Annotated in this window: 50 protein-coding genes (2 of these 50 running past the window's edge); 26 read left to right on the top strand and 24 right to left on the bottom strand. The window is 71.3% G+C overall.

Annotated features, from left to right (window positions below; translation table 11 throughout):
* Positions 1 to 116: the 3' portion of a hypothetical protein gene (locus QSK34_RS10700; RefSeq protein WP_285582721.1), read on the top strand. The gene continues 934 nt to the left of window position 1, outside the view; 116 of the gene's 1,050 nt are visible here — the last part of the coding sequence; its start codon lies off the left edge, out of view; its stop codon occupies positions 114 to 116.
* Positions 117 to 176: 60 nt separating this feature from the next.
* On the opposite strand, the gene QSK34_RS10695 is transcribed toward QSK34_RS10700, so the two are convergent.
* The 4 genes from QSK34_RS10695 to QSK34_RS10680 all read right to left on the bottom strand — a co-directional run bounded on the left by QSK34_RS10695 (position 177) and on the right by QSK34_RS10680 (position 3,663).
* Positions 177 to 1,034 carry an ABC transporter permease gene (locus QSK34_RS10695; protein WP_285582719.1) on the bottom strand — a complete coding sequence of 286 codons (858 nt, stop codon included), beginning with the start codon at positions 1,032 to 1,034 and terminating at the stop codon, positions 177 to 179.
* Positions 1,031 to 1,999 carry an ATP-binding cassette domain-containing protein gene (locus QSK34_RS10690; protein ID WP_285582717.1) on the bottom strand — a complete coding sequence of 323 codons (969 nt, stop codon included), beginning with the start codon at positions 1,997 to 1,999 and terminating at the stop codon, positions 1,031 to 1,033. The genes QSK34_RS10695 and QSK34_RS10690 overlap by 4 nt, the downstream gene beginning before the upstream one ends.
* Positions 1,996 to 2,484: a PadR family transcriptional regulator gene (locus QSK34_RS10685; protein WP_285582715.1), complete on the bottom strand. Its 489-nt coding sequence runs from the start codon at positions 2,482 to 2,484 to the stop codon at positions 1,996 to 1,998. Before QSK34_RS10685 ends, QSK34_RS10690 begins: the two co-directional genes overlap by 4 nt.
* Positions 2,485 to 2,550: 66 nt before the next feature.
* Positions 2,551 to 3,663 carry a magnesium and cobalt transport protein CorA gene (locus tag QSK34_RS10680; protein ID WP_285582713.1) on the bottom strand — a complete coding sequence of 371 codons (1,113 nt, stop codon included), beginning with the start codon at positions 3,661 to 3,663 and terminating at the stop codon, positions 2,551 to 2,553.
* 137 nt (positions 3,664 to 3,800) lie between these two features.
* Between QSK34_RS10680 and QSK34_RS10675 the strand changes: the two genes are divergently transcribed.
* Positions 3,801 to 4,496: a M50 family metallopeptidase gene (locus QSK34_RS10675; protein WP_202609844.1), complete on the top strand. Its 696-nt coding sequence runs from the start codon at positions 3,801 to 3,803 to the stop codon at positions 4,494 to 4,496.
* Here QSK34_RS10675 and QSK34_RS10670 read toward each other — a convergent pair.
* Positions 4,478 to 5,398, bottom strand: a complete 921-nt coding sequence (locus QSK34_RS10670; RefSeq protein ID WP_285582710.1) for a winged helix DNA-binding domain-containing protein — start codon at positions 5,396 to 5,398, stop codon at positions 4,478 to 4,480. The genes QSK34_RS10675 and QSK34_RS10670 overlap by 19 nt on opposite strands.
* 52 nt (positions 5,399 to 5,450) lie before the next feature.
* Between QSK34_RS10670 and QSK34_RS10665 the strand changes: the two genes are divergently transcribed.
* From QSK34_RS10665 to QSK34_RS10655, 3 genes are all read left to right on the top strand, one after another.
* Positions 5,451 to 6,638, top strand: coding sequence for a hypothetical protein (locus QSK34_RS10665; protein ID WP_285582709.1), 1,188 nt, complete (start codon positions 5,451 to 5,453; stop codon positions 6,636 to 6,638).
* 113 nt (positions 6,639 to 6,751) lie between these two features.
* Positions 6,752 to 7,903, top strand: a complete 1,152-nt coding sequence (locus QSK34_RS10660) for a hypothetical protein (protein WP_285582708.1) — start codon at positions 6,752 to 6,754, stop codon at positions 7,901 to 7,903.
* A gap of 161 nt (positions 7,904 to 8,064) precedes the next feature.
* Positions 8,065 to 11,019 (top strand): coiled-coil domain-containing protein, encoded by a 2,955-nt coding sequence (locus QSK34_RS10655; protein ID WP_285582707.1) that lies wholly within the window; start codon positions 8,065 to 8,067, stop codon positions 11,017 to 11,019.
* Between the two features lie 36 nt (positions 11,020 to 11,055).
* On the opposite strand, the gene QSK34_RS10650 is transcribed toward QSK34_RS10655, so the two are convergent.
* Positions 11,056 to 11,628 carry a TetR/AcrR family transcriptional regulator gene (locus QSK34_RS10650; protein WP_285582704.1) on the bottom strand — a complete coding sequence of 191 codons (573 nt, stop codon included), beginning with the start codon at positions 11,626 to 11,628 and terminating at the stop codon, positions 11,056 to 11,058.
* Between the two features lie 75 nt (positions 11,629 to 11,703).
* Here QSK34_RS10650 and QSK34_RS10645 point away from each other — a divergent pair, with 75 nt between their 5' ends.
* From QSK34_RS10645 to QSK34_RS10620, 6 genes are all read left to right on the top strand, one after another.
* A complete protein-coding gene (locus QSK34_RS10645) occupies positions 11,704 to 13,263 on the top strand; it encodes a carboxyl transferase domain-containing protein (protein ID WP_285582703.1) in 1,560 nt (519 codons plus the stop codon).
* Between the two features lie 5 nt (positions 13,264 to 13,268).
* Entirely contained in the window at positions 13,269 to 15,071 is a 1,803-nt protein-coding gene (locus tag QSK34_RS10640) for an acetyl/propionyl/methylcrotonyl-CoA carboxylase subunit alpha (protein ID WP_285582702.1), read from the top strand.
* The gene (locus QSK34_RS10635) at positions 15,068 to 15,973 is read left to right on the top strand and encodes a hydroxymethylglutaryl-CoA lyase (protein ID WP_285582701.1); all 906 of its coding nucleotides are present in this window, start codon (positions 15,068 to 15,070) and stop codon (positions 15,971 to 15,973) included. Before QSK34_RS10640 ends, QSK34_RS10635 begins: the two co-directional genes overlap by 4 nt.
* A 2-nt stretch (positions 15,974 to 15,975) precedes the next feature.
* A complete protein-coding gene (locus QSK34_RS10630; protein WP_285582699.1) occupies positions 15,976 to 17,127 on the top strand; it encodes an acyl-CoA dehydrogenase family protein in 1,152 nt (383 codons plus the stop codon).
* Positions 17,128 to 17,218: 91 nt separating this feature from the next.
* Positions 17,219 to 17,683, top strand: a complete 465-nt coding sequence (locus QSK34_RS10625; protein ID WP_202609772.1) for a Rieske (2Fe-2S) protein — start codon at positions 17,219 to 17,221, stop codon at positions 17,681 to 17,683.
* A 163-nt stretch (positions 17,684 to 17,846) separates the two neighbouring features.
* On the top strand, positions 17,847 to 18,293 hold the full coding sequence (locus QSK34_RS10620) for a GNAT family N-acetyltransferase (protein ID WP_030454187.1): 447 nt from the start codon (positions 17,847 to 17,849) through the stop codon (positions 18,291 to 18,293).
* Here the strand turns inward: QSK34_RS10620 and QSK34_RS10615 are convergent.
* From QSK34_RS10615 to QSK34_RS10605, 3 genes are all read right to left on the bottom strand, one after another.
* Entirely contained in the window at positions 18,290 to 20,074 is a 1,785-nt protein-coding gene (locus tag QSK34_RS10615) for a hypothetical protein (protein ID WP_285582694.1), read from the bottom strand. The two genes, QSK34_RS10620 and QSK34_RS10615, sit on opposite strands and share 4 nt — an antisense overlap.
* 65 nt (positions 20,075 to 20,139) lie before the next feature.
* A complete protein-coding gene (locus QSK34_RS10610) occupies positions 20,140 to 21,075 on the bottom strand; it encodes a carbohydrate kinase family protein (protein ID WP_285582692.1) in 936 nt (311 codons plus the stop codon).
* Positions 21,076 to 21,148: 73 nt separating this feature from the next.
* Positions 21,149 to 22,057 (bottom strand): pseudouridine-5'-phosphate glycosidase, encoded by a 909-nt coding sequence (locus QSK34_RS10605; RefSeq protein WP_161479209.1) that lies wholly within the window; start codon positions 22,055 to 22,057, stop codon positions 21,149 to 21,151.
* 146 nt (positions 22,058 to 22,203) lie between these two features.
* Between QSK34_RS10605 and QSK34_RS10600 the strand changes: the two genes are divergently transcribed.
* From QSK34_RS10600 to QSK34_RS10580, 5 genes are read left to right on the top strand one after another with little or no spacing between them, the layout of a single operon-like run.
* The gene (locus tag QSK34_RS10600) at positions 22,204 to 23,691 is read left to right on the top strand and encodes a phytoene desaturase family protein (protein ID WP_285582689.1); all 1,488 of its coding nucleotides are present in this window, start codon (positions 22,204 to 22,206) and stop codon (positions 23,689 to 23,691) included.
* Between the two features lie 34 nt (positions 23,692 to 23,725).
* A complete protein-coding gene (locus tag QSK34_RS10595) occupies positions 23,726 to 24,421 on the top strand; it encodes a response regulator transcription factor (RefSeq protein ID WP_285582687.1) in 696 nt (231 codons plus the stop codon).
* A complete protein-coding gene (locus QSK34_RS10590) occupies positions 24,418 to 25,764 on the top strand; it encodes a sensor histidine kinase (RefSeq protein ID WP_285582685.1) in 1,347 nt (448 codons plus the stop codon). Before QSK34_RS10595 ends, QSK34_RS10590 begins: the two co-directional genes overlap by 4 nt.
* Positions 25,761 to 26,492 carry a dolichyl-phosphate beta-glucosyltransferase gene (locus tag QSK34_RS10585; RefSeq protein ID WP_285582684.1) on the top strand — a complete coding sequence of 244 codons (732 nt, stop codon included), beginning with the start codon at positions 25,761 to 25,763 and terminating at the stop codon, positions 26,490 to 26,492. The genes QSK34_RS10590 and QSK34_RS10585 overlap by 4 nt, the downstream gene beginning before the upstream one ends.
* Entirely contained in the window at positions 26,462 to 26,878 is a 417-nt protein-coding gene (locus QSK34_RS10580; RefSeq protein ID WP_161479213.1) for a ferritin-like domain-containing protein, read from the top strand. Before QSK34_RS10585 ends, QSK34_RS10580 begins: the two co-directional genes overlap by 31 nt.
* Here QSK34_RS10580 and QSK34_RS10575 read toward each other — a convergent pair.
* Positions 26,847 to 28,964 carry an acetate--CoA ligase family protein gene (locus tag QSK34_RS10575; RefSeq protein ID WP_285582681.1) on the bottom strand — a complete coding sequence of 706 codons (2,118 nt, stop codon included), beginning with the start codon at positions 28,962 to 28,964 and terminating at the stop codon, positions 26,847 to 26,849. The genes QSK34_RS10580 and QSK34_RS10575 overlap by 32 nt on opposite strands.
* 80 nt (positions 28,965 to 29,044) lie before the next feature.
* Between QSK34_RS10575 and QSK34_RS10570 the strand changes: the two genes are divergently transcribed.
* The 3 genes from QSK34_RS10570 to QSK34_RS10560 all read left to right on the top strand — a co-directional run bounded on the left by QSK34_RS10570 (position 29,045) and on the right by QSK34_RS10560 (position 31,851).
* Positions 29,045 to 29,680: a TetR/AcrR family transcriptional regulator gene (locus QSK34_RS10570; protein WP_161479215.1), complete on the top strand. Its 636-nt coding sequence runs from the start codon at positions 29,045 to 29,047 to the stop codon at positions 29,678 to 29,680.
* Between the two features lie 124 nt (positions 29,681 to 29,804).
* The gene (locus QSK34_RS10565; protein ID WP_285582677.1) at positions 29,805 to 30,968 is read left to right on the top strand and encodes an acyl-CoA dehydrogenase family protein; all 1,164 of its coding nucleotides are present in this window, start codon (positions 29,805 to 29,807) and stop codon (positions 30,966 to 30,968) included.
* 37 nt (positions 30,969 to 31,005) lie between these two features.
* Positions 31,006 to 31,851: an NAD(P)-dependent oxidoreductase gene (locus QSK34_RS10560; RefSeq protein WP_285582671.1), complete on the top strand. Its 846-nt coding sequence runs from the start codon at positions 31,006 to 31,008 to the stop codon at positions 31,849 to 31,851.
* 15 nt (positions 31,852 to 31,866) lie between these two features.
* On the opposite strand, the gene QSK34_RS10555 is transcribed toward QSK34_RS10560, so the two are convergent.
* Complete coding sequence (locus QSK34_RS10555) at positions 31,867 to 32,715, bottom strand: ABC transporter permease (protein ID WP_285582669.1); 849 nt, start codon at positions 32,713 to 32,715, stop codon at positions 31,867 to 31,869.
* Positions 32,716 to 32,787: 72 nt separating this feature from the next.
* On the opposite strand from QSK34_RS10555, the gene QSK34_RS10550 reads away from it, so the two are divergent.
* Positions 32,788 to 33,276 carry a hypothetical protein gene (locus QSK34_RS10550; RefSeq protein ID WP_285582666.1) on the top strand — a complete coding sequence of 163 codons (489 nt, stop codon included), beginning with the start codon at positions 32,788 to 32,790 and terminating at the stop codon, positions 33,274 to 33,276.
* A gap of 34 nt (positions 33,277 to 33,310) precedes the next feature.
* Here QSK34_RS10550 and QSK34_RS10545 read toward each other — a convergent pair whose 3' ends face one another.
* Both QSK34_RS10545 and QSK34_RS10540 read right to left on the bottom strand, forming a co-directional pair.
* The gene (locus QSK34_RS10545; RefSeq protein WP_285582664.1) at positions 33,311 to 34,423 is read right to left on the bottom strand and encodes an ABC transporter permease; all 1,113 of its coding nucleotides are present in this window, start codon (positions 34,421 to 34,423) and stop codon (positions 33,311 to 33,313) included.
* Positions 34,420 to 35,508 (bottom strand): polyamine ABC transporter substrate-binding protein, encoded by a 1,089-nt coding sequence (locus QSK34_RS10540; protein ID WP_285582663.1) that lies wholly within the window; start codon positions 35,506 to 35,508, stop codon positions 34,420 to 34,422. The genes QSK34_RS10545 and QSK34_RS10540 overlap by 4 nt, the downstream gene beginning before the upstream one ends.
* 236 nt (positions 35,509 to 35,744) lie before the next feature.
* On the opposite strand from QSK34_RS10540, the gene QSK34_RS10535 reads away from it, so the two are divergent.
* The 3 genes from QSK34_RS10535 to QSK34_RS10525 are packed head-to-tail and all read left to right on the top strand — an operon-like array spanning position 35,745 to position 39,852.
* A complete protein-coding gene (locus tag QSK34_RS10535) occupies positions 35,745 to 37,343 on the top strand; it encodes a phytoene desaturase family protein (RefSeq protein ID WP_285582662.1) in 1,599 nt (532 codons plus the stop codon).
* Positions 37,340 to 38,464 carry an aromatic ring-hydroxylating oxygenase subunit alpha gene (locus QSK34_RS10530; protein ID WP_285582661.1) on the top strand — a complete coding sequence of 375 codons (1,125 nt, stop codon included), beginning with the start codon at positions 37,340 to 37,342 and terminating at the stop codon, positions 38,462 to 38,464. Before QSK34_RS10535 ends, QSK34_RS10530 begins: the two co-directional genes overlap by 4 nt.
* A gap of 2 nt (positions 38,465 to 38,466) precedes the next feature.
* Positions 38,467 to 39,852 carry an aspartate aminotransferase family protein gene (locus QSK34_RS10525; protein WP_285582659.1) on the top strand — a complete coding sequence of 462 codons (1,386 nt, stop codon included), beginning with the start codon at positions 38,467 to 38,469 and terminating at the stop codon, positions 39,850 to 39,852.
* Here the strand turns inward: QSK34_RS10525 and QSK34_RS10520 are convergent.
* The 7 genes from QSK34_RS10520 to QSK34_RS10490 form a co-directional block, all read right to left on the bottom strand.
* Complete coding sequence (locus tag QSK34_RS10520; protein ID WP_231515518.1) at positions 39,825 to 40,016, bottom strand: hypothetical protein; 192 nt, start codon at positions 40,014 to 40,016, stop codon at positions 39,825 to 39,827. The two genes, QSK34_RS10525 and QSK34_RS10520, sit on opposite strands and share 28 nt — an antisense overlap.
* A gap of 134 nt (positions 40,017 to 40,150) precedes the next feature.
* A complete protein-coding gene (locus tag QSK34_RS10515; protein WP_285582653.1) occupies positions 40,151 to 41,005 on the bottom strand; it encodes a helix-turn-helix domain-containing protein in 855 nt (284 codons plus the stop codon).
* 78 nt (positions 41,006 to 41,083) lie between these two features.
* Positions 41,084 to 41,290, bottom strand: a complete 207-nt coding sequence (locus tag QSK34_RS10510; RefSeq protein ID WP_030454164.1) for a hypothetical protein — start codon at positions 41,288 to 41,290, stop codon at positions 41,084 to 41,086.
* 79 nt (positions 41,291 to 41,369) lie between these two features.
* Positions 41,370 to 43,049, bottom strand: a complete 1,680-nt coding sequence (locus tag QSK34_RS10505; RefSeq protein WP_285582650.1) for an acyclic terpene utilization AtuA family protein — start codon at positions 43,047 to 43,049, stop codon at positions 41,370 to 41,372.
* Positions 43,049 to 43,810: an enoyl-CoA hydratase family protein gene (locus QSK34_RS10500; protein WP_285582648.1), complete on the bottom strand. Its 762-nt coding sequence runs from the start codon at positions 43,808 to 43,810 to the stop codon at positions 43,049 to 43,051. The genes QSK34_RS10505 and QSK34_RS10500 overlap by 1 nt, the downstream gene beginning before the upstream one ends.
* On the bottom strand, positions 43,807 to 45,726 hold the full coding sequence (locus QSK34_RS10495; RefSeq protein ID WP_285582646.1) for an ATP-binding protein: 1,920 nt from the start codon (positions 45,724 to 45,726) through the stop codon (positions 43,807 to 43,809). Before QSK34_RS10495 ends, QSK34_RS10500 begins: the two co-directional genes overlap by 4 nt.
* A 5-nt stretch (positions 45,727 to 45,731) precedes the next feature.
* Positions 45,732 to 47,264: an acyl-CoA carboxylase subunit beta gene (locus QSK34_RS10490; protein ID WP_285583976.1), complete on the bottom strand. Its 1,533-nt coding sequence runs from the start codon at positions 47,262 to 47,264 to the stop codon at positions 45,732 to 45,734.
* Positions 47,265 to 47,537: 273 nt separating this feature from the next.
* On the opposite strand from QSK34_RS10490, the gene QSK34_RS10485 reads away from it, so the two are divergent.
* Entirely contained in the window at positions 47,538 to 47,954 is a 417-nt protein-coding gene (locus QSK34_RS10485) for a hypothetical protein (protein WP_285582644.1), read from the top strand.
* On the opposite strand, the gene QSK34_RS10480 is transcribed toward QSK34_RS10485, so the two are convergent.
* Entirely contained in the window at positions 47,951 to 49,441 is a 1,491-nt protein-coding gene (locus tag QSK34_RS10480) for a serine/threonine-protein kinase (RefSeq protein ID WP_285582642.1), read from the bottom strand. The two genes, QSK34_RS10485 and QSK34_RS10480, sit on opposite strands and share 4 nt — an antisense overlap.
* Positions 49,442 to 49,462: 21 nt before the next feature.
* Positions 49,463 to 50,815, bottom strand: coding sequence for an FAD-binding oxidoreductase (locus tag QSK34_RS10475; RefSeq protein WP_285582640.1), 1,353 nt, complete (start codon positions 50,813 to 50,815; stop codon positions 49,463 to 49,465).
* A gap of 255 nt (positions 50,816 to 51,070) precedes the next feature.
* On the opposite strand from QSK34_RS10475, the gene QSK34_RS10470 reads away from it, so the two are divergent.
* Complete coding sequence (locus tag QSK34_RS10470) at positions 51,071 to 53,830, top strand: immune inhibitor A domain-containing protein (RefSeq protein WP_285582638.1); 2,760 nt, start codon at positions 51,071 to 51,073, stop codon at positions 53,828 to 53,830.
* A 56-nt stretch (positions 53,831 to 53,886) separates the two neighbouring features.
* Positions 53,887 to 54,825, top strand: a complete 939-nt coding sequence (locus QSK34_RS10465) for a diacylglycerol/lipid kinase family protein (RefSeq protein WP_051760407.1) — start codon at positions 53,887 to 53,889, stop codon at positions 54,823 to 54,825.
* 19 nt (positions 54,826 to 54,844) lie between these two features.
* Here the strand turns inward: QSK34_RS10465 and QSK34_RS10460 are convergent, their stop codons facing one another.
* Both QSK34_RS10460 and QSK34_RS10455 read right to left on the bottom strand, forming a co-directional pair.
* A complete protein-coding gene (locus QSK34_RS10460) occupies positions 54,845 to 55,654 on the bottom strand; it encodes an SWIM zinc finger family protein (protein WP_285582634.1) in 810 nt (269 codons plus the stop codon).
* A gap of 52 nt (positions 55,655 to 55,706) precedes the next feature.
* A protein-coding gene (locus QSK34_RS10455; RefSeq protein WP_285582632.1) for a DEAD/DEAH box helicase crosses the window boundary here: on the bottom strand, positions 55,707 to 57,671 show its 3' portion. Its footprint extends 900 nt past the window's final position; 1,965 of the gene's 2,865 nt are visible here — the last part of the coding sequence; the start codon falls outside the window, past its right edge — the gene reads right to left on this strand; it ends in the stop codon at positions 55,707 to 55,709.

The following is a 57,671-nucleotide window of genomic DNA, read 5'->3' as shown; positions in this document are numbered from 1 at the left end:
GCGAGTTCTCGACCACGGCCACGGCCAAGAAGTCGGGTGACTGGAGGGTCGTCTTCGCGGGCGACAAGGACACCAAGCCCAGCACCAGCAAGTCCGACTGGGTGCTCGTCAAGTAGTACCCGTAGTTGAGAATGCCCGGGACACCCCACGCGTCCCGGGCATTTTCCATTGGGTTCCTATTCGGTACGCCGGAACCGCGCGATCGCCAGCTGGAGCAGCACGAACCCCATCGCCGCCACGATGACCAGCTCGAACCAGACCGGCAGCCGCCAGCCGAACCAGCTGATGCCCGGGTTCAGCAGGGCCATGACCTGCGGCGCCACGGTCAGGTGGCCGAAGACGGCCTCGCGCATCGGGTCGACGGCGTAGGTCAGCGGGTTGACCACCGTCAGGACGTGCAGCCAGGCCGGCAGGTTGGCCAGCGGGTACATCGCGCCCGACAGGAAGATCATCGGCATGATCGCCATCTGCATGATGCCGAAGAACGTCTGCATGTTCTTCATCCCGGCCGCCAGCAGCGTGCCGAACGCGGTGATCGTGAACGCCGCCAGCAGCATCTCGGCCAGCAGCGTGACGATCAGGACGGGGTCGTAGGGCACCCCGACCAGCCCGGCCATGGCCAGGATGATGACACCCTGCGCGGTGGCCACGATCGCCCCGCCCAGGCACTTGCCGAGCACGATCGCCCCACGGCTGACCGGCGCGACCAGCATCTCGCGCAGGAAGCCGAACTCGCGGTCCCACACGATCGACGCGGCCGAGAACATGGCCGTCGTGATCACCGTCATGGCGAGCACGCCGGGGTAGATGAAGGTGCGGTAGTCCAGGCCGGGGATGGCGTTCCTGACGATGGAGCCCAGGCCCGTACCGAGGATGAAGAGGAAGAGGATCGGCTGGGCCAGCGAGGACACCAGTCGCGTGTGGTCGTTGACGAACCGCAGCATCTCCCGGTGCAGCACGACCTTCACCGCGCGCACGTCGTGGGCCAGGCCGCCGGTGGGCAGCCGTACCGCGGCGATCTCGGTCGTCGTCATCGGCGCAGCCTCGCTCTCATCATCTGGTTCATCCCGCCGGACTCCTCGGCGTCGCGGATGGTCGAGCCGGTGTAGTTCATGAACACGTCGTCGAGCGTCGGACGGTGCACGCTGACCCCGGTGATCGGCAGCCCGAGTTCGGCGAACAGTCTCGGCACGAACTCCTCTCCTGAGGCCACCGCGAAGGTCACCGCGCCGTCGTGGACGCCGGCGTCGACGTCGAAGCGCTCTTTCAGGGCCGCGATGGCGGCCTGGTCGTCGGAGGTGTGGATCTGCACCCGGTCCTTGCCGACGCCCGCCTTCAGCGCCTCGGGCGAGTCGATGACGACGATCTCACCGTGGTCGATGATCGCGATGCGGTCGCAGTACTCGGCCTCGTCCATGTAGTGGGTGGTCATGAAGATCGTGATGTCCTCGGTCCGGCGCAGCTCGTTGATGTAGCCCCAGATCGCCGAGCGGGTCTGCGGGTCGAGCCCGACCGTGGGCTCGTCGAGGAACAACACGCGGGGGGAGTGGAGCAGCCCGCGGGCGATCTCCAGGCGGCGCTTCATGCCGCCGGAGAAGGTCTGGACCTTGCCGTCGCGGCGGTCCCACAGGGCCACCATCTCCATGACCTGCCGGAGCCGATCGTCGACGACCGACTTCGGCACGCCGTAGAGCTCGGCGTGGAAGCGGAGGTTCTGCTCGGCGGTGAGGTAGGAGTCGAGCGTGGGGTCCTGGAAGACCAGGCCGATGTTGCGGCGGACCTCGTCGCGCTCCTTCACCACGTCGTGCCCGGCCACCCGGGCTGAGCCGCCGGTGGGGTTGACCAGGGTGCAGAGCATGCTGATCGTGGTCGACTTGCCGGCGCCGTTGGGCCCGAGGAAGCCGAAGACCTCGCCGTGCGCGACCGCGAAGTCGACGCCCTTGACCGCGTCGACCTTGCCGTAGGACTTGCGCAGCCCGGTGACCTCGACGGCGTTCATCGATCCCCTTCCTCGTCGTCGTCGCCGGCCAGGATGCGGAACATCTCGCGGCGGGTGGTCTTCAGCAGCTTCTTGGTCTGGGCCACCTGCTCGTCGGTGGCGACGTGGGTGAGGTGGATGAACGCCTCGGCGAGCTGCCCCCAGAGCAGCCGCATCTCGTGGCGGTCCTCGGTCATCCCCTGGGCCACCTCGGCCCAGGGTTCGGGTCCGGTACGGCTGCCGGCGACCTCGCGGCCGTTCTCGGTCAGCCGGTAGACGCGGGCGCCCGCCGACTCCTCGGCCGCGACCAGGCCCTCGTCCTCCAGCTGCTGGAGCGACGGGTAGACCGAGCCGGGGGAGGGCCGCCAGAGGCCGCCGCTGCGGCGGGCGATCTCCTCGATCATCTGGTGGCCGTTGCGGGGCTCCTCGGCGAGCAGCGCGAGCAGCGCCGCCCGGACGTTGCCGCGCCTGATCTGCAGGAGCGACGGTATGGGGGGAGCGGGCATGACTGAACCTCCGACTATCTAGATATGTTCAAAGATATATCTAGATAGTCGGAGGTGTCGACGGATTTACAACCAGTCCCGGCGTTTGAACACCACGTAGAGCGTCAGGCAGACACACCCCATGAGCAGCACCGCGAACGGGTAGCCGAGGGCCCAGTGCAGCTCGGGCATGTGGTCGAAGTTCATCCCGTAGATCGTGCCGACCAGGGTGGGCGCGAACAGGATCGCCGCCCACGCCGAGATCTTCTTGACCTCGTCGCCCTGGGCGATGCTGGCGCTGGTGAGCTTGGTCATCTCCTCGTTCTGGGCCTGGCTGACCAGGGTGGAGTTGACGATCAGGATGTCCTGGAGCATCTGCCGGAACCCGGCCACCCGCTCGGTGACGGTGATCGCGTGGTCGGCCACGTCGCGCAGGTAGCTCTGCAGCTCCTCGTCGACGCCGAACTTGGGGGCGTGCTCGATGAAGCCGTCGAGCATCTGGGTGAGCGGCAGGGTGGCCCGCTGGAACTCGATGACCTCGCGCGACAACTCGTAGATGCGCCGGGGGGCCGCCGGGTCGCCGCCGAAGACCTGCACCTCGATCTCGTCGATGTCGTTCTGCAGGCCGGCGACCACGGGGGCGTAGGCGTCGACGACGGCGTCGAGGATGGCGTACAGCACCGCCTGCGGGCCCTGGCGGAGCAGGTCGGGGTCGTTCTCCATGCGCTTGCGGACCAGCGACAGGTCGGGGGCCTCGCTGTGGCGGACGGTGATCACGAAGTCGGGGCCGAGGAAGATGTGCAGCTCCCCGAACGCGACCTCCTCCTCGGCGTCGAGGTAGTTGGCGGCCCGCAGCACCATGAACAGGGTGTCGCCGTAGCGGTCGGCCTTGGGCCGCTGGTGGGCCACGATGGCGTCCTCGATGGCGAGGTCGTGCAGGCCGAACTCCTCGGCGACCTTGAGCAGTTCGGTGTCCTCGGGGCGATAGAGGCCTATCCACGCCATCGACCCCGGGTTGGCGCGCAGTGAGGCGAACGCGCCCGCGAGGGACAGGGGTGAGTCGATCCGGTGCCCGTTCAGGTAGATCGCGTTGTCGATGACGCTCTGTCTGACCAGGACGTCGTCGGGCTTACGGGGGTCCATGGACGCCTCGGGGGAGGCGTCTCGCCTCATCCAGGTCCGCATGCGCAGCTTTGCCACAGGGTGACGTTATCCCTCCATACCCGGATCAATCCTCTGGGGCGCGGAAGCCCCTAGGCTTTGCCCCAGGCGAGACGCCGACGGCCGAAGGCCGGCTGTGGCTCGCGTTGTGAACCTGCCTGGAAAAAGGTGGCCCCCTGAAAGCCCTCTGGAACCAGCTCATCGACACCCACCCGGCGCCGCCGCTGTGGGTGATCGCGGTCGCGGGAGTCGTGGCCTTCCTGATCGTGGCCTACCCGCAGACCTGGCATCTGTCGCGCGGTCTGATCACGATCGCCCACGAGGGCGGGCACGCCCTGATGGCGGTGCTGACCCGGCGCAAGCTGCGCGGCATCCGGCTCCACTCCGACACCTCGGGGGTGACGCTGACGCGTGGCCGTCCGACGGGTCCCGGCATGGTGCTGACGGCGGCGGCCGGCTACATCGCCCCCTCGCTCGTCGGGCTGGGGGCCGCGTGGCTGACCGACTCCGGCCACGTGACGCTGCTGCTCTGGCTGGTGCTGCTGCTGCTCGCGTGCATGCTCCTGCTGATCAGGAACGTGTTCGGGGTGGTCTCCCTGCTGGCGGTCGGCGGCGCGGTGTTCTGCGTGTCGTGGCTGGCCAAGCCCGACGTGCAGGCCGTGGTGGCCTACGGCGCGGCCTGGTTCCTCATGCTGGGCGGGGTGCGGCCCATCCTGGAGCTGCAGCGCAAGCGGCGGCGCGGCCGGGCCCCCGACTCCGACGCCGACCAGCTCGCCCGGCTGACGCGGGTCCCCGGTGCATTGTGGGTGTTTCTGTTTTTCGTGGTGTCAGTGGTGGCATTGGGATATGGCGGCTATTTGCTGGTGATGTGAAGGAAATTCGCGATGTCGGCGATTTCCTCGTCGACGGGAATTTCCTGATCTTTTCCGTCGAGCGACCACGTTCCGACGATCATCCCGTCCTTGACAACGGCCGGACGGATCATTCCCCCACCGGGGACGATGGTGGCCGTTGGAACGGTCATCGGGGCACGTTCCTTCCAGCCGAGCAGAAACTCATCGAAGGCGGGCAAGAGACGCACTCCGTGCCAGGGTTCTTTCTCCGGTACGTCATGATGCGCCCGCCGCGCCTCTCTCAGGCTCACCCCCGACCAGTACGCGAGGTCCTCGGGCGTGGCGGGGGCGTGGGCCCGGGCGTACCGCACCCCGAGCTCCTTCAGGGCCTTCTCGCGGTCGGGCTCGAAGGCGATCGGCGCGCCGAGCCAGTCGGCGGCGTGGACGTAGGTCGCCTTGCCACCACGATCGGGACCCAGCACCAGCCGCCCGCGCTCGGCGGCGAGCGCGGCCAGGTGGACGATCGCCTGCCCTTCGGCCCCGAGCCGCTCCCCGAGTTCGGCCTTGGTGAGCGGGCCCTGGCCGAAGGTGGCCTTCTCGACCCGTCCGGCCAGGTCGTCGCCGGTGACCCCGAGCTGGGCGAGCCGCCGGGCGATGGTGGCCGTCGAGGGCCGGGTGAGCGACAACAACCAGGGCAGGTCGTCGGTCCTGATCAGGTGCAGCGTGCCGCGCGGCCCCCAGGCCCGGGTGATCTCCCTGGCCCGGATCGCCTCCTCGACGTCGCGCCTGGTGAACCCGGTGCCCCGGGCGCGCAGGGCCAGCGCCGCCGCCTTCGGATCCTGCGCCTGTACGGCCAGGAGCCCGCGCACCAGCTCCGGCACGCTCGTGCGGGGCCGGTCGAGGAACTGCGCGGCGGCCCGCCTCGGCCATGGATCGTTCACGGAACGATCCTAGGAACACGGAATGTCGGAGCGGTGCCCTACGGTGGGGCGCGTGCTACCCGAGACGCTCGACTCGGCGCTGTCCGACGAGGCGGTGCTGGTCACCTACCGCCGGATGTTCGCCGCCCTGGCCCGCGACAGCGGCGCGGTCGTCGACGACCCCGCCCTGGTCGACATCGCCGAGACGCTGTTCGCGGCGTTCGCCGAGGCGGGCGAAGAGTGGCTGACCCACGAGCAGATGCGCCACGCGTGCCGTGCCCATCCGGTCGAGCAGTTCGAGAACCGGCTGCGCGTGCTGCGCGGCCTCGGCGCGATCCGCGAGGTGTTCCCCAAGCCCAACCAGCTCCGCTACCGGGCGTCGTTCACCTCGGTCGTCGGCCTGATGTTCATCCGCCGCATGATGGACGACGGCGGCCAGAGCGAGATGCACCGCCTGCTGGCCCTCGAAGACCTGACCGTCGCCGGGCCGCGCACGACGATGGAGCAGGCCCGCCGCTCGGCCGACATGCTGGCCCGCGCCTTCCGCCTGTGGGCCCTCGAACTCGTCACCCTCACGACCGGCACCATCGAGGAACTGCGCGAGCAGGCCCCCAAGTTGTGGGGCACCGAGGAGATCGCCCGCCGCGCCCAGAGCCTCCACACCACGATCCTGACCCGCTGGCCCGAGCTCGACCGCGTCTGCACCGACCTGCGCTCGGCCATCTACGCCTACAGCGACGCCTCCCGCCGCGCGGCCGGCCGCCTGGCCGACTCGGCCGGCACGACCCGCAACCTGACCCTGCTCCCGGCCGAGACGTGGCGCACCTTCGCCCAGACGGCCTCCCGCGAACGCCTCGCCGCCGTCCTCGACGGCTTCGTCTTCGACGCCGCAGCTCCGTGGCACGACCCGGGCGCGATCGTCCGCGCGGTCGACGAGGCGCCCCGGCCGGTCCCGGTCCGCCCCGCGCCGCCCCGCTCCGCGCTGCCCGACGAGGGTGCGTCCTCCGCCTTGGCGGCCTCGGCTCCCGGCCGGTTCACGGAGGTGGCCGAGTCGCTGCTCGGCGACCGCGACGCGGTGGCGCTGGAAGAGGTGCTGACGGGCGACTGGTCGACGATCCGCCGCGTGCTGGCCGACCTCGCCTCGGCCGACCTGCATCCCGAGGCGCCCTACCGGCTGGCCTGGTCCGACACCCTGTCGGCCGATCCGTCGGGGCATCCGAGCTGGTTGTCCCACGGCAGGCTGGAGCGGACGGATGGCTGACGGGTGGGCGAGTCCGATTAGGCGGTCTGCGTGCCGGGACGCGGCGGTGGTCGGTCGAACCAGACGCGTAGGCCAACGGGTCGGCGGCGGGAGCGGTGTGACGGGCCGGTTCCATGGGTGAGGCGCATGCCGAGGCGCGTTCCTCGGGCCTGGTGAAGCTGGCCGGATCCGTGCCGCCCGGGTTCGTCCGGGTGGGCGAGGTCGGGGTGCCCGTGTGGCCCGACGGGGCGTCGCCCTCGTTGCTGGAGGAGTACCAGGTCGCCGGCGCGCCCGTGGAGCGGGCGGGGGAGACCCGGCGGGTGCTGGCCTGCTGCCTGCGCATGTGCTGGGCCGACCTCGACGCCGAGCCGTGGCCGGGGGTGTGGGCGGCGGTCGACGACGTGCTGGCCTGCTACCGCACCATGGTCGGGCGGACCGACGACTCGGTCCGGAGCTGGGCCGTGGGCGCGCTGCGACGGCTCCACGACACCGGCTGGATCGTGTTGTCCGGGTTCGGCACCCTCCGGCTCGGGCCGCGCTGCGTGCTCTGGACCGCCGACGGCCACGTCCAGTTGCGCGAGCTGATGCGGCGCATCGCCGCGCCCCCGCCGTCGGGCGAGGTGACGCCCGTCGTGGAGGCGCGCGACGAAGGGCCCGAGGAGTTCGGCGACCTGCTCGGGGCGTTCGACGAGCGGCGGCGGGCCGAGCTGGTGGCCGCGTTCGTCGCGGTCGAGACGGCGGCCGAGCCGGTCCACGAGGCACGCTTCGCCGCGCTGCGCGACCCGGCCCTGCGGCGGGCGCTGATGGAGATGCTGGCCCGCCGGGGGCGGGTGCTTCAGCAGCGGCGCGACGCCTGGATCTCCGGCTACACCGACGCCTACCGGGTCACCTCCCTGCCGGAGGCCGAGCGGGCGGTGCTGGCGCTGGTGCTGGTCCACTCGGTGGCGATCCCGCGCGCCGAGGGGCTGCTGGGCGAGGACACCTGGTTGTCGCAGTATCCCGTCGCGACCGAGGAACTGCGGCGGCGCACGCTGCTGCCCATCGGCGAACTGGAGGCCGCGTTGCGGTCGCTCCGGCAGGCCGGGCTGATCGCCCAGCAGAAGACCAGCGAAGAGGGCGCGGGCGGCTACGTGCCGGGGCCGCAGTTCCACCGGCTGACGCGGGCGGCGCGGGCGCGGCTCCAGGAGGAGCTCATCCTCGCGGCCGGGCCGCAAACGCCCCTCGCCGTGGCCATCTGGGCCAAACGCCGCCGCCACGAGCCGGCGGGTCCGGACGGGGAGGCATGATGCGCGGTCTCCCGGCCGGTGGAGCGCCACGCGCGGGCGGCCCTGGCAGCGAGCTTGACGCGCGATGTTCCGGTGCGGACGGCGCGTTCGGGTGGAGCCTCCGGCGAGGCGGCGCGGTCGTAGGGAGGTCTTCGGGTTGTTCGGTCTGGGAAGGGCATGGGATGACTGAGGTCGTCGATCTGAGCGGAGCCAAGCCGGGAGAGCCGGGGGCCTCCGGGTTGTTCCAGGTCGTCGTACCGATCGACGACGTGCGGCCGGTGCGGGCGCCGCAGGACAACGTCGTCGGTGACCGGGTGCTGGTCGCGGTGCAGGCGGTCAACATCTCGCGGTTGTCGACCCACACGGTCCCGATCGTGCCGGGCACGCTCGTCGTCGTCGCGGGGGCCGGGCCGAAAGACTCCAACGGGGCCGGGAAGTCGTCGTTCATCGCGGCCGTCACGGCGCTGCTCGGAGACGAGCAGTGGCGGTTCGCCTCGGGCGCGAAGGCCGTCTCCGAGCTGCTGTTCAACGCCGAACTGGCGGCCCACGGCGACCAGCAGTGGGCCAGCGCCGACCACGGTTACATCGTGGGCGTCTTCGACGTGCCGTCGGCCGGGCTGCCGGTGACCGTGTGGGTGCGGGTCAACCAGGAGGCGCCTCATCTGGAGGTGCGGTGGGCCGAGGGCGTCCACCTGGCCACCGCCGCCTCCGAGGCCGAACGGGTCACCCACGCCGACGTCATCTGGGCGGGGCTGCCCAGGAGCGCCGGGCGGCGCGACGTCGTCGCCCGCGACCTGACCCGGGTCCTCTACGGCGACCGGGTCAGGTGCGTGTCGTTCCTCTCCACGTCGGTCCGCAGCAAGGTCGCCACCAATCTGCTCTCGCAGCCCCTGAACGAGATCTCGCCCGACCGCATCTTCGAGGCCATCGCCGCCCTGACCGGCCTCGACGCCGAGCTCGACCAGGAACGCGAGGCCCGCCGCGACGAACACGCCAAACGGGTGCGCGCCGAAGACGCCCAGCAGCGCCTGGCCGACTTCGAAGACGAGTCCCGCCACCTGCTGGCCGCCTTCGACCGCCGCGACCGGGCCCGCGAACGGCTGGCCGACGCCCTGAAACACTGGCGCGGCCGGCTCGCCCGCCGGGTCGCCGACGCCGCCGAGGCCGAGGGCGCCCTGGCCGCGCAGCGCGCCGAGTTCGACGCCGCCGCCGAGACGGCCGAGTCGGCGATCGCCGAGGTCAAGGCCGAGATCGCCGCCCTGCGTGACGACTCGCTCGACCGGGCGCTGGCCACCGCGCGCCGGGAACTGGCCGCCGTCCAGGCGAGCGCCGCCCGCGTCGAGGCCGAACGCGCGGTCGCCCAGAACACCGCCGACCAGCTCCGCGCCCAGATCCCCGCCCTGGAGGAGCAGCGCCGTCGCGCCGACGGCCGCGACGCCACCCGGGCCCGCGCCGAACTGGCCGAGGCCCGCACGGTCCACGCCGAGGCCCTCAAGGCCTTGGGCGTCGCCGACCGCGAACACGAGACCGCGGAGGCCGCCCTCCGCGACGCCGAGAACGGCCCGGCCGCCGCCCAGCTCACCGCGCTGGGCCTGGCCGGCATTCCCGCCGCAGGCCTCCTCGACGCCCTCGACGTGGCGGAACAGGCCGGCGTCGCCAAGGACGCCCGCGACGCCGTGGTGGTCGACGCCGCCGACATGGACGCCGCCACGAAGGCTCTCGCCGCCTTCCCCGGTTCCGTCGTGGTCTCCTCGTCCGGGGTGGCCGTGGTGGGGATGGCCGAGGCGCAGGTCACCGGCCGTGACGCCCGGGTGAAGGCCGCCGCCAAAAGGGTCGAGCGGGCCGTCGCCGCGCAGGAGGCCGCCGCCGCGGCTGTGCGGAAGGCCGAAGACGGCGTCGCCGCGGCCGAGCGCCGGGTCGAGGGCGCCGAGGCCGCCGACCGGCTGGCCGAACTCGCCACCCGCCTCGACGCCCAGCGCGACCGCCTCACCGAGCTGACGGCCGCCGCCGGCGAGCTCACCCCGGCGCTCGACGCCGCCGAGGAGCAGGTCGGCGCGCTCGACTTCCGGGCCCGCACCCGCGACGTCGAGGCCGACCGCCTGGAGGGCCGCCGCCACGCCCTGACCGCCCGTCGCGACGAGGCCCGCGCGGGCGCCGCCCGCATCGAGGCCCAGCGGACCGCCCTCGGCCTCGACCGGCTGGTCAGAGACTGGGGCGGCACCGTCGAGGGCGCCCGCGAGTGGCTGGCCGACGACGAGCTGACCGCCGACGAGTGGTGGCGGGCCGCCGAGCGCCACCTCGACGCCGCCCTGCGCGGCACCTTCGACGACGGCGACGAGATGCCCGAGGAGCTCGCCTACCTCATCGCCGCCCGCAAGGACGGCCGCGCCGCCGAGGAACTGGCCACCTTCCAGGCGGTGTGCAACGCGCTGGGCTCCTACCTGCGCGCCCAGGAGGAGTACGAACGCCACCAGCGCCGCCAGATCGAGACCCAGATCACCACCCGCCGCCGCGACCTCGCCGCCGCCACGCGGGGCGCCGAGGAGGCCGCCCAGTCGACCGCCGTGCACCGCGCGACCCTCACCGAGGCCATCCGCGCCCGCCTGACCCGCGTGGCCGAGGAGTTCGACCGCCTCGACACCGGCTACGGCGGCTACGGCGCGTCCCTCGACTTCCCCGTCCCGGCCGCCCCGGCCGACCCGGAGCAGCGCTGGTCGTGGCGGGTGATCCCGAAGTGGAAGCGCGGCGAGGGCCAGGGCTACGTGCCCTACAACCGCCGGGCCAACACGGCGCTGATGGACGAGAAGGCGGTCAAGCTGGTCTGCGCGGCGGCCATCGCGTCGAGCGGCGGCAAGCACCTGACGCTGGTCCTCGACGAGCTCGGCCGCAACCTGGGCAAGGAGCACCGCCGCGAGGCGGTCGCCCTGTTCCGGCGCATCGGCGAGACCTACGGCATCACCGTGATCGGCGCCCTCCAGGACGACATGGAGCCCTACGCCATCGACGCCTGCGGGCAGTACGTCAAGCTGCGGCGCTCGTCCGACGCGATGGCCTACAACGAGCCGCCCATCATCATCGCCCACGACAAGCACGCCGACCGGGTGAGGATGCTGGCCGACCACGTGATACGCGCGTAAGAAATCTACTTTGTAAAGGCGTCGGCCCGGCGCACGTTAACGGCCGTTAACAGCGGCCCGCAACGACGCCCGGGCCATGGCCTCCAGCGTCGACGCCATCTCCTCGCGCCCCAGTTCCCCGACGCTCCGGGGCGTCGAGTTCAGCAGCCCGAACACGGCGTGCACCGCCGCCCGCACCCGGGCCACCGCGCAGCCCGGATGGAGGTCGCGCACCACGCCCACCCACTCTTCGACGTAGAGGCGCTGGAGCCGGCGGATGGCCCGCTGGTCGGCCTCGGGCACGTTGTGCAGTTCCCGCTCGTGCACGCGGATCAGCTCCGGATGGCCGAGTGCGAACTCGATGTGCCCCCTGAGCAGCACATCCAGTGCCTCGGCGGGATCGAGGGCCGCCGCGGAGGCGCCGGCGGACGACAGCCGGCCCGAGATGTCGAGCAGGATCTCGGTCAGCAGCGCCTCCTTGCCCCGGAAGTGGCGATAGAGCGCCGGCCCGGAGACGCCGACCGCCGCGCCGATCTCCTCGATGGACACCCCGTGGAAGCCGCGTTCGGCGAAGAGGGCCGCCGCCGCGTCGAGGATCTCGGCGCGCCTGTTCCGGGTAGGTGTGGTCACAAGCCCCCATGGTAGACGTTGATGTTAATGGCGACTAACGTGAGGCGCGGAGTACACGGAGGAGGTGGCCGACAGGTGTGGCCGGTTCTGTCCAGTTCGGGTGATCCGGGCGGGGCGCCGTACAAGAAGAACGCCGAGGTCAACGAGCGGCTGGTGGCCGAGTTGCGGGAGCGGCTCGACACGGCCGCCAGGGGCGGGCCCGAGCGGTCGCGGATCCGGCATGTCGAGCGCGGCAAGCTCCTGCCCAGAGACCGGGTCGACACGCTGCTCGACCCCGGCGCGCGGTTCCTTGAGCTGTCGCCCCTGGCGGCGACGGGGCTCTACGACGACGCCGCCCCGGCGGCGGGGATCATCACCGGGGTCGGACGGGTCAGCGGGCGCGAGGTCGTGATCGTCGCCAACGACGCGACGGTCAAGGGCGGCACCTACTACCCGATGACCGTCAAGAAGCACCTGCGCGCCCAGGAGGTCGCGCTCGACAACCGTCTTCCGTGCGTCTACCTGGTCGACTCCGGCGGGGCGTTCCTGCCGAAGCAGGACGAGGTCTTCCCCGACCGTGAACACTTCGGGCGCATCTTCTACAACCAGGCGACGATGTCGGCGAAGGGCATCCCGCAGGTCGCGGCGGTCCTCGGGTCCTGTACGGCCGGCGGCGCCTACGTCCCGGCGATGAGCGACGAGGCGGTGATCGTCCGGAACCAGGGCACGATCTTCCTCGGCGGGCCGCCCCTGGTGAAGGCGGCGACCGGTGAGGAGGTCACCGCCGAGGAGCTGGGCGGGGGAGAGGTGCACTCGCGGATCAGCGGGGTCACCGACCACCTGGCCGACGACGACGCCCACGCCCTGCGCATCGTCCGCGACATCGTGGCCACCTTCGCCCCCGGCAGGAAGGCGTGGGAGCGCGCCGAGACCGAGGCGCCGAAATACGACCCCCGGGAGCTCTACGGCATCGTGCCCCCCGACACGCGCACCCCCTACGACGTGCGCGAGGTCATCGCCCGGATCGTCGACGGCAGCCGGTTCCTGGAGTTCAAGCAGGAGTACGGCCCGACGCTCGTCACCGGGTTCGCCCGGGTCCACGGGCATCCGGTCGGGATCGTCGCCAACAACGGCATCCTGTTCGCCGAGTCGGCGCTCAAGGGGGCCCACTTCATCGAGCTCTGCGACCGGCGGGAGATCCCATTGGTGTTCCTGCAGAACATCAGCGGGTTCATGGTCGGCAAGGCCTACGAGCAGGGCGGCATCGCCAAGCACGGCGCCAAGATGGTCACCGCCGTGGCCTGCGCGCGGGTGCCGAAGCTGACGGTCGTCGTCGGCGGCTCGTTCGGCGCGGGCAACTACGCGATGGCCGGGCGGGCCTACTCGCCGCGTTTCCTGTGGATGTGGCCGAACGCCCGCATCTCGGTCATGGGCGGCGAACAGGCCGCGACCGTGTTGTCGATGGTCGGCGACGCCGATCCGGAGGCGATCCGGGCCCAGTACGAATCGCAGGGCAACCCCTACTACTCGACCGCGCGCCTGTGGGACGACGGCGTCATCGACCCCGCCGACACCCGGACCGTCCTCGGCCTGGCCCTCGGGGCCTGCGCGAACGCGCCGCTGGAGCCGGTCGGCTACGGCGTCTTCCGGATGTGAGGCCCATGTTCGACACCGTTCTGGTCGCCAACCGGGGCGAGATCGCCCTCCGTGTCATCAAGACGCTGCGCCGCCTGGGCATCCGGTCGGTGGCCGTCCACACCGAGGGCGACACGACCCACGCCGGCGAAGCCGACATCGCGGTGAGGATCGGGAGCTACCTCGACGCCGACGAGGTGATCCGGGCGGCTCGCAAGGTGAACGCCCAGGCCGTCCACCCCGGCTACGGATTCCTCTCCGAGAACACGCGCTTCTCCCAGGCCTGCGCCGACAACGGCATTGTGTTCGTCGGCCCGCCCGCCGGGGCGATCGAGGCCATGGGCGACAAGATCCGCGCCAAGGAGACCGTCGCGGCCGCGGGCGTCCCGGTCGTGCCGGGCGCGTCCACCGGCCTGGAGGACTTCGCGGAGTTCCCCGCTCTGATCAAGCCGTCGGCGGGTGGCGGCGGCAAGGGCATGGTGCTGGTGCGTGCCAAGGAGGAACTGCCCGACGCCCTGGCCTCGGCCAGGCGGACCGCGCTGGCCGCCTTCGGCGACGGCACCCTGCTCATCGAGCGTTACGTCGAGAGCCCGCGCCACATCGAGATCCAGGTTCTGGCCGACGCCCACGGCAACGTGATCCACCTGGGGGAGCGCGAGTGCAGCCTGCAGCGCCGCCACCAGAAGATCATCGAAGAGGCGCCCTCGCCGCTGCTCGACGAGGCCACCCGCGCCAAGATGGGCGCCGCCGCCGTGGAGGCCGCGCGCAGCGTCGGCTACGTCAACGCGGGCACGATCGAGTTCATCGTCCACGGCACGACCGGCGAGTTCTTCTTCATGGAGATGAACACCCGCCTCCAGGTCGAACACCCCGTGACCGAACTCGTCACCGGTCTCGACCTGGTCGAACTCCAGCTCAGGGTGGCGGCGGGCGAGCAGTTGCCGCTGACCCAGGACGACGTGCGGCTGGAGGGCCACGCGGTGGAGGCCCGCGTCTACGCCGAGGACCCCGCGCGAGGTTTCCTCCCGAGCACCGGCCGCATCCTCAAGCTCGCCGAGCCCGGGGTCCGCTTCGACTCGGGCATCGCCGAGGGCGGCGTGGTCGGCACGGGCTACGACCCGATGCTCGCCAAGGTGGTCGCCTGGGCCCCCACGAGGGAGGAGGCCCTGACGAAACTCCGGCGGGCCCTCCACGACACGGTCGTCCTCGGCGTGACCACCAATCTGGGTTTCCTCCAGCGGCTCATCGACAACCCCCTGGTCCGGCGGGGGGTGCTCGACACCGGGCTGGTCGAGCGCGAGGTCGACCCGGCCGAACCGGAGATCCCCGGGTACGTGCTCGCCGAGGCGGCCCGCCTCTTCGCCCCGGCCGCCGCCTCCGACGACCCCTGGGACATCCCCGACGGCTGGCGGCTGGGCCGGCACCGCCCGCCGGCCCACCTGCTGGAGATCGGCGGGGAGATCGTCGAGGCGCCCCCAGACGACGGGGTGACCCGGCGGTTCACAACCGCCCGCGACGGCGCGACCCTCTGGCTCCACGCCGAGGGGCGGACGTACAAGGTCGCCCGGCATGAACCCATCGAGGAGCGGTCGAAGGCAGCCCAGGCCGGTGACGGCGCGGTGCGCAGCCCGATGCCGGGGACGGTCCTGGTGGTGAAGGCCGCGCAGGGCGAGCGGGTGGCCGAGGGGCAGCCGCTGCTGATCGTGGAGGCCATGAAGATGGAGCACACCGTCACGGCGCCCGTCGGCGGGACCGTCACCCTTCAGGTGCGGGCCGGTCAGCAGGTCTCCCTCGACGAGGTCCTCGCGGTCGTGGAGGCCACGGAATGACGTACAAGATCGAGAATCTGCCCGACGAGGTCACGATCTACGAGGTCGGGCCGCGTGACGGGCTGCAGAACGAGAAGACGGTCGTGCCGGTCGAGGTCAAGGCCGAGTTCGTCACCCGGCTGGCGGCGGCGGGCCTGAAGGTCATCGAGACGACCAGTTTCGTGCATCCCGAATGGGTGCCGCAGCTCGCCGACGCCGAAGACCTGCTCAAGACCGTCCACCGGGACAACCAGGTGCGTTATCCGGTGCTGGTGCCGAACGAGCGCGGCCTCGACCGCGCGCTCGAACTGGGCTGCACCGAGATCGCGATCTTCGGCAGCGCCACCGAGACCTTCGCGCAGCGCAACCTGAACCGGTCGCTGAAGACCCAGTTCGACATGTTCGCCCCCGTGGTGCGGCGGGCGCGGGAGAACGGGCTCAGGGTCCGCGCCTACGTGTCGATGTGCTTCGGCGACCCGTGGGAGGGGCCGGTCCCGATCGCCCAGGTCGTCGACGTCGGCAGCCGGCTGCTCGACCTCGGCTGTGCCGAGTTGTCGCTCGGCGACACGATCGGCGTCGCCACCGCCGGGCACGTCGGCGCGCTGCTCGACGCCTTCCCCCGGGAGCGGCCGCTCGCGGTCCACTTCCACGACACCTACGGCCAGGCCCTGGCCAACGTCGTCGAGGCGCTCCGCCACGGCATCACCGTGATCGACGCCAGCGCGGGCGGCATCGGCGGCTGCCCCTACGCCAAGTCGGCCACCGGCAACCTCGCCACCGAAGACCTGGTCTGGCTCCTCGACGGCCTCGGCATCCGCCACGGCGTCGACCTCCACGCCCTCGCCGCCACCAGCCACTGGCTGGCGGGCCGGCTCGGCCGCCCCAGCCCCAGCGCGGTGGTCCGCGCGCTCACGAAGGAGTGAGAATGCTCACCGAAGACCACGAAGACCTGCGCAAGACCGTCGAGGCGTTCGCCCGCGACGAGGTCGCCCCGGTCATCGGCGACCTCTACGAGAAGGGCGAGTTCCCCTACGAGATCGTCCGCAAGATGGGCGCGATGGGCCTGTTCGGCCTGCCCATCCCCGAGGAGCACGGCGGCATGGGCGGCGACTACTTCGCGCTGTGCCTGGCGCTCGAAGAGCTGGCCCGGGTCGACTCCAGCGTCGCCATCACCCTGGAGGCCGCCGTCTCGCTGGGCGCGATGCCGCTGTACCGCTTCGGCACCCCCGAGCAGAAGGCCGAGTGGCTGCCCAAGCTGGCGGCCGGGGAGCTGCTGGGCGCATTCGGGCTGACCGAGCCCGGCGGCGGCTCCGACGTGCCCGGCGGCATGCGGACCACCGCCGTCCTCGACGGCGACGAGTGGGTGATCAACGGGTCGAAGGCGTTCATCACCAACTCCGGCACCGCCATCACCGGCTTCGTCGGGGTCGCCGCCATCACCGGGCGGCGGGCCGACGGCAGGCCCGAGATCTCCACGATCATCGTCCCGGCGGGCACGCCCGGCCTGGGCGTCTCCGAGAAGTACTCGAAGGTCGGCTGGTCGTCGAGCGACACCCGCGAGTTGTCGTTCACCGACTGCCGGGTCCCGGCGGCCAACCTCCTCGGGGAGCGCGGCCGGGGCTACGCCCAGTTCCTCCAGACGCTCGACGAGGGCCGGATCGCCATCGCGGCCCTCTCGGTCGGCCTGGCCCAGGGCTGCGTCGACGAGTCGGTCCGGTACGTCGCCCAGCGCCACGCCTTCGGCCACCCCATCGGCCACTACCAGGCGATGCAGTTCAAGGTCGCCGACATGGAGGTGCGCGCCCACACCGCCCGCCTGGCCTACTACCACGCGGCCGACCGGATGCTGCGCGGCCTGCCGTTCAAGAAGGAGGCCGCCATCGCCAAGCTGGTCGCCTCGAACGCGGCGATGGACAACGCCCGCGACGCCACCCAGGTCTTCGGCGGCTACGGCTTCATGAACGAGTACCCCGTCGGACGCTTCTACCGCGACGCCAAGATTCTGGAGATCGGCGAGGGCACGAGCGAGATCCAGCGCCTCCTCATCGCCCGTGAACTGGGCCTCGGAGGGCTCTGACCACGATTAATTAATCCTTAGAAAGCCGATCAAGCGTGCGGGTCCACTCCCGGCTGCTGGTTGTCTGTGTACGACAACCCCCGTAACCCAGATGAAGGGCATCACAGTGGACCTGAACGTCACTCGTCGTCGCGTCATGGGCACGGCCGCGCTGGCCGGGGTCGGCGTCGCGGTCGCGGCGTGTTCGGGAGAGCAGGCCCCCACCAGCGCCGAACCGGCTCCGGCCGACAGCGCTGCCGCGCCCCCGGCCGCGACCGACGCCCCCGCGGCCGGCGGCAACGCGCTCGCCGCGACGGCCGACGTGCCGGTCGGCGGCGGCGTGATCACCGAGCAGGCCGTGATCACGCAGCCGGAGGCCGGCACCTACAAGGCCTTCAGCCCCGTCTGCACCCACCAGGGCTGCAAGGTCAAGAGCGTCGACGCGGGCAAGATCGTGTGCCCGTGCCACAACTCGCAGTTCTCCATCGCCGACGGATCGGTCCAGGGCGGCCCCGCCGCCACCCCGCTCCCCGAGGTGCCGATCAAGGTCGAGGGCGACCAGATCCTCCTCGGATAAGTGCGAAAGTTTGGCACCATTACCATCAGTGGTACGTGGCCGGACGTACCACTTCCCACCTGCTTAAACTTCCGTTAAGCCGGATGTTTCGGACGGACTCCGTAGCCGTGTGACCGCATCCCGGTGATGGACGCGCAGGTCGGAGGGATCCTAGAGTCCTCTCATGACGTCCGGTGATCTCCAGCTTCGCAGAGCAGAGAAGACCGACGCGGAGCAGATCTTCGCGTTGGCTCGCGAATTCGCCGTGTCGTTCCGACCAGAGCGGGCCGCCTTCGACGCCGCCTTCCCCCAGCTCCTGGAGAACGAGGAGGCGCTCCTCCTCGTGGCCACCGTCGACGGCGTCGTCCGGGGCTACCTGCTGGGCTTCACCCACCTGACCCTGTTCGCCAACGGCCGGGTCGCGTGGGTGGAAGAGGCGATCATCGAGAGCGGCTTCCGCCGTCACGGCCTCGGCCGCCACCTGCTCGCCGAGTTCGAGCTCTGGGCGCGCAGCCGCGACGCGGGATACGTCGCGCTGGCCACGCGCCGGGCGGCCGAGTTCTACAAGGCGACCGGCTACGAGGTGTCGGCCACCTACTACCGCAAGCTGCTGCGCCCCAAGAACCCCTAGGACGTGAGCTGGGCGTCGAGCCGGTAGCCGTCGACGGTCACGTAGACCGAGTCGCCCGGACGCGCGTTCAACCGCATCAGCACCGGCTGCAGCGAGTCGAAGACCGGCTGCCGGTCGCGCCACACCAGCACCACGGCGTTGTCGCCGGGACCGGTCACCGACAGCAGGGTGCCGGGGCGCATGCCGAGCTGGGCCGCGTAGTTCTCCGGCACCGCCACCGGCTCACCGCGCAGGTGCCCGCTGGTGACGTCGATGCGCTGCCAGCGGCGCGGGTCGGACGCCGGGCTCGGCGTGCTGCGCGGGCTGGGCACCAGGTGCGGGCGCGGCGCGCCGCCGGTGAGGGCGTTGAGCGCGGCCAGCGCGGTCGCCGGGTCGGGGCCGCTGTGGGCCATCTTCGGTATCGGCACGCCCGCCGGCCGGGCCGGGTGGCCGTTGGCGCCGGGGGTGCGGCGCGGCAGCGGGGCGTCGCCCACGGGGGCGCCGTTGGCGGGGGACGTCGCGTTCGAGGGAGTCTTCGGCAGGGCTTCCATCCAGGCCTTGGCGGAGTGGGAACGGATGCCGAGCTGGCCGAGCAGTTCGATCACGTCGGCGTCGGCCGGGTGGGCCGACAGCAGCTGGCGGGTGCGGTCGCGCAGGCCGCCCAGGTCGCCCACGACGAGCCAGCCGTCCTGCAGCCGGCGGTCGGGCATGAGCGTCACCAGGACCCGCCACAGAGGCGTACGCAGCGCCGGGACCTCGATCGGGTGGGACGGGTCGGCGCCGATCAGCTGCTCCTGGGTGGCGGCGGTGCCGAGCCACTCGGTGAGGCCGAACAGGTGACCCGTCAGGGCGGCGGAGTCGGGGGAGCGCAGCCACATCAGCACCCGCTCCTCGGCGGTGCGCTGGGCCTGCGACAGTAGCTCGCGGTCGACGTTGAGCTCGTGGGCGAGGGTGCGGAGGCTGATCGGCTCGGCGGCGAACAGGCGCTGCGCGGCGACCGCGCGCTCCAGCGGGTTCCACTCGCGGAACAGGTGCTCGACCAGGCCGACCATCGGGTGTTCGGCGATGTTGACCGGTGCGGGCTTCTCGGGCTCCTTGGCCGGGGCCGGCACCACGGGGGTGCCGTTGACGGCCGGTTTCGCGCCGTTGGCCTGACCGTTGACCGGACCGTTGGCCTGGCCGTTGACGGGGCCGTTGACGGGGCCGTTGACCGGGCCGCGCGCCGGGGCGGCGGGGATCGCGGCCATCATGCCGGTCTCCTCGACGGTCGGCACGGGCGCCGCCAGCGGTGCCGACTTGGCCGGCTGCTGGACCTGCGCCGGGGCCTGGGCCTGGGGCGCGGCGGCGGCCGGGGCGGCGGTCTCGGCGGGGATCTCGATGCGGATGTGCGTGAAGATCTCCTTGAACACCGCCGTCAGCACCACCTCGGGCGTCGCCGCCGCCGACGGGGTGTCGAGGTCGCCGGCGGTGAGGCGGCGCAGGCGCTGCCAGCCGCCCAGCCCGATGATCACCGAGCGGACGGGGTCGGGCCAGCCGGGCAGCTGACGGTCGACCGTGTGCACCTGCACGGCCGGCATGAAGTCGGTCAGCGGCAGATGGTCGAGATGGGTCACGGCGAGCCGGGCGAGCCGCTCGCAGACCCAGTCAACTCCGGTCGTGCCGAGGGCACGGCCCAGTGCGACGGAGCCCCACCAGCCGCCGGGGAGACGTGGATCTCCCAGTACATCGGCCACCTGCTGGGGGCGGCTCCAGCGAAGAGCGGGAACCAGATCGCTCAGGCAGATCGTTGACTCGGCGTCCATCGGTTTGACCGCACCCTCCCGAGAGTGACGCTTGTTGCTAATGGTGCAGCTTACGCCGCAAGCTATCAATTGGTGTCAATAGGGTAAAGCTCTGTTGCGTTCTTGACGGCCGGAGGACGGCCGCCGATCAGCCCAACGGCCCGCCGGCCTGCGCGGCAGCCCGCTTCGAGACATTCGGAACGGGTGGAACCCGCGAGTCGGGCCGTGAGGAACCCGGCCGCGAACGCGTCTCCCGCGCCGGTGGAGTCGACGACGCGGTCGTCCGGTCCCGCCGTGGCGGCACCGGCCCGAGCAACGATACGCCCGTCTTGGGCGAGAAGCGCGCCCGCCGGGCCGAGCTTCACGACCGCGGTTCCGTAGATGTCGCCGAGGAGTTCGGCCGCCCGCTCGGGATCGGCGGCTCCGGTCAGCGCGAGCGCCTCGTCGCGGTTGGGGATGATCACATCCGCCTCCCGGGTCTCGGCGAGGAAACGTTCGGGGCCGAACTCGTGCAGGAACCGCGTCGAGGCGGGGTCGACGCTGACCGTGACGTCCTTCGCGGCCCGCATGGCGATCCGGGCCAGCTCCAGCCCCTCCGGCGTCCACATCAGGTAGCCGGACAGGTGGAGGCAGCCCACGCCGTCGAGCAGCGCGTCGGTCCAGTCGCCGGGGCCCAGCCGACGCGCCGCGCCCCGGTTGGTCAGGAACGACCGCTCGCCCGCGTCGTCGACCATGGCGATCACGACGGCGGTCGGGCGGTCGGGGTCGACGGTCACATGGGTTTTGACGCCGCTCAGCGCGTTCAGGTGCCACGCCGCCGTGTCGGCGCCGACGCGGGCCAGCAACCGGGCGTCGCCGCCCAGGTGGGCGGCCCACGCGGCGGTGTTGGCGCCCGAGCCGCCCGGCCGCAGCGTGATGTCGGCCTCGGTGTCGGTGCCTGTGGCCACCGGCTCCGAATGGAGCGCGACGACGTCGGTCACGACATCGCCGATCACCAGCAGCCCCCTCATGTCCCGCGTCACGGGGCCTCGGATCCGGCGTCGGTCACGACATCGCCGATCACCGGCCGCGCCCGCATCCCCGATCCCATGTCCCTCAGTTCTCCGGCGTCCAGGATGACGCGATTTCCGCCGCGAGGCGGGTGTTTCCGCGTACTGCCGCGAGGTTGGCCGCAAGTGAGGCGCCTTGGGTGGCCTCGACCAGGTATTCCAGCAAGTACGGGGTGATGGCCTGACCTGTCACTCCGCTCGTCTCGGCGGCCTGGAGGGCCTCGGCGAGGACGCGGTCGTGCAGGGCGGGGTCGAGCTGCTCGTCCTGCGGCACGGGGTTGGCGACGATCAGGGCGGTCTCGGGGCCGCCGAGGGCGTCCTGGGCGCGCATGATGCCGGCGGCCTCCGCGGCCGACTCGATGCGCCAGTCGACCGGCTCGCCGGAGGTGTGGAGGTAGAAGCCGGGGAAGGTGTCCGTGCGGAAGCCGACCACGGTGACCTGGCGGGTCTCCAGGCGCTGGAGCGTGGCGGGCACGTCCAGGATCGACTTCACGCCGGCGCAGACGACGGTGATGCGCGTGCGGCTCAGGGTGTCGATGTCGGCCGACTCGTCCTGCACCGAGGTGTAGCCGCGGTGCACGCCGCCCAGGCCGCCGGTGGCGAACACGCGGATGCCGGCCCGCGCGGCCAGGAACGAGGTCGCCGAGACCGTCGTCGCGCCGCTGAGCTTGAGCGTCGCGCACGGCGCCAGGTCACGGAAGCCGAGCTTGCGCAGCCCCGGCTCGGTGGCGACCCGCACCAGCTCCTCGTCGGTCAGCCCGGCCCGGGGCACGCCGTCGAGCACCGCGATCGTGGCCGGCACCGCGCCGCCCGCCCGGACCAGTCCTTCCAGCTCACGGGCCACTTCGAGGTTCCTGGGCTGCGGCAGGCCGTGGGAGATGATGGTCGACTCCAGTGCCACCACCGGGCGGCCCTCCGCGAGCGCGGTCGCCACTTCCTCGGAACGCTTGATCATTGAAATATCCCCATACGTCGCAGGTGGTCCCAGAGCACTCATAAATGTAAGGTGCGGGCATGGTGTCCCCGCCGCAGCCCCATTGGCAGACCGGTCTCTAGTCCCGCTCCCGCTTTCGTCACGCCACGAGAACGAGGGGACTCACCATGTTCGACGTCGTCATCGCCGGCGCCGGCCACAACGGCCTGGTCGCCGCCGCCTATCTCGCCCGCGCGGGCAGGAGCGTGCTCCTGCTGGAGCGGTTCGGCCACGTGGGCGGCCTGGCCGTCTCGGCCCAGGCCTTCCCGGGCGTGGAGGCCCGGGTCTCGCGCTACTCCTACCTCGTCAGCCTGCTGCCCTCCAAGGTCGTGACCGACCTGGGGCTGCCGCTCGACCTGCGGCGGCGGCGCTACTCGTCGTACACGCCGGTCGGGAACGGCGGGCTGCTGGTCGACGGCGGCGACGAGGACCGCACGGCCGCGTCGTTCGCGAGCATCACCGGCAGCGGCCACGAGATCGTCGCCTGGCGCCGCTTCTACGCCATGACGGCCGCCGCCGCGACCGCGATCGCGCCCACCCTGATCGAGCCGCTGATGCCGCGCGAGCGCCTTCGCGACCTGGTGGGCGAGCCGTGGACCGATCTGTTCGAACGCCCCATCGGCCAGGTGGTGAACGAGTGGTTCGCCGACGACGTCGTGCGCGGGGTGGTGCTGACCGACGCCCTGATCGGCACCTTCGCCGACCCCGACGCCGACCTGCTGGCCAACCGGTGTTTCCTCTACCACGTCATCGGCGACGGCACGGGTGACTGGAACGTCCCGGTGGGCGGCATGGGCGCCGTCACGGGAGGCCTCGCCGCCATCGCCCGCGGGGCGGGCGCGCAGATCCGGCTGAACGCCGAGGTGGTCGCGATCGACCCGGCGACCGGCGAGGTGACGTACCGGGACGAGACCGGCGAGCACACCGTGACCGGCGGGAAGGTCCTCGCGAACGTGCCTCCGTTCACGCTCGCGCGCCTGCTGGGCGAGGAGGAACCGGAGCGGCCCGAAGGCGCCCAGCTCAAGATCAACATGGTGCTGCGGCGGCTGCCCCGGCTGAAGGACCACTCGGTCGACCCGCGCGAGGCCTTCAGCGGCACCTTCCACATCAACGAGAGCCGCGACCAGCTCGCCGCCGCCTTCCGGCAGGCGTCGGCGGGGCGCATCCCCGACCTGCCGCCCGCCGAGGTCTACTGCCACTCGCTGACCGACCCGTCGATCCTCGGCGCGGGCCTGCGCGAGTCGGGCGCGCAGACGATGACGCTGTTCGGCCTGCACATGCCCGCGCGGCTGTTCGACCGCCCGGGGGCCAAGGAGGAGGCGGTCCGCCGGACCCTCGCCTCGATCGACTCGGTCCTGGCCGAACCCATCGAGGACGTGCTGCTGCCCGGCTGCCTGGAGGCCAAGACCCCCCTCGACCTGGAGAAGGACGCCGCCCTCCCCGGGGGCCACATCTTCCACCAGGACCTGTCCTGGCCCTACGCCGAGGGGGAGGGCCGCTGGGGCGTGGAGACCGCCCACGAACGGCTGCTGCTGTGCGGCGCGGGCGCGCGGCGCGGCGGCGGGGTGAGCGGGATCCCGGGCCACAACGCGGCGATGGCCGTCCTCGGACGTTAAGGGTCCTCTCAGAGGCGGTCGTTACCGTGTGAACGTGACGGACGAGACACCCCGGCTGCTGGTCGTCGACGACGAACCCGCCCTGCGTGAGGCGCTGCGGCGCAGCCTGGAGTTCGAGGGATACCGGGTCGCGACGGCCTCCGACGGGCTGGGCGCGCTCGCCGAGCTCCAGCGCGAGACCTACGACGCCGTGCTGCTCGACGTCATGATGCCGCGCCTCGACGGGCTCACCACCTGCCGCCGCCTCCGGGCGGCCGGCGACCAGGTGCCGATCCTGATGCTGACCGCCCGCGACGCCGTCGGCGACCGCGTCGCGGGCCTGGACGCCGGAGCCGACGACTACCTGGTCAAGCCGTTCGAGCTCGACGAGCTGCTGGCCCGGGTCCGGGCGCTGCTGCGGCGCGGCGCATTGGCCGCCCAGGACGGCGACGAACTGGTCTTCGAGGGGCTGCGGATGAACCCGGCCACCCGGGAGGTCCGGCGCGGCCGGCGGCCCCTGGACCTGACCCGGACCGAGTTCCTGCTGCTGGAGCTGTTCCTGGCCCATCCCCGGCAGGTGCTCGGCCGGGAGCAGATCCTCAGCGCGGTGTGGGGCTTCGACTTCGAGCCCTCGTCCAACTCCCTGGACGTCTACGTCATGTACCTGCGCCGCAAGACCGAGGCCGGCGGCGAACCGCGGCTGATCCACACCGTGCGGGGCGTCGGCTACGTGCTGAAGGCCGCGCCGTGAGCCTGCGGCGGCGGGTCACGTTCGTGATCGCGGTGGCGGTGGCCGTCGCCATCGCCGTGTGCGCCGGGGTGAGCTGGCTGATCGTCCGCGACCGGCTCCGCGACCAGGTCGTGGAGTCGCTGGAGCAGTTCCCCGTGCTCGACGTGCAGGTCGCGCAGGCGCTGGCCCGCTGCGGCCAGGACCACCGCGACCAGCCGTGGGACCCGTCGGGGCGCGGCTGGCAGCTCGTCAGGGCCGACGGGTCGATCTGCCAGGAGGGCTCCTCGGCGCTCGACCCGCTGCCCGCCGAACTCGCCCTCACCACCGCCGAGGGGTCGCCGGTGGTGCGCGACGGCGTGCTGCGCGGCAAGTACCGCACGCCCGTCATCGCCTACACCGAGTGGTTCAAGCCCGGCACGGCGCTGACCGTGTTCCGCTCGACGCGCGAGATGGACGCCTCGCTGCGCACGCTCGGCCTGGTGCTCGCCGGGGTCTGCGCCGTCGGGGTGCTCGGCGCCTGCGTCACCGGCCTCTACCTGGCCCGTACGGCCCTGCGCCCCGTCGCGTCGCTGACGGGCGCGGTCGAACACGTGGCCAGGACCGAGGACCTGGAGGTCCGCATCCCCGTCGACGGCAAGGACGAGATCGCCCGCCTGGGCGCCGCCTTCAACACGATGACCGCCGCGCTCGCCGCCTCGCGGGACCGCCAGCGGCAGCTCGTCTCCGACGCCGGCCACGAGCTGCGCACCCCGCTCACCTCGCTGCGCACCAACATCGACCTGCTGCTCCGCAGCGAGAACACCGGCCGCCCGCTGGCGCCCGAGGCCAAGAGGCTGCTGCTGGTCAGCGTGAAGGAACAGTTCGAGGAGATGTCGTCCCTCATCGCCGACCTGCTGGAACTGTCACGGAACGCCGAGACGGGCGGCTCGTCGGCCGACGTGGAGCTCCAGGACATCGTCTCGGCGGCGGTCGACCGGGCCCGGCGGCGCGGCCCCGGGCTGGTCTTCGACGTGGAGTTGTCCCCGTGGCGGGTGCGCGGGGACGTGCGTGGGTTGCAGCGCGCGGCCGTTAACATCCTGGACAATGCGGTCAAGTTCAGCCCGGAGGGGGGCACCGTGACGGTCCGCCTGCGGGACGGCGAGCTGACCGTCCGCGACGAGGGGCCGGGCATCGCCGACGAGGAGCTCCCGCACGTCTTCGAACGTTTCTGGCGCTCTCCCGCCGCCCGCAGCCTGCCCGGCTCGGGCCTGGGGCTGGCCATCGTCGCCCAGGCGGTCAGGGCCGCCGACGGAGAGGTGGGCCTTGCGAGCGGCCCGTCGGGCGGGACGACGGTGACCGTGCGGCTGCCCGGGTCCGCCACGTGATCGAGATCGTGCTGCCCGTCTACAACGAGGAACGGGTGCTGGCGTCGAGCGTGGCCAGGCTCCTCGACTTCCTCAACCGGGAATGCCCGTTCCCGGCCCAGGTGACCGTGGCCGACAACGGCTCGACGGACGCCACCTGGCGGGTGGCCCGGTCTCTGGACGACGTCCGGACGATCCGCCTGGAGTCCAAGGGCCGGGGGCGCGCCCTGCGGGAGGCCTGGTCGTGGAGCCAGGCCGACGTGGTGGCGTACATGGACGTCGACCTGTCCACCGACCTGGCCTCCTTCGTGCCGCTCGTCGCCCCGCTGCTGGCCGGGGAGCGCGACGTCGCGGTCGGCTCGCGGCTGGCCCCCGGCTCCTCGGTGGTCCGCAGTCCCCGGCGCGACTTCATCTCCCGCGTCTACAACGGGCTGCTGCGCTCGCTCGGCGCGGAGTTCACCGACGCCCAGTGCGGGTTCAAGGCGATGCGCACGCCGGTCGCCCGGGAGTTACTCCCGCATGTGACCGACGACGCCTGGTTCTTCGACACCGAACTGCTGCTCAAGGCGCAGTGGCGCGGCCTCCGCCTCCACGAGGTGCCGGTGCGGTGGGTCGACGATCCCGACAGCAGCGTGGACGTCGTGCGCACCTCGATCGCCCAGCTGCGCGGCCTGGCCCGGGTGGTGTCGGAACGCGATCGCGGGGTAGCCGCAGCCGCATGGACAAACAGGCATTCATCGCGCTCCTGAACGAGGACCTCGAGAGCGAATACCGCTCGATCGTCCAGTACACCCAGCACGCGGCGACCATCAAGGGCGCCGAATACCAGCCCATCGTCGAAGAGATGCGCGCCCACCTGTCGCAGGAACTCGAACACGCCTCCGCCCTGGCGGAGCAGATCGACTTCCTCGGCGGCGTCCCCTCGGTCAAGGTCCCGCACATCCCCGACGCCCACGACGGCGCGGCCGCCCTCCGGCTGGACCTGGAGCTGGAGGAGACCCAGCTCGTCCGCTACCGGGAACGGGTCGAGCAGGCCATCGCCCTGGGCCTCCCCGACGTGGCCGAGGCCCTGCGCCCCCTGCTGCAGCAGACCCAGGACCACGTCATGGACCTGCAGGGCGCCCTCGGCAGATGACGGCGTCGACCGCCGTCGCGGTCCGGCCCCGCAGGATGACGGGGTTGACCTCGACCAGCGCGAAGCCCTCCCGACGGGTCATGTCGGCGATCGCGACGGCGGTCCGGGCGAGTGTCCTGACGTCCGGAACGAGCCTGGCGGCTCTCAGGTGGTGGACGGCTTCCGCGACGCGTTCCGCCGTGACGGGCAGGGGGACGACGGCGGCGTCGTCGAAGACCTCCACCCAGGCCCCGCCGAGGGCGACGACGACGACCGGGGTGACGGCGTCGTACCTGACGGAGATCATCACCTCGACCCCCTGGGGCACCATCTCCTCGATCAGGACCGGCGGGGGCACCTGCCGCAGCGCCCTGTCGAGGTCTTCCCGGGTCGAGACGCCCAGGATGACGCCGCCTTCCGCGGCCTTGTGGCGGACGTCGGCGGAGTCCACCTTGACCACGACGGTGCCCAGCTCCTCCAGCAGCGCCGCGGCCTCTTCCGGGTCGGCGGCCACGGCGCCCCGGGGCACGGCGACGCCGTGAGCCCTGAGGCAGGCCTTGCCCTCGACCTCTCTGAGCCAGGGACCTTGTGGGGCTCTCCCAGGTGCGCCTCCGGGTCCGCTCGACCGCTGCGAGGCGCCCCGGCCTGGATGCGGCAGGCCTTGATCTGACAGGAGGACGAGGTGCGCCGCCTGCCAGTCGGCGATCTCGCGGAGGCGACCCAGGTCGGGGCGGGCCGTCATGGCGTGTGCGCAGACCAGGCCCTCGGTGAGGCCCGCGACCGGGACCACGCCCAGGTCGGTGAGGTGTTCGGCCGTGGCCTCCGGCATGAGTTCGGGCAGCGTGGCGGCCACGACGATCGGGACGTCCAGATCCGCCGCCGCATCGGTGATCCCGTCGAGGGCGGCGTCCCAGGCCTCCGTCTGCGCGGCGTCCATCTCCTCCGGACGGTCGTAGCAGGCCAGGACGACACCGACCGACGGGTCGTCTCCGGCCGTGGTGATGATGTCGGCCGTTCTGCGTGTCTCGCCGAAGATGAGGGCGGTGTAGTCGAGGGGGTTGGCGGCGGTGGCCGTACCGGGGAGCAGGCCGTTGAGCCTGTCCACCGTGACGGTGCCCAGCGCCGGAAGCGGGACCTTGAGCCGGGCGGCCTCGTCGGCGGCGATGGCCGCGTCTCCACCGGAACACGTCACCACCAGCACCCCCGCTCCACGCGGGCGTGGCCTTCGCCGGACGCTTCCGTCCCAGCTCAGGGCTTTGGCCAGCTCCAGGAGTTCGTGCGGATTGCGGGCCCAGGCCCCGCCCGCCTCCTCGACCAGGGCCCTGAGCACGCGGTGGTCGCCCGCGACCGCGCCGGTGTGGGCGGACGCGGCGGCGGCGCCCCGTTCGCTGGAGCCCGCCTTCAGCACGGCCACGCGGATGTCGTGCCCGGCGGCCAGGGCCAGCGCGGCGGGCAGGCCGGGGTCCTCGGTCTCCAGGTAGAGCGCGACCGACCGCACGCCGTCGAGTTCCGCCAGTGCGGCGAGGTAGTCGGAGGCGTTCAGGACCGCCTGGTTGCCGCAGGAGACGACGGTGTGCAGTCGCAGGGCACGCCTGCTGAGCAGGGCGTTGACCGCCACGTTGCCGCTCTGCGAGACCAGCGCCACCGGGCCGGGGCGTTTGGGCGCGTAGGCGTCGCCCCACATGGGGGCCCGGCCGACGACCGAGACGACGCCGTTGCCGTTGGGGCCGCAGACGGGCAGGTCGTGCGCGAGGGCGATCCGGCGGAGGTCGTCCTGGAGCGCCCGGCCCTCGGGGATCTCGGCGAAACCGGCCGCCAGTACGACCGCGCCGCCACATCCTCGTTCCCCCGCCTGCCGCAGCAGGTCCGGCACGGTGGCCGCCGGGGTCGCGATCACGAGCGCGTCGGGGGCGATCGGCAGGTCGCCGATGGCCGGCACGCAGGACACGCCGTGCACCTCGCGGGCGGTGGGGTGGACCCCGTACACGGGCCCCGGGAAACCGGCGGTGACCAGGTTGGCGACCGCCTGGTTGCCGTAGGAGCCGGGGCGGGTCGAAGCGCCGACGACGGCGACCGAACGGGGAGCGAGCAGGCGCGCGGGTCTCACCCCTCCCACACTGGTTGGTCAACCAGTCAGCAGTCAAGGAGTGTCGTCAACGCGAGGCGGCGCTGGGGTAGGCTTGCCGGGTGCGCAGCGCGGAGGGCGCCCGGAGCAGCCGGGCCGATCAGGCAGATCAGCGCCGGGCCGAACTGCTGGACGCCGCCCGGCGTGTGGTGCTGGAGCGAGGTCTCGCCAGCACCCGGGTCTCCGACATCGCGAAAGCGACCAACGTCAGTGGCGGGTTGATCCACTACCATTTCGCCACCAAAGACGACCTGATCACCGCCATGCTGCGGGCCACCTCCGAGAGCGAGGTCCGGCGGCTGCGCGAGATCATCGCCGGTCCGGGCACCGCCATCCAGCGGCTCGACCGCGTGTTGCGCTTCTACATCCCGTCGTCGCGCTCCGACCAGAGCTGGATCCTGTGGCTCGACGCGTGGGCGCTGGGGGTGCGCGAGCCCCACGTACGCGAGATCCTGCTCGAACTCGAAGGCGGCTGGATCGAGATCCTGTCCGAGGTGATCTCCCAGGGCATGGAGGCCGGCGAGTTCACCTGCGACGACCCCCAGGGGGCCGCCGAGCGGCTCGACGGCATGCTCGACGGGCTCGTGGTGCGCTACACGCTCCATTCGGGCGCGATGTCGCGCAAGCGCCTGCTGGAGCACGCCCGGATCGCGGCGGCCCGCGAGGTGGGCGTCGACCGGGCGTCGTTTCCCGCCTGACCCGCCCGGGCTCGGCCCATCGTTTTCTTCGCCGCTTCAAGGCTGCCGTGTGGTGCCTGGCTTGACACCGTGATCGCTCTCCGATTTGACTGGGTCGCCAGTCAGGATCGTTGGGGAGAGCGACATGTCGCTGATACGGCTGTCGGACGAACAGATCGAGTTGCGTGACCGGGCGAAGACCTTCGTCGACGACGTGCTGATTCCACGGGAGGAGTCGGCCGAACGGGCCGGCGGACGACTGCCCTCCTCCGACGTCGGCGAGATCATGAAAGCCGCCCTGGCGGCCCGGCTCAACGGCGGCCGCCACTCCGCCGAGCACGGCGGCCAGGGATGGTCGGCCACCGACTACGTCGTGGTGCACGAGCAGTTCGGCCGCAACACCAACGGTCTGTGGTGGTGGGTCCCCGACGCCTACAACGTCCTGTCCGCCGGCACGCCCGACCAGATCTCCCGCTACCTGCGCCCCGCCCTGCGCGGCGACGGATGGGTCTCCTACGCGGTCACCGAGGAACACGCCGGGTCCGACCCGTCGGGCATCTCGACCGTCGCCGAACGGGTGGGCGACCGCTGGCGGCTCGACGGCGAGAAGTGGTTCGTGACCAGCGGCGACGTGGCGGCCGTCCACATCGTGGTGGCCCTGGCCGAGGGGCATGGGCCGACGTTGTTCCTCGTGGACGCCGAGGCCGACGGAGTCGAATACCTGGACGATCCGCCCTTCGCCCACTCCTTCCCGCACGGGCACCCGACCCTCCACCTGAACGGGGTCCTCGTGGGCGACGACGCCGTGCTCGGCGGTCTCGGCCAGGCCGACGCGCTCCAGCAGAACTGGTTCGTCGAGGAACGGCTGGGCATCGCCGCCCACTGCGTCGGGGCGATGACCCGGCTGCTGGACGAGGCCGTGGCCTGGGCCTGCGAGCGGGAACAGGGCGGCGCGCGGCTGATCGACCACCAGGGCGTGGCCTTCCCGCTGGCCGACTCGGCGGCCGACGCCGCGGCGGCGCGGCTTCTCGTGTACGAGGTGGCGGAGCTGGCCGATTCGGGGGCCGACCGGAAGGTCGTGCACGCGAAGGCGTCGCTGGCGAAGCTGTTCGCCTCGGAGGCGGCGTGGCGGTGCGCCGACCGGGCGGTGCAGACGTTCGGCGGGCGCGGATACATGCGGACGAACGTGGCCGAACGGTTCCTGCGGGAACTGCGGGTCGATCGGATCTGGGAGGGGACGAGCGAGATCCAGCGGCTGATCATCGCCCGCTCGATGGAGCGGCGCGGGGTCCGGCAGGTGATCGCCTAGCCGGGGTTCTGTCGGCGGGGGTCCGTAGGGTGCCGGTATGACTCCTGTCACGATTCTCGGACTGGGTCCCATGGGCCGGGCACTCGCCGGCGCCTACGTCGCCGCGGGCCACCCCACGACGGTCTGGAACCGCACGCCCGGCAAGGCCCCGGAGGGCGCCGTCGAGGCGGCGACGGTGGCCGAGGCGGCCGGGGAGCTCACAGTCGTCTCCGTGATCGACTACGACGCGGTGACCGCGATCCTCGACGCCGAGGCGCTGCGCGGCAAGACGCTCGTCAACCTCACGGCCGACACCCCGCGCCGGGCCAGGGAGATGGCCGCCTGGGCCGCCGACCGCGGTATTGACTACCTCGAAGGAGCGGTGGCCTGCCCGACGACGGCCATCGGGACGCCCGCCGGTCTCATCTTCTACAGCGGGCCTCGGGAGGTGTTCTCACGCTGGGAGGCGGAGTTGTCGGTGCTCGCCGCGCCGATGTACCTGGGCGACGACCACGGCCGCGCTGCCGCCTTCGACGTGGCCGTGCTCGACGCGTTCTGGAACGCCCTGGCGGGGGTCGTCCACGCCTATGCGCTCGGTGCTTCGGAGGGCATCTCGGCCGCTGAGCTGATGCCGATGTTGCGCGGGCTCGGCGAGATCCTGCCGTCGCTCATCGAGGAGTGCGGCGCCAACGTGGAGTCGGGGGAACACCCGGGCACGGCGTCGTCGATCCGGTCGGCTCGTGCGGCGATCTCCCATGTCATCGCGGCCTCGGAGGGGGCGGGGCTGGCGACGGGGGCGTTGCGGGCGGCGCGTGACTACACCGAGCGGGCGGTGGCCGACGGGCGGGGCGACGAGGGCTTCTCGCTGCTGACCGAATACGTGACGGCACGGAGAGACACGTGACCGGTGTCTGGCCGGTCAGCTCCGCCGGTTCATACCGGGCGGCTGGCTGAAGCCCGACGACCTGTGACGGATCGGCGTTCGGCGTTGCACCAGCCAGCCGAGCAGTAGCGCCAGCAGCGAGGCGAGCACCAGCAACGTCGCCAGGGCGTTCAGCGCGGGGGTCGGGGCGTTCCGTACCGCGCTGTAGAGCTTGATGGGGACGGTCACCGACGAGGCGTCGGGGGACAGGAACGCCGAGATGACGAAGTCGTCCATCGAGGAGGCGAAGACGATCATCGCCCCCGCGAACACGGCGGGGGTGAGCAGGGGGAGCAGGATCAGGCGGACGGCTGACAGGCGTCCGCAGCCCAGGTCGCGTGCGGCCTCCTCGTAGTCGGTGCCGATGGACGCGAGCCGCGAGCGGACGATCACCACCACGTACGAGACCGAGAACGTCACGTGCCCGAGGACCTGCGCGGGCTGGCCCAGGGGCACGAACAGGAACAGGTTCGTGAAGACCAGATAGAGCGCCGAGCCCATCACGATCTCCGGGGTGGCCAGCGGCAGCAGCGTCAGGCCGCCGACGAGCCGCCCGGCCCGTCCCCGCCACCGGGCGAGGCCGAGGGCCGTCGCCACGCCCAGCGGGGTGGCGATCAGTGTGGTCAGCCCGGCCACGACCAGGCTGTTCACCAGCGCCAGCCGCAGCGAGGGGTCCTCCGCGACCGAGCCGGACGAGCCGAAGTACCACTGCAGGGAGAACCCCTGCCAGGTGCTCCGGGACCGGCCGTCGTTGAAGGAGAACTGGATCGCCACCAGAATCGGCACCAGCGACCAGACGATGTACGCCCACGTCACCGACGCGAGCACCCAGGGGCGTCGTCTCACGCCACAGCCTCCTCGGCTCGCGGGGCGGGGAGGGCGAACGACCGGCCGATTCGACGACGGGAGGTGCCACGGGTGGACGGTCTGGACGAGGTGATCGATCGCCTGGCCGCGCTCACCGGTGTGGACATGGGCGCCGAGAGGGACGACGAGCACAAGCGGTGGGAGTTGTACCGCCGGGCGCTGGACGACCTGGACGAGTCACGAGCGGAGCTGCTCCGTGAAGTCGTCCGGTTGGAGGGCGACGACGAGATCGCACTGTCGGTCGCCCTGCGGGTTCTGCCGGTCGTGCCCTCGGAGCGGCGGCCTGGCTGGGTGAACCAGCTCGCGGACGAGCGGAACCGGCGATACGCCGACAACAGGCGCGCGGACCTGGACCTGCTCGACCGGTTCCGGGAGCTCCCCGACGGGGCCGACGTGGAGTGCGACGTCACCTCGTGGTCCCAATGGCTGCAGTTGCGCATGGCCCTGCACGTCGAACACGCCGGGGTTCTGGAACAGCTGGCGGGTTCCGGCAGCACGAAGCGGATCCGGCGCACGGCCGGCGAACGGCTCAGCAGGTAGGACGTCCATCTGCCCGGTAGCGGGTGGGATGTCATTACAACCCCTCCTCGGCGCGCCGGCTGGAGATCAGGTAGTACACCATCACCACCATGAGCAGTGCCGACAGCAGCAGCACGAGCGAGGCCCCCAGTTCCTTGCGGGTCCCGCCGAGCAGGTAGAACTCGATCTGGTTGGCGATCATCGTCGTGGTCGGCGATCCCGATACCAGCGTGTTCGTGTAGTAGTCGCCGAACATCGGCAGCGCCGTGATGGCCGACGCCGTCAGCAGGCCCGGCCGTGACAGCGGCAGCGTCACGTGCCAGAACGCGCTCCGGCTCGAACAGCCCAGGTCCCGGGCCGCCTCCAGGAGCAGCGGGTCGATGCGGTCGAGGGTCGAGAACAGGGGCACGATGAAGAACGGGATGTACCCGTAGACGAGCGCCAGCACGACCGTCACCGGGTTGCCCGACAACCAGCGCACCGGCTCGTCGACGATCCGGGTGAATGTCAGCAGGTCGTTGACGTAGCCGTCGTCCTGGAGCAGGTTGAGCCAGGCCAGCATCCGGGTCAGGTAGTTCACCCACCACGGCGCGAGGATCAGGCCGAGCAGCAGGGCCCGGCGCCGGCCGGCGTGCCGGGCGACGTAGTAGGCCACCGGATAGCCGATGGCCACGCACACTCCCAGGGCGAGGGCGACGTAGAGGAGCGTACGGAGGAAGACCGGGCGCAGGTCGCCGGTGACCGAGCGGGTGAGGATCTCGGTGAACGCGGTGAAGTCCCAGTAGCGGGGGTCCCATTCCGGTACGGGCGCGTTGAAGACCGGGTCGGTGGAGCCGAAGGCCACGGCGGCGATGGCGTAGAAGGGTACCGCGAACAGCAGCACCAGCCAGAGCGTGCCGGGCGCGGCGAGCAGGGCCCACAGGCCGCCGCCACGCGTTCGGCCGCGCCGCCGGTGGGGCTTCGGACCGTCGGTCAGGACGGCGAGGGTGTTTCGCCGTGAGGCAGGGGCCGATTCGGGGGAGGGTGACCGCGACTCTTCGTGAGACGACCCGTGGCGGCCGGCCGACGCGGTGACCGGCATGTCGTCGAGCCCGTGGTCCGAAGCCGGGAGGCCGTGCTCGCCGGGTGGTTCCGGAGGTTCCGGGGAACCGCCGCCGTCCCCGCTCACTGGCCTGCCTTGAACTGCGACCACGTGTCCAGCCAGACCGCCTCCGCGGCCGGGGAGATCTGGAAGATCTGCTGGCTGCGGGCGTAGACCTCCGGCGTCACGATCGCCGATTTCAGGCCCTCGGTCACGAACTCGTCGGTCACCATCTTCTCGGGTGTGATCGCCGACAGCGCCGGCTGATAGCCCGTGAAGGAGAAGTTCTCCTGCGCCACGGCAGGATCCAGCAGGTGGTCGAGCAGCAGGTGCGCCAGCACGGGCTTGGTCGCCGAGGCCGGCACGGCGATCGAGTCGGTGCCGACCACGCCGAGGTCGTCGGACGGGTACCAGTAGCCGAGCACGTCCGCGTCCACCCCCTTGGGCAGGTACGACTGCGCGTTGATCATGTCGCCCGACCAGCAGTGGTGCACCGTCGCCTGGCCCTCGGCGACCAGCTGGTAGGCCGCGATCCCGGTCTTGATGTTCATCAGCGGCACCAGTTCCGACAGCCACGTCCCGGCCTGCCTGATCTTCACCGGGTCCTCGGTGTTGATCTCGCGGGACCCGTTCTTGAGCATGGCCAGGGCCAGGCCCTCGCGATGGTCGTCGATCAGGTAGGCCTTGCCCTTGTAGGCCGGATCCCACAGCAGGCCGTACCCGAACCCGGCCGTCACCTCGTCGGCCCGGTATCCGACGCCCGATGTGTACGCGCAGTAGGGGACCGAATAGCGCGATCCCTCGTCGTAGAAGGGGGACTGGAGCTGCGGCCACGCGTTGGCCAGGTTGCCCAGATAGGTCTTGTTCAGGGGCCGGAGCAGCTTTCCGACGGCCGCCTTCCCGATCACGTCGGGGGTGGGGAACCACACGTCGAACGACGCTCCGGGCGTGCGGAGTTTGGAGATCGCGTCTTCCATCGTGTTGAAGGTCGTCACCTCGACCTCGACCCCATGGGTCTTGCCGAAGGCCTTCAGCACGTCGGGTGACACGTACTCGGGATAGTTCAGGATCTTCAACACCCCGCCGGACTCCGGGGAGAGCCCGTCCGCGATCTGCGGGATGTCGTCGTGCAGCGGCAGGGCGCCGGGTGAATCCGTTCGGGTCAGCGGCACTGCGGAGGACCCCGTCGAGCGGCCGGGCCGCTCGCCTCCACATGCCGCCGTCGCAGCTAAGGCGCTGACCAGCAGAAACCTGCGTCGATCCATGCTGTTTCCTTTTCCGGTACCGAATCTCCTCTTGCCAGACTGACTGGTTGCCCAGTTAGTCTGACGGTGTGGCCCCCAGGGGCCGCAAGGCGTGCGGGCATAAGTTTTCCGGGTCGTAACGCCATGCAGAAGGGGTACAGCCGGTGAAACACGCATACGACGCGATCATCGTCGGGGGCGGGCACAACGGGCTCGTCGCCGCGGCCTACCTCGCCCGTGCCGGACTCTCCACCCTCGTCGCCGAAGCCCGTCCGGTCACCGGCGGCGCGGCCACGACCGAGACCCCCTGGGGCCCCGACTTCAAGGTCACGGCTCTCTCGTACGTCATGAGCCTGATGCCTCCCACGATCCTGCGTGACCTGCGGCTCAGGGAGCACGGCTATGACGTGATCCCCATGGGGCCCAGCTTCGTCCCCTTCCCCGACGGCCGTTCCCTGCAGACCGAGACGGGCGATCCGGCCCGCGACCACGCCCAGCTCGCCGCGTTCTCCGCGAAGGACGCCGACGCGATGCCCCGCTACGAGGCCTGGCTCCGGGGCATCGGCGACGTGTTGTCGCCGCTCCTCATGCGCACCCCGCCCAACGTCGGCTCGGTCAGGACGAGGGACCTGATCGACCAGCTGCGGCTGGCCTGGGGGCTGCGGGGGCTGCGGACCCGGGGCGTCGCAGACGCGGTCCGCCTGTTCACCATGTCGGTCGAAGACCTGCTGAACGAGTGGTTCGAGTCGCCCGAGGTCAAGGGCGTGATGTCGATCAACGGCGTCATCGGCACCTGGGCCGGTCCGGCCGAGCCGGGCACCGCCTACGTGATGATGCACCACACGATCGGCGACGTCGGCGACGGCCGGATGGGGTCGTGGGGCTACCCGATCGGCGGCATGGGCGCGGTCGGCGACGCGATCCGCCGGTCGGCCGAGGCCTTCGGCGCGACGGTCATCACCGAGGCCCCTGTCCGAAAAATCCTCATAAAAGGTGGCAGGGTCGCCGGTGTGGCCCTCGACGACGGCCGCGAGTTCACCGCCCCGACCGTCGTCGCCGCCACCCACCCCAAGACCACGTTCCTCAAGCACGTGGGCCGCGACCACCTGCCCGACGACTTCGTGCGCGACATCGAACGCTGGCGTTCCCGCTCGGGCGTCGTGAAGATCAACGTCGCCCTGTCGGAGCTGCCGGCCTTCCCGTCCGACCCCGAAGCCGACCTGACCGGCTCGGTCGAGCTCTGCCACTCCATCGAGTACGTCGAACAGGCCTTCCAGGACGCGAGGTCGGGCGTCGCCGCGCGCAGGCCGTTCGCCGACTCGGTCATCCCCTCGACGGTCGACCGCACGCTCTGCCCCGAGGGCACCCACATCATGTCGATGTTCACCCAGTGGGTCCCGCACACCTGGAACGAGGAGCCCCGCACCGAGGAACTCGACGCCTACGCCGACCGCGTCATCGACGGCTACGACCAGCTTGCCCCCGGTTTCAAGGCGTCGGTCATCCACCGCCAGGTCATCGGCCCCCACCAGATGGAGCACGAGTACGGCCTGCTCGGCGGCAACATCTTCCACGGCGAACTCTCCCCGGACCAGCTCTTCCACCTGCGCCCGGCCCCCGGCTACGCCGACTTCACCACCCCGGTGAGGGGCCTCTACCAGTGCGGCTCGGCGACCCACGGCGGCGGCGGAGTGACGGGCATCGCCGGCTACCTGGCCACCCGCCGCATCCTCAAGGACCGCAAGAGAGGTTGGAGAAGGTGAACTCGGCTCCGCTGGACCTCGACGAGGTCCGTGAGTGTCTCAAAGCCCCAGGTCAGATGCTTCCGCAGGCCGCCTACACCGCCGACGACGTCCTCGCCTGGGAGCGCAGGGTCATCTTCGCGGGGGGCTGGGTCTGCGCCGGGCGCTCGGCCGACATCCCGAAGCGGGGCAGGAAGGCCGTCGCCGTCGGCGACGACTCGGTGCTTCTTGTACGCGACGACGACGCCGTCCTGCGCGGCTTCTACAACGTGTGCCGGCACCGCGCCCACGAACTGCTGCCGTGTGGGTCGAGCGCGACCGGCAGGTTCATCGCCTGCCCGTACCACAACTGGGTCTACACCCTGACGGGCGACCTGCACCGCATCCCCGGGGAGCCCGCGCCGAAGCTGGGGCTCGTCGAGGTGCCGGTCACCGAATGGCACGGGTTCGTGTTCGTCAACGCCGACGGCCAGGCGCCGGCCATCCACGACTACCTCCACGGCCTGGAGGACATCGTCAGCCCGTACACGCTGAAGGAGCTCGACGTCGCCGCGTCGCACGAGTACGAGCTGGACGCCAACTGGAAACTCGCCGTCGAGAACTACCACGAGTGTTACCACTGCCCGGCGATCCACCCGGAGCTCTGCGCCGTGAGCCCTCCCGACAGCGGCGACAACTACGTGCCGACGGGCCTGTGGGCGGGTGGCCGCATGGACCTGGTCGACGGCGCGGAGACCATGTCGATGGACGGCAACTCGGCGGCCGGGCCCCTCCCGGGCATCACCGGCGAGCGGCTCCGGATCGTCGAGTACCTCCACCTGTTCCCCAACCTGCTGCTCAGCCTCCATCCCGACTACGTCATGACGCACGTCCTCGAACCCCTGTCCGCCACCCGGACGAAGGTCACCTGCCAGTGGCTGTTTCCCCGGGGCACCACCGACGTCGGCTACGCCGTCGACTTCTGGGACCTCACCAACCGCCAGGACTGGCAGGCCTGCGAGGGCGTGCAACGGGGCGTGAGCTCGCGCGGCTACCGGCCGGGGCCGTTCTCCGCCGACGAGGACGTCACCTTCCAGTGGATCGCCACCGTGGCGACCGCTTATCTCACGGGCCGCGCGCCGGCCCTGCCCGAAAGGATCTGACGATGACCGTCGTCGGCGAGCGGACAACGGCTCGCGTACTGGACGACCTGATCGCCCTTCAAGAAGGCGCGTTCCTCGCCCGGACCGTCGAGTCGCGGCGAGTGCGCACCGAATGCTCCGATGTCTTGCCCGGGGGAGTGGCCTCCAACTGGCAGGACGCACCCCCCGGCGCCGTGTGGATCTCGCACGGCCAGGGCTCCCGGGTCGTCGACCTCGACGGCACCTCGTACGTCGACCTGCACGGCGGGTTCGGGGTCAACCTCGTCGGGCACGCCCACCCGGCCGTCGTCGAGACCATCGGCGAACGGGTCAGGAAGGGCACCCACTTCGCCCAGCCGACCCGGGACGCCGTCGTCGTCGCCCGGCTGCTGGCCGAGCGGTTCGGGCTGCCGATGTGGCGGTTCGGGAACTCCGGCACCGAGGCCACGATGGACGCCGTCCACCTCATGCGGGCCGCCACCGGGCGCATGAAGATCATCAAGGTCGAGGGCAGCTACCACGGCCACCACGACTCCGTGCAGGTCAGCGTCTATCCGTCCATCGAGGAGGCCGGCCCGCCGCTGCGGCCCCGCTCGGTGCGCTACAGCGTCTCGGTGCCGCCGGACCTGGCCCGGCTGACGGTCGTGGTGCCCTTCGGCGACCTGGAGGCCGTCGAGCGGGCGCTGATCGAGAACGCCGGGGAGATCGCCGGGATGATCCTCGAACCCGTCATGATGAACATCGGGCTCATCCCGCCGCCCGACGGCTACCTGGCCCAGCTCAAGGGCCTGCTGCACCGCTACGGCGCCTACCTCGCCTTCGACGAGGTCAAGACCGGGTTGTCGGTGGCGCCCGGCGGCGCGTCCGAGCTACTGGGCGTGACGCCCGACCTCATCTGCCTGGCCAAGGCGCTCGGCGGCGGCCTGCCGTGCGGGGCGATCGGCGGCACGCCCGACCTGATGAGGCTGATCTCCGAGGGCGTGTACGAGCAGGTCGGCACCTTCAACGGCAATCCGCTCACCATGGCGGTCGCGGCGGTCGTGCTGCGGGACGTGCTGAATTCGGACGCTTATCGTCACTTTGACCGGTTGCGCACCGTGATGACGGACGAGGCCACCGCCATTCTCCGCAAATGGGGCATGCCAGGATATGTCCAGTCATATGGCGCGAAAGGCTCGGTAATATTTCACCAGAAACTCCGCGACTATCGCGATTTTCTGGACTATCCCGACGAGTGGGGACACACGCACTGGCTTTACCAGCACAACGGCGGGGTCTTCCTGCCGCCCTGGGGAAAGACCGAGCAGTGGACGTTGTCGGTCCAGCACGGCGACGACGACGTGCGCAGATTCCTGACCAACCTCGACACCATGGGGCGTGACTACGCCGGAAGCGCCGCCATCAGGTAGGCGAGGCGGGCGGCGGCGTCTTCGACCGACTCGACCGTGCCGAGGCGGTAGCCCCACGAGGTCACGAAGGCGCCGCAGTCGGTGCAGGTCACCGTTTCGGCGAGGGTGTCGGAGAAGCGGTTCCGGACGTGTACCGCCGGCGGATTGGCGCTGAGCAGGCGCACCGAAAGGTCGATGTGTTCACGTGTCGCATCGGCGAATCGCTCAAGACACCACAAAGTGTCAAGCATCGCACAATCACCTCCCGGCTGAGAGGAAAGGATTGCACGCTCCCGTCACATGAGGCAAGCAATTGCTCTTATGAATCAGCGGATTGTTTCCCCAATTCGTCGATGACCCGGACGATCACCGCGCGGGCGTCGTCGCGATAGGCGGCGGCCCCCGCGAAGTCGTCGTAGGCGCGGGCGTAGAAGGCGATGTCGTCGGGGTCTCTGAGCAGCAGGTCCTTGGTGAACGTGGCCACGCCGACGAGCGCCTCGTTGTAGATCGCGAAGCTATGCAGCGGGGTGGCCGGCAACGTCGTCTCGAACGGGATCACGCCGAACTCGACGTTGGGCAGCGTCGTGACGGCCAGCAGCCGGTCCATCTGGCCGCGCATCACGTCGAGCGGCGCCAGCCGCGCGTGCAGCACCGACTCGGGCACCACGAAACGGAACTGGCGCTGGGGGTCGTAGAGGATCTCCTGCCGCTGCATCCGCACCCGGATCGCCGCGTCGACGTCGTCGACCGCCTCGTAGACCCGGCGCACCTTCTGGAAGATGTGCCGGGAGTACTCCGCGGTCTGCAGCAGGCCCGGCACCAGCCCGGCCTCGAAGATCCGCAGCGTCCGGATGCGGGCCTCAAGATCGCGCACGTCCTCCTGGAGCGCCGCCAGCCCGCCCTTGTGCCGGGCCTTCCACGAGTCGTGGCGTTCGCTCAGGCCGACCGCCTGCTGGATCAGGTTGTCGACCATGCCGGGGTCGGCGGAGACGGCCTGGGCCCAGACGACCACGTCGTCCTCGGTCGGCGTCTGGCGGGCGTTCTCGATGCGGGAGACCTTCGAGGGTTGCCAGTTGAGGCGCTCGGCGAGGTCCTTGCCCGACAGGTGAGCGACCTCCCGGAGCTGCCTGAGCTGGATGCCCAGGTCGATCCGCGCCTGCTGGAAACCGCTCACTCGATCCCTCCCGCCATGGTGCGGACCAAGGTAGACCTCAGTTCGCCGCCCAGGCCATAGGGAGCTCCCTAATCGTGATCAGGTCAAGACCTTGCGTGCGATCTCGACCAGGAGTTCCCGCGGGACCTCGACGGCGGTCTCGTAGTCGGCGAGGTGCCGGAGATCGGCTCTGGCCTCCGGATCCACCACCTCCGTGCCCTGGACGACGATGGTGCCGCGGTCGGTCTCGTACAGGGCGGGGCACGACGTGGCCTCGGAGGTGGTGCCGAGGAAGCGGAGGCGCATGAGGGGGTGTCCTTCCGTACAGTCGCAATTGCGAGCAATTGTAGGAGGGCTCACGTTTCGCTGCGATTTCGGTATGGACTCAGGGCAGCGGCACCAGGACCGCCCGCAGGCGTTCGCCGAGGGCCTTGGCCTGGGCGTCCATCAGCGGGCTGGCGGCGACCCCCCGCCCGAGCAGGCCGTGGACGACGAAGTTGACGGCGAGCAGGTTCGGGAACGTGTGGCGGTCGATGCGCAATCCGGTCACTTCGGGCAGCAACTCGGGCAGCCGTTCGGCGGTGAGATAGCTCCGCAGCCACGCGTAGTGGTCGGCCGACCGCACCCACACGCCGAGGTTGGCGTTGCCGCCCTTGTCGCCCGACCGCGCCCCGGCGATGAGGCCCAGAGGTCGGAGCTCTTCCTCGCCGTTCAGCGGGATCGGCATCGGCGGGGAGAACCACGGCCCGGGCGCCTCGGGCCCCTCGGTGACCACCGGAGCGGCCTCGCCCGCCTCCGGCAGGGCCTCCTCGAACGGCACCTCCGCGCCGTCGAGGGTGACCGAGGCGGCCACCCGGGGCACCGCCACCGGCCAGTAGACCCCGTAGGGAGAGGCGTCGCCCGGCGGCGTCAGGCCGTAGAAGCCCGGGTAGCTCGCCAGCCCCGTCTCCACCACGGCCGAGGAGAACAGGCGCCCGGCCTTGCGCCGGTCGGGGTCCATGACCGTGATCCGGAGCAGGTCGCCGTTCCGTTCCGTGTACGTCTGCTCGAAGGTCTCCCTGGGCACCCGCGCCCAGACGGCCTCCTCGGCGACCTGCGCCTTGCGGTCGGCGTCGAGACCGGTCACCACCAGGGTCATCGTGTTCCGGTATCCGCCGAGCACGTTGACCGCGGCCTTGAGCGTCGGCGGGGGCGCCTCGCCGCGCACGCCGCTCACCGACACGCGGTCGGGGCCCTCCTGCATGAGGCGGATCGTGTCGAACCGGGCCGTCACGTCGGGGCCGGGGTAACGGGGGCCGGCGATCTCGTACAGGAGCTGGGCGGTGACGGTGCCCACGGTGACCGCGCCGCCCGTGCCGGGGTGTTTGGTGATGACGGAGGAGCCGTCGTCGTGCAGTTCGGCGATGGGGAAGCCGCAGCGGGCCAGGTCGGGGATCTCGTCGAAGAAGGCGTAGTTGCCGCCGGTGGCCTGGCAGCCGCACTCGATGACGTGCCCGGCCACGACCGAGCCGGCGAGCGCGTCGAGGTCGGCCGGGCCCCAGCCGTACCGCCAGATGCCGGGACCGGTGACCAGGGCCGCGTCGGTGACGCGGCCGGTCACCACGACGTCGGCGCCCGCCGAGAGCGCGGCGGCGATGGGGAAGCCGCCCAGGTAGGCGTTGGCGGTGACCGGTTTCTCCGTCAGGGTCTCGCCGGTGTCGAGGTTGACCAGCGGCCCGAGCTCCGGCAGCCGCGGCATGAGGTCGTCGCCGGTGACGGTCGCCACCTTGGCCGGCAGGCCGAGTTCCCTGATCGCCTGCGCGCAGGCCTCCGGGTCGAGGCCGCCCGCGTTCGACACGATCTTGATGCCGCGGTCGAGGCAGGTCGCCAGGACGTCGGAGAGCTGCGTCACGAACGTCGTGGCGTAGCCGGGGCGGCCCTTCATCCGGTTCCCGGCCAGGATGAGCATGGTCAGCTCGGCCAGCCAGTCGCCGGTGAGCACGTCGATCGGGCCGCCCTCGACCTGCTCCCGCGCGGCCGACAGACGGTCGCCGTAGAAGCCCGAGCAGTTGGCGATGCGCACCATCAGACGGCCCAGGCGGGCGGGCGCTTCTGCAGGAAGGCGCTCATGCCCTCACGCGCCTCGGCCGAGGAGAACAACTTGGCCGACAGGGTCGCCATCTCGTCGCCGCGTTCGGCCAGCAGCCGCCGGACCGGCTCGGTGACCAGCCGCTTCGACTCCGCCAGGCCCTGCGGCGAGGCCGCGCGCAGGCCGTCGAGCACACTCTCGACCGCGTCGTCGAGCTGCGGCAGCGGCACCGCCCGGGTCAGCAGGCCGATGCGCTCGGCCTCCATCGCGCCGAACGTCTCGCCGGTGATGAAGTAGCGCCCGGCGGCCCGGCCGTCGAGGCGCGGCAGCAGGGTCAGCGAGATCATCGCGGGCGCGAGGCCGAGGCGGGCCTCGGTGAACGCGTAGTCGCCGCCGTCGTCGGCCACGACGACGTCGCACGCGCCGAGCAGCCCCAGGCCGCCCGCCCGCGCCTTGCCCGCGACCCGGCAGACCACCGGCTTGGGCAGCTCGACGACCAGCGTGAACAGGTCGATCATGCGGCGGGTGCCGGCCTCCATGCCCTCGGCCGCCGCCTCCGACAGGTCGGCCCCGGCGCAGAACACCGGGCCGGTGTGGGTGAGCAGCACCGCCCGGACGTCGCCGTCGGACCCGGCCGCCTCCAGGTGGGCCGACAGCTCCTCGACGAGCTGCCGCGACAGGGCGTTGCGGTTGCGCGGCGAGTCGAGGGTGACCGTGGCCACCCCGCGCTCGACGGCCATGTGTACGACCTCGGTCACTGTGTCACTTCCTTGATCACGGCCAGTGGTGTGCCCGCGTCGACCTGCCGCCCGGCGACGGCGGTCAGCTCGGCCACCACCCCCTCGGCGGGGGCCGTGATGCGATGCTCCATCTTCATGGCCTCCAGCACCACGACCGTCTGCCCCGGTTTCACCGTGTCACCCACGCCGACCTCCACCCGCAGCACGGTCCCGGGCATCGGGGCGGGCAACGACCCAGGAGGAGTCTGCACCACCGGTTCCGGCAGCCGGGGCAGCGGGGTCAGCCGGACGCTGCCGAGCGAGGAGTCGACGTACACGGCGTCGTCGTAGGAGGCCACCGCGAAGACCCGCCGCACGCCGGCGATCTCCAGGACCACCTGGTCCGGCGCGGCCGACACGAGGACCGCCTCGGGCGAGGACCGCAGGCCGTCGCGGGTGTGCAGGTAGGTGACCTCCCCGGCCTCGGCGAAGGACACCCGGTGGGGTTGGGACACGACGTTGCGCCAGCCCGGCGGCAGGTCGCCGAGCGTCTTCCTCGGCCGGGCCGCCTGGGCGAGGGCCGCCGCCAGCGCCGAGAACCGCACGGTCTCGGGGTCGGCGAGCGGCCCCAGGTCGTGACGGGTCAGGAAACCCGTGTCGGTCTGGCCCTGGAGGAACTCCGGGTGGCGCAGGACGCGCACGAGCAGGTCGCGGTTGGTCGCCGGGCCGTGCAGCTTCGCGCCGGCCAGCGCCGTGGCCAGCCTCCGCGCCGCCGCCTCGCGGGTGGGGGCGTAGGCGATGACCTTGGCCAGCATCGGGTCGTAGAAGGTGCCGATCTCGTCGCCGGACACCACGCCCGAGTCGAGCCGCAGGCCGCCCTGCGCGAACTCGGCCTCCACGCCGGGCACCTCGAAGCGGTGCAGGCGGCCGCTCTGCGGCGTCCAGCCGTCGGCCGGGTCCTCGGCGTACAGACGCACTTCGATGGCGTGGCCGACCGGGCTCGGCGGCAGGCCGGGCAGGGCGGCGCCCTCGGCGATCTCGATCTGCAGGCGGACCAGGTCGACGCCGTAGACGGCCTCGGTGACCGGGTGTTCGACCTGGATGCGGGTGTTCATCTCCAGGAAGTGGAACTGGTCGCCGGCCAGCAGGAACTCGACGGTCCCGGCGCCGGTGTAGCCGATGGCGCGGGCCGCGTTCACCGCCGCGTCGGCCAGCGCGCGCCGCAGGTCGGGGGTCACGCCGGGGGAGGGCGCCTCCTCCAGGACCTTCTGGTGGCGGCGCTGGATCGAGCACTCGCGCTCGCCGAGCGCCCAGACGGTGCCGTGGGTGTCGGCGAGGATCTGCACCTCGATGTGCCGGGCGTGCTCCAGCAGCGGCTCGGCGAACACGGTCCCGTCGCCGAACGCCGCCGCGGCCTCGCGGCCCGCCGACTCGACCGCCTCGGCGAGCTCGTCGGCCGACCGCACGACCCGCATCCCGCGCCCGCCGCCCCCGGCCGACGCCTTCAGCAGCAGCGGGTAGACGAGGTCGGCGGGCGGCTCCTCGACCCCGCCCGCGAACGTCACGGTGGGCAGCAACGGCACCCCGGCCTCGGCCATCAGCGCCTTGGCCTCGATCTTGTCGCCCATCGCCGCGATGGCCTCGGGGGAGGGCCCGATCCAGGTCAGCCCCGCCTCGACCACCGCCCGCGCGAACCCGGCGTCCTCGGAGAGGAACCCGTAGCCCGGGTGCACCGCGTCGGCGCCCGCCGCCCGCGCCGCCGCGACCAGCTTCCCGGCGTCCGTGTACGCCTTCACGTCGCCCAGGCCGACCGCCGCCCCGGCCTCGGCGACGTGCCGCGACCCGGCGTCGGCGTGGCTGAACACCGCGACCGTCTCGATCCCCAGCGTGTCGCACGCGCGGATCACCCGGCGCGCGATCTCGCCCCGGTTGGCCACCAGAACCCGACTGATCATCTGACTCACATCCGGAAGACGCCGAAACCGGCGGCGGGCGGCTCGGGTGCCGAGCCGATGGCGGACAGGCACAACCCGAGGACGGTCCGGGTGTCGCGCGGATCGATCACCCCGTCGTCGTAGAGGCGGCCGGACAGGAAGAACGGCAGCGACTCGGCCTCGACCTGCGCCTCGACCATCGCGCGCATGGCCGCGTCGCCCTCCTCGTCGAACGCCTGCCCGCGCGCCTCGGCGGCGGCCCGGCCGACGATCGACAACACCCCGGCGAGCTGGGCCGGGCCCATCACCGCCGACTTCGCGCTCGGCCAGCTGAACAGGAACCGGGGGTCGTAGGCCCGCCCGCACATCCCGTAGTTGCCCGCGCCGTAGCTGGCCCCCATGACGACCGTCAGGTGAGGGACCGTGGAGTTGGCCACCGCGTTGATCATCATCGAGCCGTGCTTGATGATCCCGGACCGCTCGTAGTCCTTGCCGACCATGTAGCCGGTGGTGTTCTGCAGGAACAGCAGCGGCGTGCGCGACTGGTTGGCGAGCTGGATGAACTGGGCGGCCTTCTGCGCCTCCTGGCCGAACAGCACGCCCCGCGCGTTGGCCAGGACGCCGACGTCGTAGCCGTGGATCACGGCCCAGCCGGTCACCAGGCTCGGGCCGTAGAGCGGCTTGAACTCGTCGAACTCGCTCGCGTCGACGATCCGGCGGATCACCTCGCGCGGGTCGAACGGGACACGCAGGTCTTCGGGGACGACGCCGAGCAGTCCGTCCTCGTCGAGCAGCGGCGGGCGGCTCGGCCTGGCGGCCCGGCCCAGCTTGCGCCAGTTGAGCCGTTTGACGATGTCGCGCCCGATGCGCAGGGCGTCGTGCTCCGACTCGGCCAGGTAGTCGGCCAGGCCCGAGTCGCGGGCGTGCATCTCGGCGCCGCCGAGCGACTCGTCGTCGGCGTCCTCGCCGGTCGCGACCTTGACCAGCGGCGGGCCGCCGAGGAACACCTTGGCGCGTTCCCGGACCATGACGACGTGGTCGGACAGCCCCGGCACGTAGGCGCCTCCGGCGGTGGAGTTGCCGAAGACCAGGGCGATCGTCGGGATGCCGGCCGCCGACAACCGGGTCAGGTCGCGGAACACGCGCCCGCCCGGGATGAAGATCTCCTTCTGCGTCGGCAGGTCGGCGCCGCCCGACTCGACCAGGTTGACGAGCGGGAGCCGGTTCTCCAGGGCGATCTGGGTGGCCCGCAGCGTCTTGCGCAGCGTCCAGGGGTTCGACGCGCCGCCCCGGACGGTCGGGTCGTTGGCGACGATCACGCACTCGACGCCCTCGACCACGCCGATGCCGGTGACCACGCTGGCGCCGACGGGGAAGTCGGACCCCCAGGCGGCCAGCGGGGACAGTTCGAGGAAGGGGGCGCCGGGGTCGAGCAGCAGCTCCACGCGCTCACGGGCCAGGAGCTTGCCCCGGGCGTGATGCCGGTCGACGTACTTCTGCCCGCCGCCTTCGACCGCTTTGGCGTGCTCGGCCGCCAGTTCGGCGATCCTGTCGAGCATCGCCGCACGCCGCCGCTGCGTTTCCGCCGAGTCGGGAGGTTCGATCACGTTCGGTGAGTTTAATCTTCCGCGCGGGCGGACGACCCCCGAACCCCCTGACATGCGGCTTTCAGCCTAATTTCAGGCGAAGTAAGCCTTGACCTGTTCATCGGCGCAGCTCAACGTGGCCCCGCTTGACTCCCGTTCGTGGAAACTCCTGTCCGGCCTTGTCCGGCCATGGCGACCTCATCAGACTCATTGAGTCTTCAACTATCTGCACGGATGAGGAGAGGCATGAAGCGCATCATCTTCGTTGTCGTCGGCGTCATCGGCGCCATGCTCACCGGCATCACTCCCGTGTCCGCGGCGACCTCCCCGGTCGACTGCTCCACGGGCACGTACACGCGGGTCCACACCAGCTACGTGCCCACCAACATGGAGCGGGGGGCCATCGACGGGCGCAGCTACAACATCGGCGCCAACCTGGCGTACGACTACGAGATCTGCCTCGACATCCCCGACAACGAGACGTTCTCGATCGAGGTGCGGATCTACAACAACGGAAGCTGGAGCACGTTCACGGACGACCGGCCCGGCGACAAGATCTTCCGCTACTCGCTCGCCCCCAACAGCTTCTGGCAGGTCTACGGCACGCTGACCGGCCCCGGCAGCACCTACCTCTACTACACCTGGAACGAGAAGCGGCTCTAGCCGCAGTGGGTCCAGCCGCTCTGCCAGGTGGCCTTCGCGAAACCGCCGCCCCAGACGACGCACTTGTTCTTCGCCAGGAGGCGGATCGGGCCGGCGTAGGCGGTGTAGCGGCCCCAGTCGTTGCCGTGGGCGCCCTTCTGCACGCGAAGGAGGGCGCCCATCTTGATGGTGCCGGGGATGACGTTCTTCGACAGGGTGACCACGCAGTTGAGGCCGGTCGCCTGTTCGTACAGGAGATAGGTGGTGGCCCGGCCGTTCTGCCAGCGGTGCCGGTCGACGACCGTGAACCCGGCTCCGCACAGGCCCTCGGGCGTGTTGGGGTTGGGCTCCCTGACCTTCGCCGGGCTCGGGCTGGGCGAGGGGGACGGCGACGGGGACGGCGAGGGGCTGGGCGACGGCGAGGGCGTCGGGGTCAGGCTCGGGCGCGGCTTGTCGACCACGTCGGGGCGCTCGGTCGGGGCCTCCGTCGTCGGCGCGGGCGGCTCGGGCTGGGCCGCGACCGGGGAGAGCGACGGGCGGGGGGCGCGCTTGGTCGGGGTGAGCTGCGCGATGACCGGGGCGGCCGTCGGCGCGGCCATCGCGGTGCGCGGCGCGGGCCGGGTCAGGACGTAGGCGGCGCCGCCCAGGAGGACCACGGCCGTCGCGGCGGCCAGCACCGTCCGGCCGCGTCTCGCGGGGGACGCCTGGATCACGCCGTGGTCGCCGCGCAGGTAGGCGATCAGCTGCTCGGGGGTCGGGCGGTCGGCCGGATTCTTGGCCAGGCAGCGCGCGACCAGGGTCCGCATCGGCTCCTCGACCCCGCCGAGGTCGGGCTCGGAGTGCAGGATGCGGTTCAGCACGACCGGGATCGAGTCGGCGCCGAACGCCGGGCGGCCGGTGGCCGCGAAGACCATGGTGACGCCCCACGCGAACACGTCGGAGGCGGGGCTCGCGGTGGCCTCGCTCAGTAACTCGGGGGCCAGGTAGGCGGGGGTGCCCATGGTGGTGCCGCTCATCGTGGCCTGCGGAGCGTCGAGCGCCTTGGCCACGCCGAAGTCGATCACGACCGGGCCCTCGGGGCCCATCAGCACGTTGGCCGGCTTCAGGTCGCGGTGGGTGATCCCGGCCTGGTGGATCGCCGCCAGGGCGGTCGCGGTCGCGATGCCCAGCCGTTCGAGCGCCGCGCCGCGGCGCGGGCCCTCCCGCTCGACGAGGTCTTTCAGGGACGGGCCCGGGACGTACTCGCTGACGATGTAGGGCTGGTTTCCGGCCAGGTCGGCGTACAGGACCGGAGCGGTGCTGAACCGGGCCACCCGCTGGGCCAGGCTGACCTCGCGCAGGAAGCGGGCGCGGGCCGCCGGATCGGCGCTGAGCCGGGTGTGCAGCAGTTTCACGGCCACGGTCGCGCCGTCGGGGGTCACGCCCCTGTAGACGACGCCCTGGCCACCCTCGCCCAGCCGGCCGACGATCTCGAACGGCCCCAGCCTTGAGGGGTCGCCTTCCACCATGGGGAGCACGCTACCAGTGGGTCAGATGGCCTTGCCCGGGTTAAGGATGTTGTGGGGGTCGAAGACCTGCTTTATCCCGGTCTGGAGGGATGCCACGACGGGCCCGCTCTCCAGCTCCAGCCACCGCTTCTTCAGCAGGCCCACGCCGTGCTCCCCGGTGAGGGTGCCGCCGAGGCGCAGCGCGGCGCGGAAGATCTCGTCGGCCGCCGCCCACACGTGCGGGGGCGGCTCGGGCAGGCCGCGCTCGAAGATGAACACCGGGTGCAGGTTGCCGTCGCCGGCGTGGGCGACGGTGCAGATCCGCACGTCGTGCCGCCGGGCGACGGCCTCGATCTCGGCGATCATGTCGGGCAGCTTCGACCTCGGCACGCAGACGTCCTCGGTCAGGCACTCGCCGAGGCGCTCCTTGGCCTGGTAGGCCAACCGCCGGACCGCGATCAGCTCGTCGGCCTCCTCGGGGGTGGTCGACCGGGCCGCGAACGTGGCGCCGTGCTCCTCGCAGATCGCCGTCATGCGGTCGGCCGCCTCCTCGCCGTCGGTGGCGTCCGACTGGGCCAGCAGCATGCCCTGGGTCGAGGGTTCGAGGCCGATGTGCCGCCAGTCGTCGATCGCCACGAGGGTGTTGCGGTCGATGAGCTCCAGCATCGAGGGCCGGCAACCCGCCGCGATGATCGCGGCCACCGCCGAGGCGGCGGCGCGCAACGAGGTGAACTCGGCCGCCATCGTCACCGGCGGCCGGTCCGGGGCGCGGCGCAGCCGGACCGTGGCCTCGGTGATGATCCCGAGGGTGCCCTCCGAGCCGACGAACAGACCGGTCAGGTCGTAGCCGGTGACGCCCTTCATGGTGCGGCGGCCGGTGTTGATCACCTGGCCGTCGGCCAGCACGACCTCCAGGCCCAGGGCCGAGTCGCGGGTGACGCCGTATTTCACGCAGCGCAGGCCCCCGGCGTTGGTGGCCAGGTTGCCGCCGATCGTGGAGATCTCGTAGGACGACGGGTCGGGGGCGTACATGAGCCCGTGGGCGCGGGCGGCGCGGTCGAGGTCGGCGGTGATCACGCCGGGCTGGACGACCGCGATCTCGTCGTCGGGGGAGAGTTCCACGATCCGAGTCATGCGGGCCAGTGACAGGACGATTGACCCGTCGCCCGCCACCGCCCCTCCGGCCAGCCCCGTGCCGGCGCCGCGCGGCACCACCGGGACCCCGTTGGCGGTGGCCCATTTCATCGTCGCCACGACGTCGTCGCGCGACTCCGCCAGGACCACCGCACGAACCGCTCCGGCCTGCAGGAACGTGCGGTCACGGGCGTAGGAGGCGGTCACGTCGGGGTCGGTCAGCACCCGTCCGGGAGCCAGCGCTGAGATGAGGTCGTCCACATCCCGAAACAGTACCAACGGGTCTGACATGCACGGTAAGGCGATCAATCGATATCGGTTTCGCAACATCCCCCATTCGCTTTACTTTTCCTTTACCGAGTGATCTAACGTCCCGTTGCGGCGGATGTGGCGGTTTCGCCACGACCGCACGGTGGCGCGCACCACCCCCGCGCGCCTCGACAAGCCCGGCTGACTACCGGGTGAGGGAGGAATCACTTGTCAGCCTTTGCAGCATCCCCTCGCAGGGCGCGGCGGTTGGCCGCCATCGTGCCCGCGCTCGGGCTGCTGGCCGCGGGGCTCACCGCGGCCACGGTCCCGGCTTCGGCGGACACCACGGTGGCCCGCTGGACCCCGTCGCTCAGCGACCACTACATCAACTACACGCCCCCGCGCGCGCAGTCGGACACCTCCGACCGCTCGGCCGAGAAGCTGAGCGAGGCGGCCAAGGCGAACCGGCAGGCCACCCAGGCCATCGCCGAGGAGATCGACCACAAGTACGCCGGCGGCAACCCCGTCGCCGCCCGGACGCTCGCCAACAACGAGCGCCGCGCCATCCGCACCGGACAGAACCCGTTCGACTTCATCTACAAGAAGGCGGGCACGAAGCGTACGGCCAAACTGCTGACGCTTCTCGTGGAGTTCAACGAGAACGCCAACGACGACTTCTCCGGTTTCGTCCGCCCGGTGTCGACCGCCGACATCAACACGTGCGTCACCGAGCCGGCCGGCACGAAGATGAACGGCCCGCTGCACAACAACATCCCCGACCCGGCCACGGCCGCGGGCGGCGGGAAGGACAACAACTCCTTCTGGGTGCCGAACTTCAGCACCGACCACTTCAACAAGATGCTCTACTCCGACAAGGGGATCACCGAGCGGGTCCGCAAGGACCTCAAGGACCCCCGCGACGGCAAGAAGGGCATCGACATCTCCGGCTTCACCATGAAGAAGATGTACGAGGAGATGTCGAAGGGCGCCTACACCGTCTCGGGCGCGGCGATCGGCTGGCTGAAGGTCCCCCACTCCGAGGCCTGGTACGGCGCCGGCCAGTGCGGCACCTACCCGCAGCAGATGGCCGGCCACCCCGACAACCCGGCGGGCCCGGCCCAGCTCGGCATCGACGCGGTGAACGTGCTCGCGCAGCAGCAGCCGGACTTCCCGTGGGCCGACTACGACATCGAGGACACCGCCGACGCCGACGGCGACGGCAACGTCCTGGAGCCCGACGGCGTCATCGACCACCTCGTGCTGGTGCACGCCGGTGAGGACAAGTCGGGCGGCGGCGGCGCCGAGGGCACGTACGCCATCTGGGCGCACTCCTCGACCATCCCCGGCGGCTACACCGTCCCCGGCACCAACAAGAAGATCGCCAACTACATCGTGCAGCCGGAGGACTCCGGCGTCGGCGTCTTCGCCCACGAGTACGGCCACGACCTCGGCCTGCCCGACCTGTACGACGCCTCGGGCGCCGGCGACAGCTCGGTGGAGTTCTGGGACCTGATGTCGACCGGCTCCCACTCGGGCCCGATCTTCCAGTCGATGCCGACCCACATGGGCCTGTGGGACAAGTGGGTGCTCGGCTGGGTCGACCCCGAGGTCGTCAACCCCGGTGACAAGACCAAGCTCGTCACCATCGGCCAGACCTCGCGCACGCCCAAGCTGACCGAGGACGGCCTGCGCATCAACCTGCCGTCCAAGCACGTCGTCATGGCCACGCCCCACTCGGGCGCGAACATGTGGTGGTCGAACAACGACCAGATGTGGGCCGACAGCAAGCTGACCCGGACCGTCCAGGTCCCGGCGACCGGCGACCCCCGCTTCTGGATGTGGAACGACTACACCATCGAGGAGGAGTGGGACTTCGGCTTCGTCGAGGTCTCGACCGACGGCGGCGCCACCTGGGCCCAGCAGAAGGTCTACTCCGAGGACGGCACGCTCGTCACCACCGACGACGGCTACGCCGACCCGAACGGCCGCATGCACGACTTCGGCAACAAGAAGTACGGCCTGACCGGCGACACCCACGGCTGGCGGCACGACTACGTCGACCTGACGCCGTTCGCGGGCAGCACCATCCAGATCCGCCTGGCGTACAACACCGACGAGGCCGCCATCGAGCGCGGCTGGTTCTCCGACGACTTCGCCGTCACCGCCGGTGGCGCGACCGTCTGGAGCGACGACGTCGAGGGCGGCGCCAACGGCTGGACCGCCACCACCGGCACGTTCACCGACACGACCGGCGCGGGCTGGAACATCCACGGCGGCTCGATCAACTCCGAGCAGTACTACCTGGCCGAGTGGCGCAACTACGACGGCTTCGACCAGGGCCTCAAGTACACCTACGACACCACCTGGCAGCGCGACGGCGCCTGGAAGGTCGAGAAGGTCGCCTACAACGCCCCCGGCCTCCTCGTGTGGCTGCGCGACGCGTCGTACGGCATGAACAACCCGGCCGCCAACCAGTTCAACCTGCCGTCGGTGGGGTCGAAGGGCCAGCTCCTGCTGGTCGACTCGCACTTCGAGCCGCTGCGCCGCTCCGGCGTCGCCGCGACGAAGGACACCAGCGCCCTGAAGAACATCCCGATGCGTCCGCAGGCCTCCAACGCGGCCTTCGGCTTCGGCAAGACGTATCCGTTCAAGGAGTGCCTGGAGCCGGCGGCCGAGCCGTTCGTCGAGTACTGCACCAGCTTCCCGGCGCAGAACCCGGTCAAGGAGTTCACCGACGCCAAGACCTGGTACCCGGGCCTGGAGAACCGTCCCGACGGGCTCTACTTCCGCCTGCGCGACGCCTCGGCGGTCGTGCCGTCGAAGGACAACCAGGCCTACACCGCCCGGATCGTCAACCCCGACGGCAGCCCGGCCACCGACCTGTACGGCGAGAACGTCAACGGGTTCGTGCTCGGCTCCGGCAACCCCGGTGACGAGGGCAAGGAGCTCGGCGTGAAGCTGAAGCTCGTCAGCCCGCTGCCGCTGAACCTCGGTGTCATCGTCCAGGTGACCCCGCCGAAGAAGTAGCCGTTAAGATCGCGTTCGGCTGACCGGTGCCCGGCGGGAGACCGCCGGGCACTACCATGTGCAGGGTGCGGAGCAAGCTCGACCATACGGCGGCCATCCGGGAGAATCGCCGGGCCGCCGTCGTCGTGAACACCAAATCGCGCCGGGGCCGCAAACACTTCGCCGAAGTCGTGCGGCTCATCCGCGAAGCCGGCTTCTCGCCGCTCGGCGTGTTCCCCGTCGACGATCCGCGCCGGTTGCGCGCCCGCCTCGACGAGGCCCTCGGCCTCGGTCCCGACCTGCTCATCGTCGGCGGCGGCGACGGCACCCTGTCCAGCTCGATCAAGCACATCGCCCACCGCGACGTCGCGCTCGGCGTGCTGCCGCTGGGCACCACCAACAACTTCGCCCGCAGCCTCGGCCTGCCGCTGACCCGCGCGGGCGCGGTGCGCGTCTTCACCGAGGGCAAGGTCGCCGACATCGACCTCGGCCTGTGCGGCGACCGCCCGTTCGCCAACCTGGCCAGCTTCGGGGTCTCGGTCGAGGTCGCCGGCACCGTCAAACCGTGGCTGAAGCGGCTGGCCGGCCGGGCCGCCTACCCGCTCACCGCGCTGACGATCCTGCCCGGCCACACGCCGTTCCGGGCCTTCATCACCGTCGAGGGCCGCCGCCACGAGCTGCTCACCCACCAGCTCAACATCGCCAACGGCCGCTTCCACGGCGGCTGGCAGATCGCCAGCGACATCTCCATCGACAACCGCAACCTGGTCGCCTACCAGCTCGGCTCCGGCAAGCGGCTGCGGCTGCTGGGCGAGACGTTCCTGCGGGCCACCACCGGCAAGTGGCGCAGCCTCGCGGGCGGCCCGTTCGTGGTCGGCAAGGAGATGCTCCTCGAAACCGACCCGCCGATGGCCGCCGACATCGACGGCGAGGTGCGGCTGATGACCCCGCTGGTGATCAAGACGATCCCCAACGGGGTGCGGGTCATGGTGCCGCAGGGCTTCGTCGACACCTGAGCCCCCGAAGCGGTCGCGGTCAGGCGTCGCCCGGCGGTTCCTCCGGCCCGGTGAAGCTTCGATAGGCCGGTCGCAGCAGGTCGAGCAGCGGGATGTGCCTGACCTTCACCTTCGGCGGCTCCAGCGCCCGGAGCAGCAGGTCGGGCGGGGTGTCCGGAGTCCGTGGGCCCTTCAGCCTGGCCGCCGAGACGTTGAGCGCGTAGAAGTCGGCGAGCCGGTCTTCCAGCGGTTCGTCGGCGGGGGTGCGGAGGTCGTCCAAGAGCTGCTCCCTGGGCTTGCCGCGCCAGGCCAGCACCAGGAACGGGTCGTCGTCGAACGCCTCGGCCAGCAGGTAGAGCACCGCCGAGAGGTGTTTGCACGGGTTGCCCCAGTCGGGGCAACCACAGGTCATCTCCAGCTCGCCCTGCTCGGGGAAGAGCGGGTAACCGGCGCCTGCGAACAGCGCGTCGAGCTCCTTCGGCATCTCACCCGCCAGCAGCCGGGCCCGATGACCGGCCTGCCCCGCGACGACCCGTTCGAGCTCCGCCCACTCCTCCTGGCCGTAGGCCTCGATCTCGATCTCGACTCTGTACGGCTCTGGGCGCGACCCCTGGACCACCGCTTCGACCGACCCGGCTCTGACGGTCATCGAGACCACCTGGCCCTGGCGGGCATAGGCGCGGCCCCGTGCGAGCCGCCCGGGGTCGCAGACCCGTTCCAGGATGTCGACGAACCGCCGCGACCACCACTTCTCGCCGATGGTGCCGCGCCGGCCCCGCGCTCTGATGCCGCCTTCGACCTTGATGGGCGTGCCGGCCTCGAACCAGCCGTCCTTCCCCACGGGGCTCATCGGACCACCTCGAATCGTCGGGGCCGGCCTGCTTCGCCGAGGCGCGAGCGGGTCATGCCACCGCCTCCGGCCCCAGCGTGAACAGGTCGCGGAGCTGCTCCGTCGACAACGACGTGAGCCAGTCTTCGCCGGTGCCCACCACCCGCTCGGCCAGGGCCTGTTTGCGTTCGATCATCTCGTCGACGCGCTCCTCGATGGTGCCCGTGCAGATGAACTTCCTGACCTGCACGTTCTTCGTCTGGCCGATGCGGAAGGCGCGGTCGGTGGCCTGGTTCTCCACCGCCGGGTTCCACCACCGGTCGACGTGGATCACGTGGTTGGCGGCCGTCAGGTTGAGCCCGGTGCCGGCCGCCTTCAGCGACAGCAGGAAGATCATCGGCTCGTCGTCGGACTGGAAACGGTCGACCAGTTCGTCGCGCCGCCGCTTGGTCAGGCCGCCGTGCAGCCACAACACGGGCCGGTCGAGCCGGGCCTCCAGATGAGGCAGGATCAGGGAGCCGAACTCGGCGTACTGGGTGAAGACCAGGGCCTTCTCGCCCTCGGCCAGGATCTCCTCGCAGAGCTCCTCCAGGCGGGCCAGCTTGCCCGACCGCCCGGCCAGCCGGGAGCCGTCTTTCAGCAGGTGGGCGGGGTGGTTGCAGACCTGCTTGAGCCGGGTCATCGCGGCCAGCACGTTGCCGCGCCGTTCGATGCCCTCGCTGCCCTCGATGCGGCCCATCATGTCGTCGACGACCGCGCGGTAGAGGGTGGCCTGCTCGGGGGTGAGCGTGCACCACACCTTCATCTCCAGCTTGTCGGGCAGGTCGGAGATGATCGTCTTGTCGGTCTTCAGCCGCCGCAACACGAACGGGCCGGTCGCGCGCTTCAGGGCGGCCACGGCGTTCTCGTCGCGGCGCACCTCGATCGGCTCCTGGAACCGGTCGCGGAACGCGCGGGCCGAACCGAGCAGGCCCGGGTTGCAGAACTCCATGATCGACCACAGCTCGGCGAGGTGGTTCTCGACCGGGGTGCCGGTGAGGGCGAGCCGGGTCCGGGCCGGGATCGACCTGACCGCCTGCGCCTGCCGGGCCGCGCTGTTCTTGATCGCCTGCGCCTCGTCGCAGACCACCCGCTCCCACTCCCGCGCCGCCAGGTGGCCGACGTCGCGCAGCGCGGTGCCGTAGGTGGTGAGCACGAGGTCGGCGTCGGCCAGCTCGCGGCCGGAGCCGTGGTAGACGTGCACCCGCAGACCGGGGGCGAACCGTGCCGCCTCCTTCTGCCAGTTGCTGAGCAGCGACATCGGGCAGACCAGCAACGTCGGCGCGGGGGTGCGCGTCTCCGAGCCGGATCCACCGCGTCGCGCCTTCCCGGAAGCGGATGCCGAGCGCTCGGCGAGCAGCAGCGACAGGGTCGTGATCGTCTTCCCCAGGCCCATGTCGTCGGCCAGCACCCCGCCCAGCCCCAGGTCCGACAGGAAGCTCAGCCAGGCCAGCCCTCTCTGCTGGTAGGGCCGCAGCGCACCCGTCAGCCCCTCGGGAGCGGGGACCGGCTCCAGCCGCCGGTCGGCCTCGCCCGACAGCAGGTCGCCGAGCAGGCCGTCGGCGTCGACCGTCGTGATCGGGAGGTCGTCGTCGCCGCCGAGCACGACCTCGTTGATGACCTCCCGCGCCGTTCTCGTGCCGTCTCTGCGCTGCTCCAGGATCTTCAGCGCGGCCTTGAGCTGCCGGTCGTCGAGCTCGACCCACTGGCCGCGCACCCGGACCAGCGGCACCTTCAGCCGGGCCAGCTCGGCCAGCTCCTCCTCGGAGACGACGTGCTCGCCGACGGCGAGGTCGACCCGGAAGTCGACGATCTGGTCGAGCCCGAAGCCCTGGCCGCCGACCGCCTTCGGCCCCTGCCGGCTGCGGGTGGTGAGCTTGAGCCCCAGCTTCGTCCTCCCCGCCCACGCGGGCAGGCGCACCCCGAACCCGGCCGCGCTCAGCAGCGGCGCGGCGTTCTTGAGGAACACGAACGCGCCCCGGGTGTCGAGCGTGAGCCC

This window comes from Herbidospora sp. NBRC 101105 (genome assembly GCF_030269205.1).
Classification (GTDB): Bacteria; Actinomycetota; Actinomycetes; order Streptosporangiales; family Streptosporangiaceae; genus Herbidospora; species Herbidospora solisilvae.
The sequence above is the reverse complement of the archived record's forward strand: the minus strand, read 5'-3'. Positions and strand labels throughout refer to the sequence as shown.

Bases quoted from the DNA above. Each gene is read 5' to 3' on its own strand.
- QSK34_RS10695 (WP_285582719.1), bottom strand. From the start codon at position 1,034: ATGACGACGACCGAGATCGCCGCGGTACGGCTGCCCACCGGCGGCCTG.
- QSK34_RS10690 (WP_285582717.1), bottom strand. From the start codon at position 1,999: ATGAACGCCGTCGAGGTCACCGGGCTGCGCAAGTCCTACGGCAAGGTC.
- QSK34_RS10685 (WP_285582715.1), bottom strand. From the start codon at position 2,484: ATGCCCGCTCCCCCCATACCGTCGCTCCTGCAGATCAGGCGCGGCAAC.
- QSK34_RS10660 (WP_285582708.1), top strand. From the start codon at position 6,752: ATGGGTGAGGCGCATGCCGAGGCGCGTTCCTCGGGCCTGGTGAAGCTG.
- QSK34_RS10655 (WP_285582707.1), top strand. From the start codon at position 8,065: ATGACTGAGGTCGTCGATCTGAGCGGAGCCAAGCCGGGAGAGCCGGGG.
- QSK34_RS10640 (WP_285582702.1), top strand. From the start codon at position 13,269: ATGTTCGACACCGTTCTGGTCGCCAACCGGGGCGAGATCGCCCTCCGT.
- QSK34_RS10635 (WP_285582701.1), top strand. From the start codon at position 15,068: ATGACGTACAAGATCGAGAATCTGCCCGACGAGGTCACGATCTACGAG.
- QSK34_RS10630 (WP_285582699.1), top strand. From the start codon at position 15,976: ATGCTCACCGAAGACCACGAAGACCTGCGCAAGACCGTCGAGGCGTTC.
- QSK34_RS10625 (WP_202609772.1), top strand. From the start codon at position 17,219: ATGAAGGGCATCACAGTGGACCTGAACGTCACTCGTCGTCGCGTCATG.
- QSK34_RS10620 (WP_030454187.1), top strand. From the start codon at position 17,847: ATGACGTCCGGTGATCTCCAGCTTCGCAGAGCAGAGAAGACCGACGCG.
- QSK34_RS10615 (WP_285582694.1), bottom strand. From the start codon at position 20,074: ATGGACGCCGAGTCAACGATCTGCCTGAGCGATCTGGTTCCCGCTCTT.
- QSK34_RS10605 (WP_161479209.1), bottom strand. From the start codon at position 22,057: ATGATCAAGCGTTCCGAGGAAGTGGCGACCGCGCTCGCGGAGGGCCGC.
- QSK34_RS10600 (WP_285582689.1), top strand. From the start codon at position 22,204: ATGTTCGACGTCGTCATCGCCGGCGCCGGCCACAACGGCCTGGTCGCC.
- QSK34_RS10580 (WP_161479213.1), top strand. From the start codon at position 26,462: ATGGACAAACAGGCATTCATCGCGCTCCTGAACGAGGACCTCGAGAGC.
- QSK34_RS10565 (WP_285582677.1), top strand. From the start codon at position 29,805: ATGTCGCTGATACGGCTGTCGGACGAACAGATCGAGTTGCGTGACCGG.
- QSK34_RS10560 (WP_285582671.1), top strand. From the start codon at position 31,006: ATGACTCCTGTCACGATTCTCGGACTGGGTCCCATGGGCCGGGCACTC.
- QSK34_RS10525 (WP_285582659.1), top strand. From the start codon at position 38,467: ATGACCGTCGTCGGCGAGCGGACAACGGCTCGCGTACTGGACGACCTG.
- QSK34_RS10510 (WP_030454164.1), bottom strand. From the start codon at position 41,290: ATGCGCCTCCGCTTCCTCGGCACCACCTCCGAGGCCACGTCGTGCCCC.
- QSK34_RS10505 (WP_285582650.1), bottom strand. From the start codon at position 43,049: ATGGTGCGCATCGCCAACTGCTCGGGCTTCTACGGCGACCGTCTGTCG.
- QSK34_RS10495 (WP_285582646.1), bottom strand. From the start codon at position 45,726: ATGATCAGTCGGGTTCTGGTGGCCAACCGGGGCGAGATCGCGCGCCGG.
- QSK34_RS10490 (WP_285583976.1), bottom strand. From the start codon at position 47,264: ATGCTCGACAGGATCGCCGAACTGGCGGCCGAGCACGCCAAAGCGGTC.
- QSK34_RS10485 (WP_285582644.1), top strand. From the start codon at position 47,538: ATGAAGCGCATCATCTTCGTTGTCGTCGGCGTCATCGGCGCCATGCTC.
- QSK34_RS10480 (WP_285582642.1), bottom strand. From the start codon at position 49,441: ATGGTGGAAGGCGACCCCTCAAGGCTGGGGCCGTTCGAGATCGTCGGC.
- QSK34_RS10465 (WP_051760407.1), top strand. From the start codon at position 53,887: ATGTGCAGGGTGCGGAGCAAGCTCGACCATACGGCGGCCATCCGGGAG.
- QSK34_RS10460 (WP_285582634.1), bottom strand. From the start codon at position 55,654: ATGAGCCCCGTGGGGAAGGACGGCTGGTTCGAGGCCGGCACGCCCATC.